This is a genomic window from Hydrogenophaga sp. IBVHS2 (genome assembly GCF_002127215.1).
Classification (GTDB): domain Bacteria; phylum Pseudomonadota; class Gammaproteobacteria; order Burkholderiales; family Burkholderiaceae_C; genus Hydrogenophaga.
In genome coordinates, this window is sequence record NZ_NFUT01000006.1 from 166,136 (window position 1) to 221,901 (window position 55,766).

Genomic DNA, 55,766 nt, shown 5'->3' on the forward strand with positions numbered 1-55,766 from the left:
CGCTGGGCCCCGATGTGGGTGGTGGACTTCCCGATGTTCGAGTACGACGAGGAAGCCGACCGCTGGACCGCCGTGCACCACCCCTTCACCGCACCCAAAGACGGCCACGAGGACTGGATGGTCACCGCGCCCGAGAAGTGCATCGCCAAGGGCTACGACATGGTGCTCAACGGCTGGGAAATCGGCGGCGGCTCTGTGCGCATTCACACCGCCGCGGTGCAGCAGAAGGTGTTTGACGCCCTCAAGATCACACCCGAAGAGGCCCAGGTCAAGTTCGGCTTCCTGCTCGACGCGCTGCAGTACGGCGCGCCGCCCCACGGTGGACTGGCCTTCGGCCTGGACCGCATCGTCACGCTCATGACCGGTGCCGAATCCATCCGCGACGTGATCGCCTTCCCCAAGACCCAGCGCGCCCAGTGCCTGCTGACCCAGGCCCCGAGCCCGGTGGACGAGAAGCAGCTGCGCGAACTGCACATCAAGCTGCGCAACCCGGACGCCGTGCGCCAGGGCTGATCCCCGCAGGGCGGAGCCGTGAGCGAGCCGGTCCGCCCGTTCAAGGTGCCCTACAAGGTGCCTTTGTCGGTGCTGGTGGTGATCCACACACCGGCGCTCGACGTGCTGCTGATCGAGCGGGCCGACGTGCCGGGTTTCTGGCAGTCGGTCACCGGCGCCAAGGACCACCCCGACGAGCCCTGGGCGGCCACCGCGGCGCGCGAGGTGCTGGAGGAAACCGGCATCGACGTGCAGGCGCCGGGTCATGTGCTGACCGACTGGGCCCTTGAGAACGTGTACGAGATCTACCCGGGCTGGCGCCACCGCTATGCCCCGGGCGTGACCCACAACACCGAGCGACTGTTCGGCCTGTGTGTGCCGCAGGCCCGCCCGGTGACGCTCAGTCCGCGCGAGCACTGCAACCAAGTCTGGCTGCCCTGGACCGAGGCGGCCGACCGGTGTTATTCGCCTTCCAATGCCGAGGCGGTGCTGCAGCTAGCGCGTCGCCGTGCGGCTGGAGGCTGAACGCAGCCGGCGCTGCAGGCTGCGCAGCCGAAGCCAGTGCCGGCGCCGGGTGGATTCGGCCGCATCGGGCTGACTCAGCACCATCTCCAGCAGACGCTGGTACAGGTTCACCAGCCACCGCAGGCCGGAGATGTCGTCCCGCGGCGCATGGGCCAGCCGCGTTTCGATGTCGTCGAGCATGAGGGTGGAGGAGGGCGACGCACCGTCGCCGTCGGGTTCGGCGGGTCGGGGCGGTGTCAGCCGCCAGCGCGCAGCCTGCTCCTGCCCCGTCTGCGGTGCCCGCCGGCTCTGCGAGCAGAGTTCGAGGTCGGCCTGCGGGGGGCGTGGCTCCACCGCGTGCAGCAGGTCCCGGGAGCGGGGTGGGTCCGGGTCGACCGGATGCAGGACGGGATCGAGGGGCATGAAGACCTCCGGTTGCTGTGATGCCTCTGAGTGACCCCGCGTGCTTCGCCATGTCCTGAAGCTTCCGTGACGTTTGGATGGCATCATCCGCCCATGACCGTGCTGCGCGTGGCCACCTACAACATCCACAAGGGCGTCCAGGGCCTGGGGCCGGCGCGCCGGCTGGAAATCCACAACCTGGCGCACGCGGTGGAGCAGTTCGACGCCGACATCGTGTGCCTGCAGGAGGTGCGCAGCCACCACCGCAAGCTGGAGAAGCACTTCACCCGCTGGCCCGATCTGGACCAGGCCGGCTACCTCTCTCCGGAGGGCTACGAATCGGTCTACTGCACCAATGCGGTGACCCGGCATGGCGAGCACGGCAACGCGGTGCTGTCGCGATGGCCGGTCGTCTCCAGCGGCCATGCCGATGTGTCCGACCACCGGTTCGAGCAGAGGGGGCTGCTGCATGTGAGCGTGCTGGTGGACGGCATCGAGGTGCATGTGGTGGTGGTGCATCTGGGCCTGATCCACGCCAGCCGCGAGCGACAGGTGGCGCGGCTCGGTGCGTTCATCGAACGCGAGGTGCCGGCCGACACCCCGCTGGTGGTGGCCGGCGACTTCAACGACTGGGGCGCGCGCCTGCTGCGGCCCATGGATGCGCTGGGCCTCAAGACCTTCGAGGGCATCCGCCTGCCCACCTTCCCGGCGCGGCTGCCGCTGCTGCACCTGGACCGCATCTACGCACGGGGGCTGCGCCCCCTGTCGGCCCACGTGCCGCATGGCAAGGCCTGGGCCCGCATGTCCGATCACCTGCCGCTGATTGCCGAGCTGGCGCTGTGAGCCGTCTGCCAGGTCAGCTCCGGTCCGGCCACCAGTTGCTGCTGCTGCAGAACGGGGCCGAATTCTTTCCCGCCCTGATCGAGGCCATGGACGCGGCGCAGCAGGTGGTGCACCTGGAAACCTACATCTTCGAGTTCGCCGGCGATGCCCTGCGGGTGGCGGAGGCGCTGGAGCGGGCCGCGCTGCGCGGCGTGGCGGTGCGCCTGGTGATCGACGGAGCGGGCACCCCCCAGGTACCGGCGGAATGGCAGGCACGGTTCGCCAGGGCCGGTGTGGTGCTTCGCCTGTATGCGCCGCTGGGCCGGCTGGGTCTGCTGATTCCGAGTCGCTGGCGGCGGCTGCACCGCAAGCTGTGCGTGGTGGACGGCACGGTGGGCTTCTGCGGCGGGATCAACCTGATCGACGACCACGACGATGTGGCCCTGGGTCGGCTGTCCGCCCCGCGCCTGGATTTCAGCCTGCGCGTGGCCGGACCGCTGGTGGCCGACATGGTCGACACCATGGAGACCCTGTGGTGGCGCCTGCAGGCCGCGCGCAGCGCCCGTCAGCGCGAGTTCAAGGCGGCCTGGGAGGCCCTGCGCGAATCGCGTCCGGTGGGTGACTTCTCCCAGCTGCTGCAGAAGATCGAGCGTCATGCCGATCCGGCCCTGCGGCTGTTCGACGACACCCAGACCCCGCCGGTGGTGGCCGAAGGCGCCCGCGCCGCCCTGCTGCTGCGCGACAACGTCGGCCATCGGCATGACATCGAGCGGGCCTACCTCAAGGCCATCGGCGAGGCGCGGCAGGAAATCATCCTGGCCAACGCCTACTTCATTCCGGGGCGGCGGGTGCGCAAGGCGCTGCTGATGGCGGCGCAGCGGGGGGTGCGGGTGCGGCTGCTGCTGCAGGGCAAGTACGAGCACTTCCTGCAGTACCGCGCCGCCCGGCCGGTGTATGCGCGGCTGGTGGCGGCCGGCATCGAGATCCATGAATACGCGCCCAGCGCCCTGCATGCCAAGGTGGCGGTGGTGGACAGCCGCTGGGCCACGGTCGGTTCGACCAACCTGGACCCGTTGTCGTTGCTGCTGGCGCGCGAAGCCAACGTCATGACCACCGACCGGGTCTTCTCGGCCCGTCTGCGCGACGCCCTGCATGCCATCCTGACCAGTTCCGGCCAGGCCATCGACCGTGCCAGCCTTCAGGGCCGGCCCTGGACGCAGCGCCTGCTCGACCGCATGGCCTTCGGCATCATGCGCACGGTGCTGTTCATCACCGGGCACCGCTACTGATGACCGGGGACCTGATCGTTCAGCGGCCCGAGGGCCTGTACTGCCCGCCGGGGGATTTCTACATCGATCCCTGGCGCCGCGTGGAGCGGGCCGTCATCACCCACGCCCATGCCGACCACGCTCGGCCGGGCCATGCCCATTACCTGGCCACGGCCGTGTCCGAGGGGTTGCTGCGCGCCCGGCTGGGGCAGGGCATCACCCTGCAGGGGCTGGCCTATGGCGAGGCGGTGGAGCACAACGGGGTGCGCATCTCGCTGCACCCCGCCGGCCATGTGCTGGGCTCGGCGCAGGTGCGCATCGAACACGGCGGACAGGTGTGGGTGGCCAGCGGCGACTACCGCACCACGCCGTCCGGGGCGCTGCCCGACCGCACCTGCACGCCCTTCGAGCCGGTGCGCTGCGATGTGTTCATCACCGAGTCGACCTTCGGCCTGCCGGTCTACCGCTGGCGGCCGGACGGCGAGATCTTTGCCGGCATCAACGCCTGGTGGGCGGCCAATGCCGATGCCGGCCGGGCCAGCGTGCTGGTCTGCTACAGCCTGGGCAAGGCCCAGCGGTTGCTGGCCCACCTGGATGCCGGCATCGGCCCCATCGTCTGCCACGGCGCGGTGGAGCCCATCAACCGGGGCTACCGGGCCGCCGGCGTCAACCTGCCCGAGACGCTGATGGTCAGCGAGGTGCCCGACAAGGCCCTGCTGCGCCGTGCGCTGGTGCTGTGCCCGGGCAGCGCCCTGGGCTCGCCGTGGATCCGTCGCTTCGGCGATTTCAGCGATGCCTTTGCCAGCGGCTGGATGCAGGTGCGGGGTCAGCGCCGGCGCGGTGGCCACGACCGGGGCTTCGTGCTGTCCGACCACGCCGACTGGCCGGGCCTGCTGCAGGCCATCGGCGGCACCGGCGCCGAGCGCGTCATCGTCACCCACGGCCAGGTGCCGGTGCTGGTGCGCTACCTGCAGGAGCAGGGCCTGCAGGCCGAGGCCTTCGAGACCGAGTACGGCGACGAACACGAGACGCGCGCCGAAACCGGCGCCGAAGCCGCGGTCGAGACCCCGGTCGGGGGGGCGGCGTGAAGGACTTTGCCGACCTGTATGCCGAGCTCGATGCCACCACCTCCACCCAGGCCAAGGTGGCGGCGCTGGTGCGGCACTTCGCCCGGGTGGGTCCGGCCGATGCGGCCTGGGCCGCCTACTTCCTCTCCGGCGGCAAGCCGCGGCAGCTGATCCGCACTGCCCAGCTGCGCGCCCTGGCCACCGAGGCCGCCGGCCTGCCGGACTGGCTGTTCGAGGCCTCTTACCAGGCGGTGGGCGATCTGGCTGAAACCATCGCGCTGGTGCTGCCACCGCCCGACGGCACGGCCGGCGAGGCCCTGGGCCTGGCCGACTGGATGGCGCAGCGCCTGCTGCCGCTGCGCGGCCAGGACGAGGCGGCGGTGGCCGCGCAGCTGCGGGCCTGGTGGCGCGAGCTCGGACCGTTGTCGCGCTTCCTGCTCATCAAGCTGGTGGGCGGCGGTTTCCGGGTGGGGGTGAGCAAGCTGCTGGTGCAGCGGGCCGTGGCCGAGCACGCCGGCCTGGATCCCAAGCTGGTGGCGGCCCGCATGATGGGCTACACCGATGGCCGACGCCTGCCCCAGGCCGAAGACTGGCAGCGCATCACCGCCCTGACCGATGCCGACGGGCCTGCCGGGCCGACCGATGCCGCCCCGAGCCAGCCCTACCCGTTCTTTCTGGCGCAGCCGCTTCAGGACGAGCCGTCTGCCGTGCTCGGGGTCGCCACCGACTGGCGGGCCGAATGGAAGTTCGACGGCATCCGGGGGCAGATCGTGCGGCGTGGCGGCCAGACCTGGGTCTGGTCGCGCGGCGAGGAGCTCATGACCGACCGCTTCCCCGAGCTGCAGGCCCTGGCCGCCGGCTGGCCGGACGGCACGGTGGTCGATGGCGAGATCGTGGTCTGGGACGAATCCCTGCCGCCGCTGCCGGGCATCGACCGGCCCGGCCGTCCGGCCGGTTTTGCCGTGCTGCAGCAGCGCATCGGCCGACAGAAGCTGACCGCGTCGGTTCTGGCCAGGGCGCCGGTGGGCTTTGTGGCCTACGACCTGCTGGAGCAGGGCGGCGTGGACCTGCGTGGTGAACCGCTGGACCTGCGCCGGGAGCGGCTGCAGGACCTGGCCGCCGCAGTGGCACCGCGCCTGTGGCTGTCGCCGCTGCACCGCGCCGACGACTGGGCCACGCTGGCCCGGCGGCGCGAACAGTCGCGCGACCTGGGCGTGGAAGGCCTGATGCTCAAGCACCGCGCCAGCACCTACGGCGTGGGCCGCCACAAGCAGACCGAGGGCGACCAGGCCCTGGGCTGGTGGAAATGGAAGATCGATCCGCTGACGGTGGATGGCGTGCTCATCTATGCCCAGGCCGGCCACGGCCGCCGCGCCTCGGTCTACACCGACTACACCTTTGCCGTGTGGAACCGCCCGCCGCGCGATGCCGCCGAGGCGCAGGCGGTGGTCGAGGCCATTGCCGCGCGCCAGCCGCCCGCCCCCGACGGCCTGCAGCTGGTGGCCTTCACCAAGGCCTATTCGGGCCTGACCGACGAGGTGTTCAAGGCGGTCGACGCGGTCATCCGCAAGACCACGCTGGAGAAGTTCGGTCCGGTGCGCAGCGTGCGGCCCACACTGGTGTTCGAGCTGGCCTTCGAGGGCATCGCGCGCAGCAGCCGCCACAAGAGCGGCGTGGCGCTGCGCTTTCCGCGCATGCTGCGGCTGCGCACCGACAAGCCGCTGCACGAGGCCGGCACCCTGCCCGAGCTCGAATCCTTGCTGCGCTGAGGGCATGCGGTCGTTGTCAAGATCCGGTACGGGGGGCGGTGTTAGCATGGCCCATGCTCATGAAAACTGGTGAAGCCATGAACCCAGCTGCCCCCGAGGACGACCACGGCACGCCCGTGTCGGTCCGCATCCGCGAGCGCCTGAAGGCCGCCCGCCACCGCTTCCACTCCAACGACAACATTGCCGACTTCATCGAACCCGGTGAACTCGAGAAGCTGCTCGACGAAGTCACCGTCAAGATGCAGGGCGTGCTCGAGTCGATGGTCATCGACACCGAGAACGACCACAACACCGGCGAGACCGCCCGCCGAGTGGCCAAGATGTACCTCAAGGAGGTGTTCAACGGCCGCTACGTGAAGGGTCCGTCGGTCACCGAGTTCCCCAACGCCGAGCACCTCAACGAGCTGATGATCGTCGGCCCGATCACGGTGCGCAGCGCCTGCAGCCACCACTTCTGCCCGGTGATCGGCCGCATCTGGATCGGCGTGATGCCCAACGAGCACACCAACGTGATCGGCCTGTCCAAGTACGCCCGCCTGGCCGAATGGATCATGGGCCGGCCCCAGATCCAGGAAGAGGCCGTGGTGCAGCTGGCCGATCTGATCCAGGAAAAGACCCAACCCGACGGCCTGGCCATCGTCATGGAGGCCAGCCACTACTGCATGGCCTGGCGCGGGGTCAAGGACATGGACAGCAAGATGATCAACTCGGTCATGCGCGGCGTGTTCCTCAAGGACCCCAACCTGCGCCGCGAATTCCTCTCGCTCATCCCGCGCTGAAGGCGCCCCTCTTCCGGAAGACACCATGCTGGTCCGCCTGCTGTATGTGAGCCGCGCTGTCGAGAAAGACAGCGCCAAGGCCATCGAATCCATCCTCGAGTCGTCCCGTCAGCACAACCTGGGCAACGGCATCACCGGCGTGCTGTGCTACGGCGGTGGCGTGTTCCTGCAGGCCATCGAAGGCGGCCGCACGGCCGTCAACGAGCTGTACGGCCACATCGTGGGCGACAAGCGCCACACCGACGTGGTGCTGCTGCACTACGAGGAGATCACCGAGCGCCGCTTCGGTGGCTGGACCATGGGCACGGTCAACCTGAGCAAGCTCAACACGTCCATCGTGCTGAAGTACTCCGAGAAGCCGGAGTTCGATCCGTACGCGGTCTCCGGTCGCGTCTCGCTGGCCCTGCTCGAGGAGCTGATGGCCACCGCCAGCATCATCGGCCGCGCCTGAGCACCACCGCTTTCCTGCTGATCATCCTGGCCGGTCTGATCCACGCCGGCTGGAACATCGTCGCCAAGAAAGCGGGCGGCGACTCGCGCTTCGCCTTCTTCACCGCCGTCATCATGATGGTGCTGTGGGCCCCGCTGGGCTGGTGGCTGGGCCGGGACGAACTGCCCCGCTGGGGCACCACCGAATGGGTCTTCGTGGCCATCAGCGGCGTGCTGCATGTGGTCTATTACGTCACCCTGCTGCGCGGCTACCGACGGGCCGACCTGACCGTGGTCTACCCGGTGGCCCGTGGCAGCGGCCCGCTGCTGTCGTCGCTGGCGGCCATCGTCCTGCTGGGCGAGCAGATATCGGCCCTGGGGGCGCTGGGCATCGCCGGCGTGGTGGGCGGCGTGTTCCTGATCGCCGGCGGGCCAGGGCTGGTCCGGGCGGCGCACGACCCGGCGGCCCGCGCCCGCATCCACAAGGGCCTGTACTACGGCGCGCTCACCGGCGTGTTCATCGCGTCGTACACGCTGGTGGATGGCTATGCGGTCAAGGTGCTGCTGATGTCGCCCATCCTGGTCGACTACATGGGCAACTTCTTCCGCGTGGCGCTGCTGGCTCCGGTGGTGCTGCGCGACCGCACGACCGCCTGGCGCCTGTGGACCACCCAGTGGCCCGCCGCCCTGGCGGTGGCGGCCATCAGCCCGGTGGCCTATGTGCTGGTGCTCTATGCCATGCGCGATGCGCCGATTTCGCACGTGGCGCCGGCGCGCGAGGTGTCCATGCTGTTTGCCGCCCTGATCGGCGGGCACCTGCTGGGCGAGGGTGACCGCATCGCCCGGGTGTGCGGGGCCATCTGCATCGCCGCCGGCGTGACCGCGCTCGGGCTGGGATGATCGGCGCATGACCCCGACGGATTCGCCGCAGCTGCTGGGCTGCGACTTCACCAGCGCCCCTTCGCGCCGCAAGCCGGTGACCCTGGCCACCGGCCGGCTCGACCGGGGCCGCCTGCGCCTGGACAGCCTGGAACGTTTCGAGACCCTGGACGCCTGGACCGACCGCCTGCGCCAGCCCGGCCCCTGGGTGGGCGGCTTCGATCTGCCCTTCGGCCTGCCGCGCGAGCTGGTGCAGACCCTGGGCTGGCCCACCGCCTGGCCCGCCTGCATGGACCATTACGCGGCGCTGTCGCGCGAGGCCATCCGCGATGCCTTTGCCGGCTTCTGCAACGCACGGCCGGTGGGTGGCAAGTTCGCGCACCGGGCCACCGACGGACCGGCCGGGTCGAGTCCCAGCATGAAATGGATCAACCCGCCGGTGGCCTTCATGCTGCATGCCGGCGTGCCGCGCCTGCGCCAGGCCGGCGTGACCTTGCTGGGGGTGGACGCACCCGGCGACCCGTCGCGGGTGGCGCTGGAGGCCTACCCGGGGCTGCTGGCGCGCAGCGTGCTGGGCAACACCAGCTACAAGGCCGACGACCGCGCCCGCCAGACGCCCGAGCGTCTGATCGCCCGCCGCACCCTGGTCGAAGCCCTGGAGAACGGCACACCGCCCCTGCTGCAGGCCGCCGGCCTGCGCCTCAAGCTCACCCATGCCCAGCGCGATGCGCTGGCCGACGACGCCAGCGGCGACACGCTCGATGCGGTGCTGTGCCTGCTGCAGGCGGCGTGGGCCTGGCAGCGCCGGCAGGCTGGCGACAAGCGCTGGGGGCTGCCCGCCTGCGATCCGCTGGAAGGCTGGATCGTGACCGCCGCTGCCTAGAATGCCGCCATGACCGTCACACCCCAATCCGTATCGCTGCCGGACAACCTTCCTGCCGACCTGCGCTTTGCCTTCGTGGAGGCCAGCTGGCACGCCGACATCGTGCAGCGCTCGCGCGATGCCTTCTTTGCCGAGATGCAGCGCGGCGGCGTGGCCGCCGACCGCATCGACGTCTTCGATGTGCCGGGCGCCTTCGAGATCCCGCTGCACGTGCAGCGGCTGGCGGCGTCGGGCCGTTATGCCGCCGTGGTGGGCAGCGCCCTGGTGGTGGACGGTGGCGTCTACCGCCACGACTTCGTGGCCGCCAGCGTGGTGCAGGCCCTGATGGATGTGCAGCTGCGCACCGGCGTGCCGGTGATCTCGGCGGTGCAGGCACCGCACCATTTCCACGAGCATGTGGAGCACCGGCGCTTCTTGCAGCAGCACTTTGCGTCCAAGGGCCAGGAGGCCGCGCAGGCCTGTCTGCTGACCGTGGCCGGCCTGCGGGCGGTCGACCGGCGTCTGGCAGGTCTGTAAGACCGACGGCGCCCGGCCGACCCATGGTGAACCCATTGCCGAGGTGTCCCCCATGAAACGCCGACTGCTGCTGATCTCCACCCACCTGCTCATGCTGCTCGCCGGTTTCGGCCTGGGCGTGTACTGGCTGCCCATCCTCACCGCGCCCGACGGGCCGGCCGCCGAGGTGCTGCAGCAGGCCGAGCGCACCGCCTCGTTCCAGGGCGAATTCCGACGCGACCTGGCCGACAGCGATGCCCTGCACTGGGGCGAGGGCCGGGTGCTGGTGGGGCCGGACCAGGTGGTGCTGCAGGGGCGCCTGGCCCCGGGGCCCGACTACAAGCTGTACCTGTCGCCCACCTTTGTCGAGACCGAGGCCGACTTCCAGCGCCTGAAGTCGTCGATGCGGCGGGTGGGCGACGTCAAGACCTTCGAGAACTTCGCCGTGCCCCTGCCGCCCGGCACCGATCTGGCGGCCTACACCACCGTGGTGGTGTGGTGCGAGACCTTCAGCGAGTTCATCACCGCCGCCCGGTACCGATGAAGCCGCTGGCTCTGGATGCGCTGCTGCAGCAGGTGCGGGCCTGCACCCGCTGCACCGATCTGCCGGCGGGGCCCCGCCCCGTGCTCCAGGCCGATGTCCGTGCGCGCATCCTGATCGCCGGGCAGGCGCCGGGCCGGCGGGTCCATGCCAGCGGCATCCCCTTCGACGACCCCAGCGGTGAACGGCTGCGCGACTGGCTGGGCCTGGACCGCGAGACCTTCTACGACCCCGCCCGGGTGGCCCTGCTGCCCATGGGCTTCTGTTATCCCGGTACCGGTCCGCACGGCGACCTGCCGCCGCGCCCGCTGTGCGCCAGCACCTGGCGGGCGCGTCTTCTGGACGGGCTGCGCCAGGTCCGCCTGACCGTGTTGCTGGGTCAGCACGCCCTGGCCTGGCACTGGCCCGATGCACCTCGCGCCCTGGCCGACGCGGTGCGGCTCAGCCATGCCACGGTCGTGGGTGGCGGGTCGCCGCTGATGGCGCTGCCACACCCCAGCCCACGCAACAACCGCTGGCTGGCGCAGCACCCCTGGTTCGCGGCCGAGGTGCTGCCGATGCTGCGCCAGCGGGTGGCCCAGGCTGTTGCATGATCGACGGCTCACAACCGGAGAGACCTGCATGAAACTGACCCAAGCCATCGGCGTGATCCTGATTGCCGGCGGCGCCATCGCCCTCGTCATGGGCAGCTTCAGCTACACGCGCGAGACCGAGGCGGTCAAGCTCGGGCCGATCGAGCTGACCGTGAAGCAGGAGGAGAAGGTGAACCTGCCGGCCTGGGCCGGTGGTGGCGCCATTGCGCTGGGCGTGGTGTTGCTGCTCGTGGGCGGACGCAAGCGCTGAGGCTGTCGCTCGCCATGCCGCAACACCGTGCCGACCGCGCGACGGCCTGGATGGCCGCCCGGGGCTGGCAGCCGTTCGAGTTCCAGCGTTCCGTCTGGGCCGCACAGGCCGAAGGCCGCAGCGGCCTGCTGCATGCCACCACCGGCGCCGGCAAGACCTATGCGGTCTGGCTGGGACTGGTGGACCGCCTGCTCTCCGAGCTGCCGACGGGGCGCACGCCGGCCGTGTCGGTGCTGTGGATCACCCCCATGCGGGCCCTGGCATCGGACAGCGCGGCCGCCCTGCGCGAGCCACTGGGGGACATGGCCCCGGCCTGGACCCTGGGTCAGCGCACCGGCGACACCCCGTCGGCCGAACGCGCCCGCCAGGACCGCCGCCTCCCCACGGTGCTGGTCACCACGCCCGAATCGCTCAGCCTGCTGCTGGCCCGCGACAAGGCTCCGCAGGAACTGGCCAGCGTGCGCGCCGTCGTGGTGGACGAGTGGCACGAGCTGATCGGCAGCAAGCGCGGCGTGCAGGTGCAGCTGGCGCTGGCCCGCCTGCGCCGCTGGCAGCCCGGGCTGATCACCTGGGGCATGAGCGCCACGCTGGGCAATCTCGACGAGGCCCGCCAGGTGCTGTGCGGCCCCGACGCCGCGCGCAGCGCCGCGCCGCCGTCGGTGCTGGTGCAGGGCCGGGTGGCCAAGACGCTGCGCATCGACACACTGATCCCGCCCGATCCCGGACGTTATTCGTGGTCGGGCCATCTGGGATCGCGCATGCAGGAGCCGGTGGTGCGTGAACTCGATGGCGCGGGCACCGCGCTGGTGTTCACCAACACCCGCAGCCAGGCCGAGATCTGGTACCAGCTGCTGCTGCAGCACCGGCCGGACTGGGCCGGTCAGGTGGCGCTGCACCACGGCAGCCTCGACAAGACGGTGCGCGAATGGGTGGAGGCCGGCCTGAAGGGGGGGCAGCTCAAGGCGGTGGTGGCCACCTCGTCGCTCGACCTCGGCGTGGACTTCCTGCCGGTGGAGCGGGTGCTGCAGATCGGCTCGGCCAAGGGCGTGGCCCGGCTGCTGCAACGCGCCGGACGCAGCGGGCATGCGCCGGGACGCCCCAGCCGCATCACCCTGGTGCCCACCAACACGCTCGAACTCGTCGAGGCGGCCGCCGTGCGCGAGGCGGCCCTGGCCGGCCGCATCGAGCCGCGCCACAGCCCGCACCAGCCGCTGGACGTGCTGGTGCAGCACCTGGTCACGGTGGCGCTGGGGGGCGGCTTCGAGGCCGATGCCCTGTTCGAAGAGGTGCGCACCGCCTGGGCCTACCGCGATCTCGGTCGCGAGGCCTTCGACTGGGCGCTGGCCTTCTGCGAGCGCGGCGGCGACAGCCTCACCGCCTACCCGGACTACCACCGCCTGGCCCGCGACGAGACCGGCGTCTGGCGCGTGCCCGACACGCCCCAGGGGCGTGCCACCGCACGCCGCCACCGCTGGGGCGTGGGCACCATCGTCAGCGATGCCTCGCTCCGGGTGCAGTACCAGAGCGGCGGGTCCATCGGCAGCATCGAGGAAGGCTTCATCTCGCGGCTGCGCAAGGGCGACTGCTTCGTCTTTGCCGGCCGCCTGCTCGAATTCGTGCGGGTGCACGACATGACCGCCTGGGTGAAGAAGGCCACCCGCCACAAGGGCGCAGTGCCCACCTGGCAGGGCGGCAAGATGCCCTTGTCCACCGAGCTGGCCGATGCGGTGCTGGAGCAGATGGCACTGGCCGAGGCCGGACGCTTCGATTCCCCCGAACTGCAGGCCGCCCGCCCCATGCTCGCCACCCAGGCACAACGCTCGCGCCTGCCGCTGCCGGGCGTGCTGCTGGTGGAGCGTTTCCGGTCGAAGGAGGGGCACCACCTGTGCCTGTTCCCGTTCGCCGGCCGGCATGTGCATCTGGGGCTGGCCAGCCTGCTGGCCTGGCGGCTGGCGCGCGAGCAGCCCAACACCTTCAGCCTGTCGGTCAACGACTACGGCTTCGAGCTGCTGGCGGCCGACGAGCCCGATCTGTCGCGGCTGCTCGACGGTTCTGTGCTGTCGTCGGACGATCTGCTGGCCCATGTGATGGCCTCGCTCAATGCGGGTGAACTGGCCCAGCGCCGATTCCGCGAGATCGCGCGCATCGCCGGTCTGGTGTTCAGCGGTCAGCCCGGTGCCCCGCGCAGCCTGCGCCAGCTGCAGGCCAGCAGCGGCCTGTTCTTCGAGGTGTTCCGCAAGTACGACCCGGGCAACCTGCTGCTGCGCCAGGCCGAGACCGAGGTGCTGTCGCAGGAGCTCGAGATCGGCCGGCTGCGCGATTGCCTGCAGCGCATGGCCGGCCAGCGGCTGGAACTGGTCGAACTGGACCGACCCAGCCCCATGAGCCTGCCGCTGATGGTGGAGCGCCTGCGCGAGCGCCTGAGCACCGAGCAGCTGTCGGCCCGTCTGGAGCGCATGCTGCGCGAGCTGGAGGAGGGCGCATGAGGTGGATGCGGCTGGCGTGGCTGGTGGTGTCGGTGACGGCGGGCCTGCCGGGCACGGCGGCAGCGGCGGCGTCCGAGCGCTACACCGCCCGAGTGACCCGGGTGCACGACGGCGACACCGTCTGGGTCCAGCCCCTGGCCGGCGGGCCCTATCGCAAGCTGCGCCTGCGGGGCATCGACGCGCCGGAAATCTGCCAGGCCGGCGGTGAGGCTTCGCGGGACGCACTGGCCGGCCGCATCCTGCGGCAGGTGGTGCGGGTCGAGGCGCACGGCGACGACACCTATGGCCGGGGCCTGGCCCGCCTCGAGCAGGACGGTCAGGACCTCAATGCCTGGCTGCTGGAGCGCGGACATGCCTGGGCATCGGGGGGCGGCGCGGCTTACCGGCGCCTGCAGGACAGGGCGCAGCGCGAGCGGCGGGGGCTGTTTGCCCGGCCCGGTGCCGAGCCTCCGCGGGATTTCCGCCGGCGGCACGGGCCGTGCCCCATGCCGCCGCGCCGCAGCGACTGAAGGCTCAGTGCCGGTGTCCGCAGACCGGGCAGGCCGGGTTGGCCGGGATGCCGATGCGGGTGAAGGCCAGGTCGCGGCCGTCGATCATCATCAGCTGGCCCGCCATGCGCGAGCCCAGACCGGCCAGCAGCTTCAAGGCCTCGGCGGCCTGCAGCGTGCCCACGATGCCCACCAGCGGCGCGAACACGCCCATGGTGGCACAGCGGGTTTCCTCCACGCCGCTGTCCTCCGGGAACACGCAGGCGTAACAGGGGTTGGCGGCCTCGCGCGTGTCGTACACGCTGAGCTGACCGTCCATGCGGATGGCCGCACCCGACACCAGCGGCTTGCCATGCTGCACACAGGCCCGGTTGATGGCGTGGCGGGTGGCGAAGTTGTCGGTGCAGTCCAGCACCACATCGGCCTGGCCCACCAGGGTGTCCAGCAGGGCGGCATCGGCCCGCCGGGTGATGGTGGTGACCACCGGGTCGGGGTTGATGGCCGCAATGGCCTCGCGCACCGACTCGGCCTTGGGATGACCCACCCGGGCCAGGTTGTGGGCGATCTGGCGCTGCAGGTTGGTCTCGTCCACCACGTCGTGGTCGACCACCGTGATGCGGCCCACGCCGGCGCTGCCCAGGTAGAGCGCGGCCGGCGAGCCCAGGCCGCCGGCGCCCACGATCAGGGCGTGCGAGGCCAGGAGCTTCTCCTGGCCCTCGACCCCGAGTTCATTGAGGAGGATGTGCCGCGAGTAACGCAGCAGCTGGGCGTCGTCCAACGGCAGACCTGGCGTCAGTTGGCCTTCTTGTCGTCGGCGCTGCGCACCTGCAGCGTCTTGCTCACCAGCACCGGCTTGCCCTTGAGCTGGTTGAGCGCCTGCTGCAGCTGGAAGTCCTTGTCGCTGCCGAACTCGGGCACCAGGCGCTGGTTCGGGTTCTTCTTGGCTTCTTCTTCCAGCCGCTTGCGCGCGGCCTCGCGTTCCTGGTCGCGCTGCTGCTCGGCGGCGCGCTGGGCGTCGGTCATGGGCGCCGGCTTGGCCTCGGTGCCGTTCATGAGGTGCTTCTGCAGGTCGGCCTCGCGGGTGCGCAGGGCGGCGAACACATTGCCTTCCGGGGTCTCGTCGACCATCACGTCCGGCACGATGCCCTTGGCCTGGATGGTGCTGCCCGAGGGCGTGTAGTAGCGGGCGGTGGTGAGCTTCAGGCCGGTGTCGGGGCCGAGCGGGCGCACCGTCTGGACCGAGCCCTTGCCGAAGGTCTGGCTGCCCATGATGGTCGCGCGCTTGTGGTCCTGCAGGGCGCCGGCCACGATCTCGCTGGCCGAGGCCGAGCCTTCGTTCACCAGCACCACCATCGGCACCTTCTTGTAGAAGTTGCGGGTGGACTGGGCCAGGCGGGCGACATGGTCCGGGCCGCCGCGGGTCAGGTAGTGCTGCGGCACCGCCTTGTAGACCATCTTGCTGTCGGCTGTCTGGCCGTTGGTGGAGACCACGGTCACGTCCTCGGGCAGGAACATGGCCGAGATGGCCACGGCGGCGGGCAGCAGGCCGCCCGGGTCGTTGCGCAGGTCGAGCACCAGGCCCTTCATGTTCGGGTCGGCCTTGTACAGCTCCTCGAGCTTGCGGGCCACGTCCTCGGTGGTGCGCTCCTGGAACTGCGACACGCGGATCCAGCCGAAGCCGGGCTCCACGTTGCGGGCCTTGACGCTCTGGGTCTTGATCTCTTCGCGGACGATGGTGACCGGGAAGGTGCGGTCCTCGTCCTTGCGGAAGATGGTCAGCAGCACCTTGGTGCGGGGCTCGCCGCGCATCATCTTGACCGCGTCGTTGATGGTCAGGCCCTTGACCGGGGTGTCGTCGATCTTGGTGATCAGGTCGCCGCTCTTGAGGCCGGCGCGGAAGGCGGGCGAATCCTCGATGGGGGACACCACCTTCACCAGACCGTCTTCCATGCCGATCTCGATGCCCACGCCCACGAATCGGCCGCTGGTGCCTTCGCGGAATTCCTTGAACGACTTCTTGTCGAAGTACTGCGAGTGCGGGTCTAGGCTGCTGACCATGCCCGAGATGGCCTCGGAGATCAGCTTCTTCTCGTCCACCGGCTCCACATAGTCGCTCTTGACCATGCCGAACACGGCCGCGAGCTGCTGCAGCTCTTCCAGCGGCAGCGGCGCCAGGCTGCTGCGGGCCGTGGCCTGGAGTTGTACCGTGGTCAGGGCGCCGGCCACTGCGCCGATGGCCACCCAACCTGCAATCTTGAGCTTCTGGCCCACCTGTTTCGACATGTCTCTTGCCCTTCGAGCCGCGTGAACTGACGCGGGAACTGACGCTTGAGCGTGACCCCACGGCCCGCCCGTCGGGCCAATATACACCTACGACCCCCTGGGCGGCGCCCGGTTCCCGGGCGGCGGCGCAGGGATTACCGGTGGTGTGGACCGGGTCCGCGAGCGGTCGGGTGCCGGCTCAGGCCTTGCCCTGGGCCGCCACGGCAGCGGCAGCGCGGGCGGCGGCCTCGGCATCACCCAGGTAGTAGTGGCGGATGGGGCGCAGATCGGCGTCGAGCTCGTACACCAGCGGAATGCCGTTGGGGATGTTGAGGTTGACGATGTCGGCGTCCGAGATGCCGTCGAGGTACTTCACCAGCGCCCGGATGCTGTTGCCGTGCGCAGCCACCACGACACGGCGGCCGGACCTGATGGCCGGTGCCAGCGACTCGTTCCAGAACGGGATGACCCGTGCCACGGTGTCCTTGAGGCACTCGGTCAGCGGCACTTCCTCGGGTTTGAGCAAGGCGTATCGGCGGTCGCCCCGCTCGCAGCGCGGGTCGGTGGCATCGAGTGCCGGCGGCGGCGTGTCGTAGCTGCGGCGCCAGATCAGCACCTGCTCGTCACCGTACTGGGCGGCCATGTCGGCCTTGTTCAGGCCCTGCAGCGCGCCGTAGTGGCGCTCGTTCAGGCGCCAGTGCTTGACCACCGGCAGCCAGGTGCGGTCCATGGCATCCAGCGTGTACCACAGGGTGTGGATGGCCCGCTTGAGCACGCTGGTGTAGGCGATGTCGAAATCGAAGCCTTCGGCCTTGAGCAGCCGCCCGGCCGACATGGCCTGCGACACGCCGGTGGGTGTGAGGTCCACGTCGGTCCAGCCGGTGAAGCGGTTTTCGAGATTCCAGGTGGATTCGCCGTGGCGGATCAGGACGAGCTTGTGCATGACGGGGAGGGCAGGTTGGGACGGAGACGAAGAAAGCAGGCCGGCGTGCCGCAAGGGCACAGCCCGCCATTCTAAAATCCCCGGCTTCTCCACAAAGGTGACCTCAAGTGAGCTTCTTCATCGAGAACTGGGTACTGATCGCTGCCGCATTCGTGTCCGGCGCTTTTCTGGTGTGGCCGGCGGTGCGTTCCGGCCAGCGTGCCGGCACGCTGGCCCCCAATGACGCCGTCATGCTGATGAACCGGGAAAAGGCGGTGGTGGTCGACGTGTCCACCGAAGCCGAGTTCGGCGCCGGCCACATCATCGGTGCGCGCCACGTGCCGGTGGACGAGGTGACCGCCAAACTGCCTGCCACGGTCAAGAACAAGAACCTGCCGGTGATCTTCGTCTGTCCCACCGGCGCCCGCGCCAACCGCGCCGTGGCCGAGGCCCGCAAGCTGGGCTACGAGAAGGCCCATTCCCTCTCGGGCGGCATGGGTGCCTGGCGCACCGCCGGCCTGCCGGTGGAAAAGGCCTGATCATTCGACCCATGGCCAAAGTCACCATCTACTCCAGCGATTTCTGCCCCTACTGCACCCGCGCCAAGGCCCTGCTGCAGGCCCGTGGCGTGACCGACTACGAAGAAATCGTGGTCGACGGCAAGCCCGAGGTGCGTGCCCGCATGACCCAGATCACCGGCCGCACCAGCGTGCCGCAGATCTTCGTCGGCGACACCCATGTGGGCGGTTGCGACGACCTGCATGCCCTGGACGGCAAGGGCGGCCTGGTGCCCCTGCTGCAGGCCTGACGCCACCGGCCGGGGACCGTCCGCCGGCTGACATAATCCACGCCGTGCCCGCTGCGGGAACACCTTCCCGGCGGGCCTTTTCTTTTTCTGAACCAGCGAGACACCACCATGGCCGAGAACCTCGACCCCGTTTTCCAGATCCAGCGCATCTACCTCAAGGAAGCCTCCCTGGAACAACCCAACTCCCCGGCCATCCTGCTGGAGCAGGAGCAGCCCTCGGTCGACATCCAGCTGGGCGTGGAAGCCTCACCGCTGGCCGAAGGCGTGTACGAAGTGGCCGTGACCGCCACCGTGCAGACCAAGATCAAGGACAAGACCGTGTTCCTGGTCGAGGCCAAGCAGGCCGGCATCTTCGAAGTCCGCAACCTGCCCGAAGAGCAGATGGGCCCGATCATGGGCATTGCCTGCCCGCAGATCGTCTACCCCTACCTGCGCAGCAACGTGGCCGACATCGTTCAGCGTGCCGGCTTCCCGCCGGTGCACCTGGCCGAGATCAACTTCCAGGCCATGTACGAGCAGCAGCAGGCGCAGCAGGCCCAGCAGGAAGGCTCGCGCATCATCACCAGCTGAGCGCACGGCGATGGACATCGCCGTCGTGGGCGCCGGTGCCTGGGGCACCGCTCTGGCCATCGGTGCGGCCCGTCATGGCCGCCGTGTCACCCTGTGGGCGCGGGATCCCCTCCAGGCCGAACGCCTGAACACCGAGCGCCAGAACCGGCGCTACCTGCCGGGCATCGACCTGCCGCCGGGACTGGTGGTGGCCAGCGGTGAACTGCCCGCAGCCGATCTGTATGTGATCGCCTCGCCCATGGCCGGCCTGCGCGGCTGGCTGCAGCGGCTGGCCGACCAGCCGGCGCCGGTGGCCTGGCTGTGCAAGGGCTTCGAGCAGGCCCGGCCCGGCGCCGATGCCCATGGCCTGCTCGGCCACGAGATTGCGGCCGACGTGGCCCCCCGGCTGGCCTGCGGCGTGCTCAGCGGTCCCAGCTTTGCCCTGGAGGTGGCGCGGGGCCAGCCCACCGCCATCGTGGCCGCCAGCGAACACGCGGCGGTGCGCGACGCCCTGGTGCAGGCCTTCCATGGCAGCACCCTGCGGGTCTATGCGAACGACGATGTGGCCGGCGTGGAAGTGGGGGGCGCGGTCAAGAACGTGCTGGCGATTGCCACCGGCCTGTGCGACGGGCTGGCACTGGGGCTGAATGCCCGAGCCGCCCTCATCACACGGGGCCTGGCGGAAATGACCCGGCTCGGCCTGGCGCTGGGCGCCCGCACCGACACCTTCATGGGCCTCTCCGGCCTGGGCGATCTGGTGCTCACCGCCACCGGCGACCTCTCGCGCAACCGCCAGGTGGGCCGCCTGCTGGCCGAAGGTCGCACGCTGGACCAGGCGGTGGAGTCGCTGGGCCATGTGGCCGAAGGCGTCTACAGCGCCCGCACCGTGGTGCAGCGCGCGGCAGCCCTGGGCGTGGACATGCCGATCAGCGCGGCGGTGGTCGCCCTGATCGAAGGCCGGCTGCAGCCGGCGCAGGCGATCGCCGAACTCATGGGCCGCGACCCGAAACCGGAATCCGCCTGAGCCGGCGGGCTCAGACCTCGAAGTTGTCGATCAGGCGGGTGCGCCCCAGGCGGGCAGCGCCCAGCACCACCAGGGCATCGCCCGGCTGCGGGGGCTGCAGGTCGGCGCGGCGGCGCACCGTCAGGTAATCGGGCTGCCAGCCGCGCGCGGCCAGACCCTCCATGGCGCGGGCTTCCAGCGCCGGCAGATGCTGCACCAGCCCGTCGGCAGCGGCCAGGGCGTCGCGGCCCAGGGCGCGCAGGGCGAGCGAGAGCTGCACCGCCTCCGCCCGCTCGGCCTCGCTCAGGTAGCCGTTGCGCGAGCTCAGCGCCAGCCCGTCGGCAGCGCGCCGGGTGGGCGCCACCACGATGTCCACCGGCAGCGCCAGCTGGTCCACCATGCGGCGGATGACCATCTGCTGCTGGTAGTCCTTCTGGCCGAAGACGGCGCTGCGCCGGCCTTTGGCCTCGGCAAAGGCGCACTGGAACAGCTTCAAGACCACGGTGCACACGCCGGTGAAGAAGCCGGGCCGGAAATGGCCCTCCAGGATGTCGGCCAGCTCGGGCGGCGGGTGCACCTTGAAGCCTTGCGGTTCGGGATACAGGTCTTTCTCGGACGGCGCGAACACCACATCGCAGCCGGCCTCGGCCAGCCGGGCGCAGTCGGCCTGCAGGGTGCGCGGGTAGGTGTCGAAGTCCTCGTGCGGCGCGAACTGCAGCCGGTTGACGAAGATGCTGGCCACGGTCACGTCACCCAGGGGTCTGGCGGTGCGCACCAGATCGATGTGGCCGTCGTGCAGGTTGCCCATGGTCGGCACCAGGGCGGGTGCGTCGTAGGGACGCAGCGCCGATCGCAGGTCGGCGATGGTGTGGACGACTTTCATGTCACCAGGCGTGCAGGCTGTCGTCGGGGAAGCTGCCGTCCTTGACCGCCTTCACATAGGCGGCCATGGCATCGCGCACCGAGGCCGCGCCTTCCATGAAGTTGCGCACGAACTTGGGGTTCTTGCCCAGGTTGATGCCCAGCATGTCGTGCATGACCAGCACCTGGCCGGCCGTGGCCTTGCCCGCACCGATGCCGATGGTGTGGCAGCTGCGCAGCTGCTGGGTGATCTCGGCCGACAGGGCCGCCGGCACCATTTCCAGCACCAGCATGGTGGCGCCGGCGTCCTGCAGTTCCAGCGCATGGCGCTTGAGCTGCAGGGCCGCTGCGTCGTCCCGGCCCTGCACCCGGTAGCCGCCCAGGGCATGCACCGTCTGCGGCGTGAGGCCCAGGTGGGCACACACCGGGATGCCGCGCTCGACCAGGAAGCGCACTGTGTCGGCGGTCCAGCCGCCGCCTTCGAGCTTGATCATGTGGGCGCCGGCGCGCACCAGTTCGGCGGCGCTGCGCAGGGCCTGTTCCTTCGATTCGTGGTAACTGCCGAAGGGCAGATCGCCGATCACCCAGGCGGTGCCCTGCACCCGGCGCAGGCCGCGCACCACGCTCTCGGTGTGGTAGCGCATGGTCTCCAGCGTCACGCCGGCGGTGCTGGAGAGCCCCTGGCACACCATGCCCAGCGAATCACCGATCAGGATGCATTCCACGCCGGCCGCATCGGCCACGGCCGCGAAGGTGGCGTCGTAGGCGGTGAGCATGGTGATCTTCTCGCCGCGCTCGCGCATTTCGTTCAGGCGCGGCAGGCTGACCGGCTTGCGCTGCGGCAGCGGAGAGGCCGCAGGCAGCGTGCCGTACGGCGTGGCCGTGGGAGCGGAGGCTGTGGGGTTGCTCATGGGGTCGACCCTCTGGGGGGTGGGGGTGTCCGAGAATGCGGGACTATAGTCCATCCGCCGGGACCCTTTCTCCCTGCCTTTTCCCTCTGAACATCCCCCCGTTTCCGGCCTTCATGAAACACCTCTCCGAATACACCCGCGAGGACCTCGACGCCCTGGCCCGCCAGGACGTGGCGCGCGCCCTGGCGGAAGACGTGGGCAGCGGCGACCTGACCGCCGCCCTGGTCGATCCGGCGCGCCGCGCCACCGCCCGCATCCTGGCCCGCGAGTCGGCCGTCATCTGTGGCGCCCCCTGGGTGGAGGCCGCGCTGCGTGCCCTGGACCCCACTGCCACCTGGCAGTGGCAGGTCGGCGAGGGCCAGCGTTGCCAGGCCGACCAGGTGGTGCTGACCATCGAAGGTCAGGCCCGTGCGCTGCTGAGCGCCGAGCGCACCGCACTCAATTTCCTGCAGCTGCTCAGCGGCGTGGCCACCGAGACCGCCCGCTATGTGGCTGCCGTGGCGGGCACGCGGGCCGCCATCGTCGACACCCGCAAGACCGTGCCCGGCCTGCGCCTGGCCCAGAAGTACGCCGTGACCTGCGGCGGCGGGGTGAACCACCGCATCGGCCTGTTCGATGCGGTGCTCATCAAGGAAAACCACATCGCCGCCGCCGGTGGCGTGGCGCCGGTGCTGCAACGGGTGCGCGAGACCGCGCCGGCCGCGCGCTTCGTGGAGATCGAGGTCGAGACCCTGGCCCAGCTCGACGAGGCCCTGGCCTGCGGCGCCACCATGGTGCTGCTGGACAACATGGACCTGCCCACGCTGCACGAGGCGGTGCGCCGCAACGCCGGCCGCGCCATCCTGGAGATATCGGGTGGCGTGAACTTCGGCACCGTGCGCGCCCTTGCAGAAACCGGGGTGGACCGCATCTCCATCGGGGCGCTGACCAAGGACGTGCGGGCCATCGACTTTTCCATGCGAATGGGCTGAGCAGCGGCAGAACCGGAGATCCGACTTGAGCAACGAATCCATCATCGATGTCGAATACGAACAGCCGGCCTGCCCCACGCAGCACGCCTGGGCCCGCGTGCCGGTGGAACCCGGCCCGAAGCAGCGGGCCGAACTGAAGGACCGCATCCGCCGCCTGCTGCGCGAGCGCAACGCGGTCATGGTGTCGCACTACTACGTGCATCCCGACCTGCAGGACCTGGCCATCGAGACCGGCGGCATCGTCAGCGACTCGCTGGAGATGGCCCGCTTCGGCCGTGACCATGCCGCCACCACGCTGGTGGTGTCGGGCGTGCGCTTCATGGGCGAGACCGCCAAGATCCTGTCGCCCGAAAAGACGGTGCTCATGCCCGACCTGGACGCCAACTGCTCGCTCGACCTGGGCTGCCCCATCGACGAATTCAGCGCCTTCTGCGACCAGCACCCCGACCGCACCGTGGTCGTCTATGCCAACACCAGCGCGGCCGTGAAGGCCCGTTCCGACTGGCTGGTGACCAGCAGCTGTGCGCTGGACATCGTGCGCGCACTCAAGGACAAGGGACACAAGATCCTGTGGGCACCCGACAAGCACCTGGGCAGCTACATCCAGCGCGAGACCGGGGCCGACATGCTGATGTGGAACGGCTCGTGCATCGTGCACGACGAGTTCAAGGCCACCGAGCTGGCGCTGCTCAAGCAGGAACACCCCGATGCCAAGGTGCTGGTGCACCCGGAAAGCCCGGCCGACGTGGTGGCCCTGGCCGACGCGGTGGGTTCCACCTCCGCCATCCTCAAGGCCGCGCGTGAACTGGACGCCCCCAGCTACATCGTGGCCACCGACAAGGGCATGCTGCACATGCTGCGCCAGCAGAACCCGGGCAAGCGGTTCATCGAGGCACCCACGGCGGGCAACAGTGCCACCTGCAAGAGCTGCGCCCATTGCCCCTGGATGGCCATGAACGGCCTGGCCGGTGTGGCCCGCGTGCTGGAGACCGGCGCCAACGCCATCGAGGTCGATCCGGCCATCATCCCGCGCGCCCGCCTGCCCATCGACCGGATGCTGGCCTTCACCGCCGCCCACAAGGCCGGTCACGATGCCGGGGCCCTGGTGCCCGACATCGGCGCGGCGTGAGCCGGGCCGCACCGTCCGCCTGCATCGACTTTGCCGCCACCGGCCTGCCGGACCAGCCGGCGCTGCGCCGGACGTTCGGCGCGCCGCTGCGCGTGCTGCAGGCGAACGCGCTGCATGAGGTCCGCGGCGTGCTGGAGGCGGCCGAGGCCGCTTAGCTGGCCGGGCACTGGTGCGTGGGTTTCCTGGCCTACGAGGCGGCGGCCGCCTTCGATGCGGCGCTGCCGGCCCATCCGCCGCAGCCCGGTCTGCCGCTGGCCTGGTGGGCGGTGTACCCCAGTCAGTCAACGGCCGACCGCACTGAACCCATCGAACCCGCCGACCCCGACGCCGTGAGCGCCACCTGGACCGAGGGCTTGTCGCGTCCGCGGTTCGATGCCGATCTGGCTGCGCTGCACCAGGCCATTGCCGACGGGGAGGTCTACCAGGTCAACCACACCACGCTGCTGCACGGAGCCCTGCAGACCGGTCGGGCCTGGGACCTGTGGGCGGCGCTGCGCCGCGAACAACCCGGTGGCTTCGGTGCCTGGATCGACGGCGGCGACTGGCAGGTGCTCAGCGCCTCGCCCGAGCTGTTCTTCGACTGGAACCGCCGCCAGCTGCTGATGCGCCCCATGAAGGGCACGGCCGCCCGGGGTGCCGACGCCGATGCCGACGCCGCATCGGCCGCCGCGTTGCGAGCCTCGCCCAAGGAGCGGGCCGAAAACGTGATGATCGTCGACCTGGTGCGCAACGATGTGTCACACGTGGCCGAGCCGCATTCGGTGCGGGTGCCCCGCCTGTTCCACCTGGAGCCGCTGCCCACGGTGTGGCAGATGACCTCCGACGTGCAGGCCACCACCCGCTCAGGCACCGGGTTGTGGCAGGTGATGCAGGCGCTGTTTCCGTGCGGGTCCATCACCGGGGCACCCAAGCGGCAGGCCATGCACCACATCCGGCAGCGCGAACCGGCGGCTCGTGGTGTGTACTGCGGTGCCATCGGCGTGCTGCGGCCCGGGGGCGGCGCCACCTTCAATGTGGCCATCCGCACCGTGCTGGCCCGCGGCATGCCCGGGGGCACGGTGCTGCAGGCCGGCGTGGGCAGCGGCATCACCGGGGACGCACAGCCCGATGCCGAGTGGCTTGAGTGGCAGCACAAGCGCCGCTTCATCGAACGCGCCAGCCAGCCCTTCGAGCTGCTGGAAACACTGGCCCTGCAGGACGGCGTGCTGCGCCACCGGGCTGCCCACCTGGCACGGATGGCCAGTGCGGCGCGGCATTTCGGCTTTGCCTGGCAGCCGTCCGATGTGGAGGCCTGCCTAGCTGCGCTGGCCGCCGCGCAGGCGCAGGGCCTGTGGCGGGTGCGCCTGACGCTCGGCCGCGACGGCCGACCGCAGGCCACGGCGGTGGCCATGCCGGCCACGCCGGCCGAGGTGCTGCTGGTGCTGGACGACCGACCACTGGCGGAAGCCCACGGCGAGTTCGTGCGCTTCAAGACCACCCGCCGGGCCCACTACGACGCCGCTGCCGCACGCCACCCCGGTGCCTTTGACGTGCTGCTGTGGAACGAGGCCGGTGAACTCACCGAATGCACCCGGGCCAACATCGCCCTGTGCATCGATGGCCGGTGGCTCACGCCGCCCCCGGGCAGCGGCCTGCTGGGCGGGGTGGGCCGGGCCGTGGCCCTGGCCGAGGGCAGGGTGCGCGAGGCGGTGCTGACCCTGGCCGACCTGGACCGCGCCAGCGCGGTGGCCTGCTTCAACAGCCTGCGCGGCTGGATGCCGGCGCGGCTTCAGCGGGCCGGCGGCACCAGGATGGTGGGCCTGGCCTCGGGCAGCAGGTCCGGGTAGTCCAGGCTGTAGTGCAGGCCGCGGCTTTCATGCCGCAGCAGGGCCGACATGACGATCAGGTCGGCCACCTGCACCAGGTTGCGCAGCTCCAGCAGGTCGCGGGTGACGTGGAAGCTGGCATAGAACTCATGGATCTCGCGCTGCAGCAGGGTGATGCGGTGGGCCGCCCGCTCCAGCCGCTTGTTGGTGCGCACGATGCCCACGTAGTCCCACATGAAGCGGCGCAGCTCGTCCCAGTTGTGCGAGATGACCACCATCTCGTCGGCATCGGTCACGCGGCTGTCGTCCCACAGCGGCAGGGCCGGGGGCAGCGGCGCGGGCGCCTGGCGGATGGCGGCCACGGCGGCCTGGGCGAACACCATGCATTCCACCAGCGAGTTGCTGGCCAGCCGGTTGGCGCCGTGCAGGCCGGTGCAGGTGGTCTCGCCCACGGCGTACAGGCCGGCCACCTCGGTGCGGCCGTTGAGGTCGGTGACCACGCCGCCGCAGGTGTAGTGGGCCGCCGGCACCACCGGGATCGGTTCGCGGGTGATGTCGATGCCCAGCTCGGCGCAGCGCGCCAGGATGTTGGGGAAATGCTCGCGCAGAAACTCGGGGCTCTGGTGCGAGATGTCCAGGTGCACACAGTCCAGGCCGTGCTTCTTCATCTCGAAGTCGATGGCGCGGGCCACCACGTCGCGCGGGGCCAGCTCGGCGCGCGGGTCGTGGTCGGGCATGAAGCGGTGGCCGCCCAGGTGCGGGGGCAGCTTGAGCAGACCGCCCTCGCCGCGCACGGCTTCGGTGATCAGGAAGCTCTTGGCGTGCGGGTGGTACAGGCAGGTCGGGTGGAACTGGATGAACTCCATGTTGCCGACCTGGCAACCCGCGCGCCAGCCCGCGGCGATGCCGTCGCCGGTGGCGGTGTCGGGGTTGGTGGTGTAGAGGTAGACCTTGCCGGCGCCGCCGGTGGCCAGCACCGTGTGGCCGGCCTCGAAGGTCATGACCTCGTCTTCCTCGGTGTCCAGCACATAGGCACCGAAGCAGCGCCGCTCGCCAGGGGTGCCGGAGGCACCGGGCAATTGCCGGTCGGTGATCAGGTCGACCAGCATGTGGTGCTCGAACACCGTCACGTTGGGCGTGCGGCGCACCCGCTCCACCAGCGTGGCCTGCACGGCCGCACCGGTGGCGTCGGCCGCGTGCACGATGCGCCGGTGGCTGTGGCCGCCCTCGCGGGTGAGGTGCAGTTCGCCGTGTTCGGTGGTGAAGGGCACGCCCAGGTCCTGCAGCCAGCTGATGGCCGCCGGAGCGTTCTCCACCGTGAACTGGGTGGCCTCCAGGTCGCACAGGCCGGCGCCGGCCACCAGGGTGTCGTCCACGTGCGAGGCATAGCTGTCGCCCTCGGCCAGCACGGCGGCGATGCCGCCCTGGGCCCAGTTGCTGGAGCCGTCCAGCAGGGCGCGCTTGGTGATCACCGCCACGCGGTGGGTCGGGGCCAGGTGCAGCGCGGCGGTCAGGCCGGCCAGCCCGCTGCCGATGATGAGGACGTCGAAGCGGTGGATGTCGGTCATGGAATGGGTGGGTGGCTAGCTGGGCGAATACGCCAGCCGCACATAGATGGGGGCGAAGGCTTCCGCCTGGGTGAGCTCGATCAGGGTTTCCTTGGCCAGTTCCAGCATGGCGATGAAGGTCACCACCAGCACCGGCGTGCCCCGGCTCACGTCGAACAGCTCGCCGAATTCCACGAAGCGTCGGCCCTGCAGCTGGCGCAGCACGATGCTCATGTGCTCGCGCACCGAGAGTTCCTCGCGGCTGATGCGGTGGTGCTGCACCAGCTTCGCACGGCGCAGGATGTCGCGCCAGGCCGACTGCAGATCGACCGCATGCACATCGGGGAAACGCGGCACCAGCGCCTGCTCCACATAGACGGCGGCGCGCAGGAAGTCGCGCCCGTACTGCGGCACCTCGGCCAGCCGGTGGGCCGCGAGCTTCATCTGTTCGTATTCGAGCAGGCGGCGCACCAGTTCGGCCCGGGGGTCTTCGGCTTCCTCGCCCTCGGCCACCTTCTTGGGCGGCAGCAGCATGCGGCTCTTGATCTCGATCAGCATGGCCGCCATCAGCAGGTACTCGGCGGCCAGTTCCAGGTTGCCGGCCCGGATCTCCTCCACATAGGCCAGGTACTGGCGGGTGACCGCCGCCATGGGGATGTCGAGGATGTTGAAGTTCTGCTTGCGGATCAGGTAGAGCAGCAGGTCCAGCGGGCCCTCGAAGGCCTCCAGGAAGACCCGCAGCGCGTCCGGCGGTATGTAGAGGTCCTGCGGCAGCTTGAACAGCGGCTCGCCGTACAGGCGGGCCAGCGCCACGTGGTCCACCACCGTGGGCATCACCTCGTCGATGCCGGCGGGTGCCTCGTCGAGCGAGGGGACCTCGGGGCTGCTCATGGGCGGGGCATCACTTCAGACCGGATTCGGTCTGGTAGACGTAGGGCTTCTGGGCCACGCGGGCGGCCTGGGCCTGGGCAGCGAACTCGGGGTCGACGGCGCGGTCCCACAGCAGGGCGCGACCCTGACGCTGCTCCTGTTCCAGCGACGGCTTCTGTGCCTTGAGCTGGTCGATGAACTGGGTGGCGTCGGACTGGTAGTCGGGGCGGCGGAAGAACGGCATGGTGGACGACGACAGGGCGGAAACCCCGGATTTTAAGCCGGGGGGTCTGTACGTCCGGTCACAGTGCCCTGTACCCCCCGCCGTACACTGGCCGTTCTTTCGCATGGGAGTCGCTGCAATGAACCAAAAGACCGGCTGGCTGGCCACCGTGGCCCGGGTGGCCCGCAACGCCGTGGCCGTGCTGGGGGCGGTGGGGCTGGTGGGGGCCTGTGACCTCAAGAACATCGCCGAGCTGGAGCCGGGTGTCTCGACCGAGGCCGACGTGAAGGAAAAATTCGGTCCGCCCGAGGCGGTGTGGGACGGGGAGGACGGCGCCCAGGTGTACGAGTACAACCGCCAGCCCGAGGGCGTGGTGAACTACATGATCACCATCGGCCCGGACGGCAAGCTGGTGGGCATTGCCCAGGTGCTGACCGAGGCCAACTTCGACCGGGTCCAGCCCGGCATGCCCATGGAGCAGGTGCGCCGCATGCTGGGCAAGCCGCGCAAGGTGACCACCTATGCGCTCAAGAAGGAAACCCACTACGACTGGCGCTACCAGCCGCAGAGCTCGACCGAGATGTGGATCTTCAGTGCCGTGTTCAACGCCGACATGCGGGTGGTCAACACGCTGCGCACGCCGGACCCGGACATCCAGAACCGGCGCTGAGGCGCAGCCCGGCGCGTCAGCCGGGGCGCTGGCCATCCGGCCCCTGGCGCAGCTCCCTGATGTAGTCCAGCATCATGCCGCCCGGAGCCAGCCGGATGCCGGGCAGGTCGCCCGCGGTGGGGTGGACCGTCCACAGACCTGGCGTCATGTGCCGCTCCAGCAGGTGCCGGCATTCACCGTGCAGCTGCTCGATCTCGCGGCTGGAGGTCGGGATCGGGCCCCGCAGCGCCCAACCGATGTCAGGGTGGTTCCAGGGCAGCGACTGGCCCCGTGCTTCGCACAGACTGGCCAGCAGCCGGGCCGCCCGGGACTGCTTCTCTGCCGGGGGCAGGCCGTGCAGCCATCGCTGGAGTTCGGCCACGGGTCCGGGGAGTCTTTCGTTGCTGGGCTTGGCCTCGATCGGGGCCATGCACACGGAGACGAGACAGTTCTGTACGTAGGTGGTGGGGGACATGGGCGGATTCGCGTTGTGAAGGACAACGCTCCGTAACCGTCCGCCCCCGTCAGTTCACGCGCATGCCCGGCTGTGCCCCGGGCCACGGCCGCAGCACGAAGATGCCAGGCTGGGCCTTTTCGTCGGCGTGGCTGGCGGCCAGCACCATGCCTTCGCTCACGCCGAACTTCATCTTGCGCGGTGCCAGGTTGGCCACCATCACCGTCATCTGGCCGATCAGGTCTTCGGGCTTGTACATGCTGGCGATGCCGCTGAACACGTTGCGGTGCCGGCCTTCGCCCACATCCAGCGTCAGGCGCAGCAGCTTGGTCGAGCCTTCCACGGCTTCGCAGTTCACGATCTGTGCGATGCGCAGGTCGACCTTGGTGAAGTCGTCGATGGTGATGGTGTCGGCCACCGCCTCGCCGCCGGGCAGCGGCGCCGCCTCGACCGGGGCCGGCGGCGGCTCGAACAGCGCATCGAGCTGTTTCGGGTCGACGCGCTGCATCAGGTGCTGGTAGGGCTGGATGCTGGCCACCAGCGACGCATTGTGCCAGCTGGCCATGTCGGCGCCGGTCAGGGCCTGCACGCGGGATGCGATGTCGGGCAGCACCGGTGCCAGGTAACGGGCCAACGTGGTGAAGGCGTTCACCAGCACCGAACACACCTGCTGCAGGCGCGGGTCGTTGGCCGGGTCCTTGGCCAGGTCCCAGGGTTTGTGCTGGTCCACATAGGCGTTGACCCGGTCGGCCAGGGCCATGATCTCGCGCATGGCGCGGCCGTATTCGCGGCCGTCGTAGTGGGCGGCGATGCCTGCGCTCGCGGTGCGGATGTCGGCCAGCAGGGCAGTGCCCTGGTCGTCGAAGGTCTGGGTGAGCTGGCCGCCGAAGCGCTTGGTCAGGAAGCCGGCCGAGCGCGAGACGATGTTGACGAACTTGCCGATCAGGTCGCTGTTGACCCGCAGCATGAAGTCCTCGCGGTTGAAGTCGACGTCCTCGTTGCGGGCCGACAGCTTGGCCGCCAGGTAGTAGCGCAGCCATTCGGGGTTCATGCCGAGCTGCAGGTACTTGAGCGGGTCCAGGCCGGTGCCCCGGCTCTTGCTCATCTTCTCGCCGTTGTTGATGGTGAGGAAGCCGTGCACGAACACCGCGTTGGGCGTCTTGCGGCCGCTGAAGTGCAGCATGGCCGGCCAGAACAGCGTGTGGAAGGTGATGATGTCCTTGCCGATGAAGTGGAACTGCTCGGTGGTCGGATCGGCCATGAAGGCTTCAAAGTCGCGACCGGTCTTGTCGAACAGGTTCTTCAGCGACGCCAGGTAGCCGATGGGGGCGTCCAGCCACACATAGAAGTACTTGCCCGGTGCATCTGGAATCTCGATGCCGAAGTAAGGCGCGTCGCGGCTGATGTCCCAGTCGCCCAGCTTGGTCTTGCCCGATTCATCAGGCTCGATCCACTCGCTGATCTTGTTCAGCACCTCGGGCTGTACCGCGCCGCTTTGCGTCCACTGGTCGAGAAATTCGAGGCAGCGCGGGTCGGAGAGCTTGAAGAAAAAGTGTTCCGAGTTCCGCAGCTCCGGCTTCGCGCCAGAGAGCGCGGAGTACGGCTTGATCAGGTCGGTCGGGCTGTAGACCTTGCCGCAGACCTCGCAGTTGTCACCGTACTGGTCCTTGGCATGGCAGTTGGGGCACTCGCCCTTGATGAACCGGTCAGGCAGGAACATGTTCTTCTCGGGGTCGAAGAACTGCTCGATCGTGCGCGTTTCGATCAGGCCATTGGCCTTGAGCGCGCGGTACACGTCTTGCGCCAGCGCGTGGTTTTCCGGCGCGTCGGTGCTGTGCCAGTTGTCGAAACCGATGTGAAAGCCATCCAGATAGGGCTTGCGGCCGGCAGCGATGTCCGCCACGAACTGCTGCGGCGTCTTGCCGGCCTTGTCGGCGGCGATCATGATCGGCGCGCCGTGCGCGTCGTCGGCGCAGACAAAGCTCACCTCGTGCCCCTGCATGCGCTGGAACCGCACCCAGATGTCGGCCTGGATGTATTCCATGATGTGGCCGATGTGGAAGTGGCCGTTGGCGTAGGGCAGGGCGGTGGTGACGAACAGTCGGCGCTGGCTCATGGCGGGTGCGATCCAAAAGGGGAACCCGTGATTTTAGGCCGGGGGATGTCCGCACGAGGACTGTGTGAATCCCGTCGCCCGGGCCGGGGCGGTAGACTCTCGGCCGCGTTCGATACCCTGCCCCCTTAGTCAGCCCCCCATTTCACATTCCCCGGAGACACTTTTCCATGGCCGTCGATCAACAGGCGCTGCTGTCCGCATTGCAAGCCGTCCAGGACCCGAACACCGGGCGCGATTTCGTCTCCACCAAGGCGCTGAAGAACCTGCAGCTGCAGGATGGCGACGTCTCCTTCGACATCGAGCTGGGCTACCCGGCCAAGAGCCAGATGCCCGCCCTGCGCAAGGCCCTGATCGCCGCCGCCAAGGGCGTGGCCGGCGTGGAGAACGTGTCGGTCAACATCACCACCAAGGTGATTGCCCATGCGGTGCAGCGCGGCGTGCAGCTCATGCCCAACGTGAAGAACATCGTGGCCGTGGCGTCCGGCAAGGGCGGCGTGGGCAAGAGCACCACGGCGGTGAACCTGGCCCTGGCCCTGGCCGCCGAAGGCGCCAAGGTCGGCATCCTGGACGCCGACATCTACGGCCCCAGCCAGCCCATGATGCTGGGCGTGGAAGGCCGGCCCGAGAGCGCCGACGGCCAGACCATGGAGCCGCTGGAGAACTACGGCATCCAGGTCATCTCCATCGGCTTCCTGATCGACCGCGACGAGGCCATGATCTGGCGCGGCCCCATGGCCACCCAGGCGCTGGAGCAGCTGCTGCGCCAGACCAACTGGAAGGACCTGGACTACCTCATCGTCGACATGCCCCCGGGCACCGGCGACATCCAGCTCACCCTGTCCCAGCGCGTGCCGCTGACCGGTGCGGTCATCGTCACCACGCCGCAGGACATCGCCCTGCTCGACGCCCGCAAGGGCATCAAGATGTTCGAGAAGGTGGGCGTGCCCATTCTGGGCATCGTGGAGAACATGGCGGTGCACGTGTGCGAGAAGTGCGGCCATGTGGAGCACATCTTCGGTGCCGACGGCGGCAAGAACATGGCGGCCGAGTACGGCATGGACTACCTGGGCGCCCTGCCGCTGAACATGAGCATCCGGGTGCAGGCCGACAGCGGCATGCCCACCGTGGTGGCCGATCCCGAGGGCGAGATCGCCGGCCTGTACAAGGGCGTGGCGCGTCAGGTGGCCATCAAGATCGCGGCCAAGGCCAAGGACTTCTCGTCCAAGTTCCCCAGCATCAAGATCTCCAAGGACACCTGATCGGGCGCGGGGCCTGCGGCCCCGCCGGTACCGTCAGGCCGCCTGCTCGCGCTCGCGCAACCGGAAGCGCTGGATCTTGCCGGTGGCCGTCTTGGGCAGGTCCGGCAGGAACTCGATGAAGCGCGGGTACTTGTAGGGCGCCAGCTTCTCCTTCACGAAGGCCTGCAGCTCGGCTTCGGTGGCCTGCTGGCCGGCCTTGAGCACCACGAAGGCCTTGGTCTTGGTCAGGCCGTCGGCGTCCACCTTGCCGATCACCGCCGCTTCCAGCACCGCCGGGTGCTGCACCAGCGTGCCCTCGACCTCGAACGGGCTCACATAGATGCCGCTGACCTTGAGCATGTCGTCGTTGCGGCCGGCGTAGGTGTAGCTGCCGTCGGCGTTGCGCACGTACTTGTCGCCGCTCTTGGTCCAGCCGCCCTGGAAGGTGTCGCGCGACTTGGCGCGGTTGTTCCAGTACATGAGGGCCGCACTGGGCCCCTGGATGTAGAGGTCGCCGATCTCGCTGGAGCCGTCGGCGGTCTGGCCCACCGGCTGGCCGTCCTCGCCGCGCAGCTCCAGGGTGTAGCCCGGCACCGGGAAGCCGGTGGTGCCGTAGCGCACCTGGCCCGGGATGTTGGAGAGGAAGATGTGCAGCATCTCGGTGGAGCCGATGCCGTCGATGATCTCCACCCCGAAATGGCGGGTCCAGCGCTCGCCGATGTCCTGCGGCAGCGCCTCGCCGGCCGACGAACACAGGCGCAGCGCCACGGCCGAACGCGGCGGCAGGTCGGGGCTGGCGAGCATGCCGCCATAGCCGGTGGGTGCGCCGCAGAAGATGGTGGGCTTCTGCTCGGTGAAGCGCTTGAAGACCGCCTGTGGTGTGGCCCGTTCGGCCATCAGCACCACGGTGGCGCCCACGCTCAGCGGGAAGGACAGGGCGTTGCCCAGACCGTAGGCAAAGAACAGCTTGGCGGCCGAGAACACCACGTCGGATTCGTTCACGCCCAGCACGGCGCGGCCGTACAGCTCGGCGGTCCAGTACAGGTTGGCCTGGGTGTGCACCGTGCCCTTGGGCGCGCCGGTGGAGCCGCTGGAATACAGCCAGAAGGCCGGCTCCTCCCCATGGGTGTCGACGGCTTCGGCCGGCGCGCTGCGGGCCACCAGGGCGGCAAAGTCGTGTGCACCGGCGGGCAGCCCGGTGCCGCGCGAGACGATCAGGTGGGCCACGCCCGGCCCCTCGGCCAGGGCGGTCTGCAACGTGGGCAGCAGGGCGCCCGAGACGATGGCCGCCTGCGCCCGGCTGTCGGCCAGCATGTAGGCGTAGTCCTTGGCGGTCAGCAGGGTGTTGACCGCCACCGGCACCACGCCGGCGTGCAGGCAGCCCAGGAAGGCCACCACCCAGTCGCTGCTGTCGTGCGCCAGCAGCAGCACGCGTTCCTCGCGCCGCAGGCCGAGGCTGGCCAGTCCGCCGGCGAAGCGCCGCACCTGGTCGGCCAGCTGGCCGTAGGTGAGGCTTCCCTGGTCGTCGATGAGGGCGGTCTTGCCGGCACGGCCGGCGTTCTGTTCGATCAGGTGACGCGCAAAGTTGAAGCGGGTCGGCGGCGCGGTGACGGGGGTGGCGCTCATGGTGGTGTCTCCTCAGGGCTGGAAAGCGTGGCCGCTGGTGGCCAGGGCGTCAAGGGCATCGAGTGCGGCGGTGCTGGCCTGCACCGCGCTGCGGCGGTGGTAGAAGCCCAGGGCGCGCAGGCCGCCCAGTTCTTCACCGCCGCCGGCGCGGCCGGGGCCTCCGTGCAGGGATTGCGGCATCACGTTGCCGTGGCCGGTGTGCAGGCTGGCCACATCGGGCGAGACGGCATGCACCCGGCCATGCAGCGGTGCCAGGGCGAGCGCGGCGCGGGCCACGAAGGCCGGGTCGGCGCTGTAGACCGAGCACACCAGCGAGCCTTCGCCACGGGCGATCAGCTCCAGGGCCTGGGCTTCATCGTCGTAGGCCATGAGCGTGGCCACCGGGCCGAACACCTCCACCCGGTGCAGCACGTCCGCACGGGACGGCTCGGTGCAGCCCAGCAGCGTGGGGGCCACGCAGGCGGCCACCGCCGGATCGGCATCCACCAGCGGGACGCTGCTGCCGTCGAACAGCACGCCGGCCTCGGTCTTGAGCTGCGCCAGACCGGCGCGCACGTTGTCGGCCTGTTCGCGGCTGACCAGCGAGCCCATGCGCACCGACCCATGCCGCGGGTTGCCCACCGTCACCCTGGCCAGCTGGGCGCCGATGGCCTGTGCGGTGGCATCGAACAGCTCGCGCGGCACGAAGATGCGGCGGATGGCGGTGCACTTCTGGCCGCTCTTGACCGTCATTTCCCGCACCACTTCCTTCACCAGCAGGCCGAAGGCCTCGCTGCCTTCGGTGGCGGCGGGGTCGAGCAGGGCGCTGTTGAGGCTGTCGGCCTCGATGTTGCAGCGCACCGAGCGCTCGGCCACGGCCGGGTGGCTGCGGATGATGCGGGCGGTGTCGGCCGAGCCGGTGAAGGACACCACGTCGAAGGGCTGCAGGCAGTCCATCAGGCCGGCGGACGAGCCGCACACCACCGACAGTGCGCCGGGCGGCAGCACGCCGGCGTCCACCACGTCCTGCACCATGCGCTGGGTCAGCCAGGCGGTGGCGGTCGCCGGCTTCACGATCACCGGAACGCCGGAGAGCAGGGCCGGGGCGGCCTTCTCCCACAGGCCCCAGCTCGGGAAATTGAAGGCATTGATGAACAGCGCCACGCCGGGGGTGGGGGTGAGGATGTGCTGGCTCTGGAACAGCGGGTCCTTGCCCATGCGGATGCGGTCCCCATCGCGCAGGCAGCGGGCATCGCCCAGGCGCTCGCCCTGGCGGGCGTAGGTGGACAGGGTGAAGATGCCGCCATCGATGTCCACCGCCGAATCGCGGGTGACGGTGCCCGAGTTGGCGGTGGCGATGGCGTAGTAGTCGTCCTTGCGGGCCTGCAGCACGTCGACCACGGCACCCAGCAGGGCGGCCCGCTCGCGGTAGCTCAGTGCGCGCAGGGCGCGGCCGCCCTGTTCGCGGGCGAAGGCAAACGCCGCCGGCAGGTTCAGGCCGGCGCTGCTCACCCGGGCCAGTTCGGTGCCCAGCACCGGGTCGAACAGCGGCAGGCCGGGGCCGGTGCCGGTCTGCCAGCGGCCCTCCACGAAGTTGGGCAGCAGGGGGGCGGGAGGGGTCGTGGACGGCATGGATCGCTTCAAAAAAAGGCGGCAGGCTGGCCGCAGGGACGGGAATGGCGCTATAACTGCACTATCTTGCAGCTTGGCTAATGTGCATTAAAGTGCATGTTTTGTCGAGCGTCCCGCCGTTCCTTGTTCCACAGGGTTTTCCCGAAGCACCTGTCCCCACCCATGGACTCCCCCTCCGCCACCCCCACCGACACCCCGCCTGCGCCGGCCGCCGGCGAGGAGGCCCGCCACCCCTTCCTGGTGGCCCTGGGCGAGCGGGTGCGCACCCTGCGCTCCCGCCGGGGCATGACCCGCAAGGCGGTGGCGCTGGCGGCCGATGTCTCCGAACGCCACCTGGCCAACCTGGAATACGGCACCGGCAATGCGTCCATCCTGGTGCTGCTGCAGGTGGCCGACGCCCTGCAGTGCTCGGTCGCCGAACTCATCGGTGATGTGAGCACCAGCTCGCCGGAATGGCTCCTGATCCGCGAGCTGCTGGCCGGTCAGGACGAGGCCGCCCTGCGGCGTGCGCGGGTGGCCATCACCGGTGCGCTGGGCGGAGCCGACAGCACCGAGGCCGGCCGGCGCACCCGCATCGCACTCATCGGTCTGCGCGGCGCCGGCAAGTCCACGCTGGGCCAGCGCCTGGCCGACGACCTGGGCTTCGCCTTCATCGAGCTCAGCCGCGAGATCGAGAAGTTCGCGGGCTGCAGCATCGAGGAGATCCACGCGCTGTATGGCACACCGGCCTACCGGCGCTACGAGCGGCGTGCCCTGGAAGAGGCCATCCAGATCTACCCCGAGGTGGTCATTGCCACGCCTGGTGGCCTGGTGTCGGACGCGGCCAACTTCAACCTGCTGCTGTCTCACTGCACCACGGTGTGGCTGCAGGCTGACCCGTCCGACCACATGGGTCGGGTGGCCGCCCAGGGCGACATGCGCCCCATGGCCGCCAGCCGCGAGGCCATGGAAGACCTCAAGCGCATTCTGGCCGGCCGCTCGGCCTTCTATTCCAAGGCGGAGCTGCACTTCAACACCAGCGACTACAGCCTGCCGCAGGCGCATGAAGCGCTGGCCGAGCAGGTCAGGGCCTTGATCGGGCTCTGAATCAGCAAATTTGAGAACATGCACAAAAGTGCATTGACAGGAAAAATTGCCTGCACTATTATTCAGGTCATGCGCTGCCCTCTGACCTGAGATGGTCCATCGGGCGGCTTCATCCGCCCGAGGAGACCCTCATGAACGCACCCGACCGCATCCCCACCCCGGTGGACTACCGCACCGACCCGTCCCAGTACCGCCACTGGAAGCTCAGCTTCGACGGTGCGGTCGCCACGCTGGCGGCCGACTTCGCCGAAGACGGCGGCATCCGCCCCGGCTACAAGCTCAAGCTCAACAGCTACGACCTGGGCGTGGACATCGAGCTGCACGATGCGCTCAACCGCATCCGCTTCGAACACCCCGAGGTGCGCACCGTGGTGGTCACCAGCCTGAAGGACCGTGTGTTCTGCTCGGGCGCCAACATCTTCATGCTGGGCCTCTCCAGCCACGCCTGGAAGGTGAACTTCTGCAAGTTCACCAACGAGACCCGCAACGGCATCGAGGATTCGTCGAAGCACAACGGCCTGAAGTTCGTCGCCGCCCTGAACGGCGCCTGCGCCGGCGGCGGTTACGAGCTGGCCCTGGCCTGCGACGAGATCGTCCTGATCGACGACCGCAGCAGCGCGGTCAGCCTGCCCGAAGTCCCGCTCCTGGGCGTGCTGCCCGGCACCGGCGGCCTGACCCGCGTGACCGACAAGCGCCATGTGCGCCACGACCTGGCCGACATCTTCTGCACCACCAGCGAAGGCGTGCGAGGCAAGAAGGCGCTCGACTGGCGCCTGGTCGATTCGATCGCCAAGCCGCAGCAGTTCGCCGCCCATGTGCGTGAGCGCGCCGAAGCCCTGGCCGCCCAGAGCAACCGCCCGGCCGGTGCGAAGGGCGTGAGCCTGCCCCGGGTGGAGCGCACCGACACCGCAGACGGCATCGCCTACCGGTGGGTCAACGTGGCCATCGACCGCAGCAAGCGCACCGCCACCCTGACCATCAAGGCCCCCACCGGCGCCCAGCCGACGGATGCGGCCGGCATCGAGGCCCAGGGCGCCGCCTGGTGGCCGCTGCAGATGACCCGCGAGCTCGACGACGCCATCCTCAATCTGCGCACCAACGAGCTCGACATCGGCACCTGGCTGCTCAAGACCGAAGGCGATGCCGCCGCGGTGCTGGCGGCCGACGCCCTGCTGCTGGCCCACCAGGACCACTGGCTGGCCCGCGAGGTGCTGGGCCTGATGCGCCGCACCTTTGCCCGTCTGGACGTGTCCTCGCGCAGCCTGTTTGCGCTGGTGGACGAAGGCTCGTGCTTTGCCGGCAGCCTGGCCGAACTGGCCTTCTGCGCCGACCGCGCCTACATGCTGGCCCTGCCCGACAGCCCCGAGACCGCCCCCCGCATCACCCTGGGCGAGATGAACCTGGGCCAGCTGCCCATGGTCAATGGCCAGTCGCGCCTGCAGCGCCGTTTCTACGAAGAGACCGAGCCGATGGAGGCCGTGCGCCGCGCCGTGGGTCAGCCGCTGGACGCCGACGCCGCCCTGGCCCTGGGCCTGATCACCTCGGCACCCGACGACATCGACTGGGCCGACGAGGTCCGCATGGCCATCGAGGAACGCGCCGCCATGTCGCCCGACGCCCTGACCGGCCTGGAAGCCAACCTGCGCTTCGCCCAGAAGGAGAACATGCTCACCCGCATCTTCGGCCGCCTGACCGCCTGGCAGAACTGGATCTTCATCCGCCCCAACGCTGTGGGCGAAAAAGGCGCGCTCAAGGTCTACGGCAAAGGCGACAAGGCCGCTTTTGATTTCAACCGCGTGTAAAACCGTTTCTGTCCGACCCCCCAACTGGAGACCGTGATGTCCGCCATCGATTACAGCGACAAGATCCCCAACAACGTCAATCTGTCCGAAGACCGCACGCTGCAGCGTGCCCTGGAGCACTGGCAGCCCAATTACCTGGACTGGTGGAAGGACATGGGCCCCGAGGGCTCGCAGGGTTTCGACGTCTACCTGCGCACCGCGGTCAGCGTGGACCCGCAGGGCTGGGCCCAGTTCGGCCATGTGAAGATGCCCGACTACCGCTGGGGCATCTTCATGAACCCGGCCGAGAAGGACCGCAAGATCCATTTCGGTGACCACATGGGCGAGGCCGCCTGGCAGGACGTTCCCGGCGAGCACCGCGCCAACCTGCGCCGCATCATCGTGACCCAGGGCGACACCGAGCCGGCGTCGGTGGAGCAGCAGCGCCACCTGGGCCTGACCGCCCCCAGCCAGTACGACCTGCGCAACCTGTTCCAGATCAACGTGGAAGAAGGCCGTCACCTGTGGGCCATGGTCTACCTGCTGCACAAGTACTTCGGTCGCGACGGCCGCGAGGAAGCCGATGCCCTGCTGCAGCGCAACAGCGGCAGCCAGGACAACCCGCGCATCCTGGAAGCCTTCAACGAAGAGACGCCCGACTGGCTGTCCTTCTTCATGTTCACCTACTTCACCGACCGCGACGGCAAGTTCCAGCTGTGCGCGCTGGCCGAGAGCGCCTTCGACCCGCTGGCCCGCACCACCAAGTTCATGCTGACCGAGGAAGCCCACCACATGTTCGTGGGCGAGTCGGGCGTGGGCCGCGTCATCAACCGCACCTGCCAGGTGATGAACGAGCTCAAGACCGACGACCCGGCCAAGCTGCGCGCCGCCGGCGTGATCGACCTGCCGACCATCCAGCGTTACCTGAACTTCCACTTCAGCGTGACCATCGACCTGTTCGGTGCCGACCAGTCGAGCAACGCCGCCACCTTCTACAGCTCCGGCCTCAAGGGCCGCTACGAGGAAGGCAAGCGCCAGGACGACCACGTGCTCAAGGGCCACACCTACAAGATCCTCGAGGTGCAGGGCGGTCAGCTGGTCGAGCGCGAGGTGCCCATGCTCAACGCCCTGAACGAAGTGCTGCGCGACGACTACATCAAGGACAGCGTGGGCGGCGTGGAGCGCTGGAACAAGCTGATCGAGAAGGCCGGTCTGCCGCATCGCCTGTCGGTGCCGCACAAGGCGTTCCACCGCAACATCGGTTCGCTGGCCGGCGTGAAGGTCTCGCCGGACGGCCGCGTGGTGAGCGAGTCCGAGTGGCAGGCCAAGGTGAGCGAATGGCTGCCCACCCCGGAAGACCGCGCCTATGTGGCCAGCCTGATGGGCCGCGTGGTCGAGCCCGGCCAGTTCGCCAACTGGATCGCCCCGCCGGTCATGGGCATCAACCGCCAGCCGGTCAACTTCGAATACGTCCGTTTCAACTGACGACCATGAACGCACCCGCCGAACTCGCTGTCATCCAGCAGCACCTGATCGATCCCGAGATCTGCATCCGGTGCAACACCTGCGAGGCCACCTGCCCGGTGGGTGCGATCACGCACGACTCGCGCAACTATGTGGTGGATGCCGACAAGTGCAACCTCTGCATGGCCTGCGTGCCGCCGTGTCCCACCGGCTCCATCGACAACTGGCGGCAGATGCCGCGGGTGCGGGCCTACAGCGTCGAGGAGCAGCTGACCTGGGACGAACTCCCGGCCGAGCTGCCGGCCGAGGAACTGGCCAGTGCCGCCGCCGATGCAGGATCGGCTGCGGTGGCCGAGCCTGCGCCCGTCGCCGAGGCACCGGCCGCCAGCGACACCTTCAAGGCCGCCAGCTACGGATCGACCGTGCCCCCCTGGTCGGCCGCCCATGCCTACACCAACCTGTACGGCCCCAAGGCCGCGCAGAAGACGGTGAAGGCCACCGTGGTGGGCAACCTGCGGGTGACCGAGGTCGGCAAGACCGCCGGCAGCGATTACGACACCCACCACATCGTGCTGGACTTCGGCGCCATGCCGTTCCCGGTGCTGGAGGGCCAGAGCATCGGCATCATCCCGCCGGGCACCGATGCCTCGGGCCGGCCGCACCATGCGCGCCAGTACAGCATCGCCAGTCCCCGCAACGGCGAGCGGCCGGGCCACAACAACCTGTCGCTGACCATCAAGCGGGTGCTGCAGGACCACCAGGGCAACCCGGTGCGCGGTGTCGGCAGCAACTACATGTGCGACCTGCAGGTGGGCGACACGGTGGAAGTGATCGGGCCCTTCGGCGCCAGCTTCCTGATGCCCAACCACCCGAAGAGCCACATCGTCATGATCTGCACCGGCACCGGCAGTGCGCCGATGCGGGCCATGACCGAATGGCGTCGCCGCCTGCGCCAGACCGGCAAGTTCGAGGGCGGCAAGCTGATGCTGTTCTTCGGCGCCCGGACCCAGGAAGAGCTGCCGTACTTCGGTCCGCTGCAGAGCCTGCCCAAGGACTTCATCGACACCAGCTTCGCCTTCAGCCGCACGCCGGGCCAGCCCAAGCGGTATGTGCAGGACGCCATGCGGGAGCGTGCCGCCGATCTGGCCGCCCTGCTCAAGGACCCCGACAGCCACTTCTATGTGTGCGGCCTCAAGAGCATGGAAGAGGGCGTGGTGCTGGCCCTGCGCGACATCGCTGCCGGTGCCGGCTTGGACTGGGAGACGGTGGGCGCCGCCCTCAAGCGCGAAGGCCGTCTGCACCTGGAAACCTACTGACGCGGCGGGTCGGGGTCCCCTGCGGGACACCGGCTCGTGACGCCATTGGGGTCAAGCCGTCGCCCGGGTGCGTGATCGGGGGCAGATGCCGTACAGTGTCGCCCTCGTATGTCTGACACCCTTACCCCCACCCGCACGCCGCCGCGTCCCGCCATCGAGGTGGACGTGGTGATGCGTCGTGAGCCGGTGCAGGGCCCCATGGCGCGCTGGCAGCCCTGGCGCTGGGTGCTGGCCGACGTGATGCTGCACAGCAGTCCGGCGGAGACCGCCCTGCTGGCCCCCGTGGAATCGCACGAACCGGAAGCCGTCGAGCCGATCGACCCGGCCCAGGCCATCGAGGGCGCCAGCCACTGGCTGTTCCCCCGTCAGCGCGTCACCCTCTACCGCGACGACGCGGAGGGTTATTACCTCAACCTGAATTCCCCCCACCCCTGTTTCTGGGTGTTCTGGCGCACCGACGAAGAACGGCTGCTCGACGGCGAGCCGATGGCCGTGCCCCAGATCGTCACCCTGAGCTACCACGAGGCTGGCCGCTGGCTCGACGCCCAGGAGCGGGTCGACCAGGTGCCCGCCCCCGAGGAGGTGGTGGACTGGCTGCGCGGCTTCGTGGACGCCACCTACCAGCCCGAACCCAAGAAGCGCAAGCGCCCGGAGAGCTTCCGCCCCCTGACCGACCGTTTCGGTCAGCCGGTGCGGGTGAGCACCGACAAGATCCGCGGCGGCGGCCACCCCGGAGCCTGACATGGCCGACGACGACAGCTTCTTCTCGCGCTGGTCCCGGCGCAAGCAGCAGGTGCGCACCGGACAGCCTTTGCCAGCCGATCCGCCGGCCCCCGCGCCGGCGGTCGCCCCCACGCCTGCTGCCCGTCCGGCCCCGGTGGCCGCGCCCGCCGCAGCCGCCCCCGTGGCGCCGGCACCCGCCCCGGCCGAGGACCGCCCGCCGCCGCCCACGCTGGACGACGTGGCCGATCTCACGCCGCAGTCCGACTTCAGCCGTTTCGTGGCCCGCGACGTGTCGCCCGACGTGCGCAACGCGGCGGTCAAGAAGCTCTTTGCCGATCCGCACTTCAACGTGATGGACGGCCTGGACATCTACATCGACGACTACACCCAGCCCAGCCCGCTGTCCAAGGCCGACATGGCCCGCATGGTCGGCGCGCAGTTCCTCAAGCTGGTCGACGATCCGGCCGAAAAGAAGGCAGCTGCCGAGCCGGTGGCCTCCGAAGAGCCGGCCGCCGCAACGAACAACCCCCCCGACAGCGGGACCACCGCTGCGCCCACCGGCGAGCCCACCGTCGCCGAACTGCCCCCACCCCACGATGACCACGCTGATCTGCAACTGCAACCAGACCATGCCCCTGAACGCGAGCGTTCTGGGCCAGGCGCTGGATGAAGACCTGACCGTCCACACCACGCTGTGCCGTCGCGATGCGCCGGCGTTCCAGCGCGCCAGTCGCAGCAGCGACGAGCTGGTGGTGGCCTGCACCCAGGAAAGCCGCCTGTTCACCGAGCTGTCGACCCAGACCGAGGGCGCGGTGGCACTCGACGTGCGGCCGATCCGCTTCGTGAACATCCGCGAGACCGGCGGCTGGGGCCGTGAGGCCAGGGACGCCACGCCCAAGATGGCCGCCCTGCTGGCCGCCGCCCGCCTGCCCGATCCCGAGCCGGTGCCCACCGTCACCTACCGCAGCAGCGGCCGGCTGCTCGTCGTGGGCCCGCTGGACGAGGCCGAGCGCATCGGCGCGGTGGTGGGCGACGTGCTGGACGTCACCATCCTGGCCACCGGCGGCCGGGGTCAGCAGGAACGCCGCTTCCCGGTGCTGGGCGGCGAGCTGTCGTCGGTGCAGGGCTGGCTGGGCGCCTTCCAGGTGGAATGGACCACCGGCAACCCGATCGACCTGGACCTGTGCACCCGCTGCAACGCCTGCGTGGCCGCCTGCCCGGAAGGCGCCATCGGCCTGGACTACCAGATCGACCTGTCCCGCTGCAGCTCGCACCGCGCCTGCGTGAAGGCCTGCGAGGCCGTGGGTGCCATCGACTTCCAGCGCGACCCGGTGGCCCACACCGACACCTTCGACATCGTGCTGGACCTGCGCGAGACCCCGGCGTTCGGTCAGCACGCGCATCCCCAGGGCTACTTCCACCGCCCGGGCGGCCTGAGCGGTGACGTGGGCCTGCAGACCATCGCCCGCCTGCGCGACCTGGTGGGCGAGTTCGAGAAGCCCAAGTTCTTCACCTACAAGCAGAAGATCTGCGCCCATGGCCGCAACGAGACCGTGGGCTGCGATGCCTGCGTGCAGGTGTGTTCCGCCCTGGCCATCAGCAGCCAGGTGGACCGCCAGCAGATCGTGGTCAACCCCAACCTGTGCGTGGGCTGCGGCGCCTGCACCACCGTCTGCCCCACCGGGGCCCTGACCTACGCCTACCCCCGCGCCAGCGAGGTCGGTGTGCGCCTGCGCACCGTGCTGGCCACCTACGCCAAGGCCGGCGGCACCGATGCCGCCCTGCTGCTGCACAGCCGCGAAGGCGGTGCCGCCCTGATCGACGAGCTGGGCCGCGCGGCTCAGCTCAACCCGAAACAGGTGCGTGGTGTGCCGGCCCGCGTGATTCCGCTCCCGCTGTGGCACACCGCCTCGGCCGGCCTGGACCTGTGGCTGACCGCCTTTGCCTACGGTGCCCCGCAGGTCTGGGTGCTCATGACCGACGAGGAGGCGCCCCAGTACCGCCAGGCCCTGCAGGAGCAGATGGCGCTGGCCCAGGCCATCGTCAACGGGCTGGGTTACACCGGCACGCATTTCCGTCTGATCGAGGCCCGCACCGCCGCCGAGCTGGACAGCCAGCTCGCCGTGCCCAAGGCCCAGGGCGTCAAGCGCCGCGCCAGCTACGCGGTGCAGGCCGAGAAGCGCGCCACCATCGAACTCGCGCTCGACCACCTGCTGCAGGACAGCGCCACGCTGGGCCAGCGGGTCGAGGCGATTGCGCTGCCGGCGCCGTCGCTGTTCGGCGCGGTGGCGGTCGACCGTGACCGCTGCACCCTGTGCCTGAGCTGCGTGAGCGCCTGCCCGGCCAGCGCGCTGCAGGACAACGCCGAGCGGCCGCAGCTGCGCTTCATCGAGAAGAACTGCGTGCAGTGCGGCCTGTGCGCCACCACCTGCCCGGAAGACGCCATCAGCCTGCAGCCCCGCCTGCTGCTGACCGAGCAGCGCAAGCAGCTGCGCGTGCTCAACGAGGCCGAGCCGTTCCGCTGCATCCGCTGCAGCAAGCCCTTCGGCACGCTCAAGGGCATCGAGAACATGCTGGAGAAGCTCTCCGGCCATGCCATGTTCCAGGGCGAGGCCGCCGAGCGCCTGAAGATGTGCAGCGACTGCCGCGTGGTCGACCTCTACACCAACCCGGGCGAGACCCGCATCACCGATCTCTGAGACCGCCGCCATGATGGACCGCATTCCCGTTTCTTCCTCGCTGGACGAGGAAACCGCCCGCGCCGAGATCTATGGCCTGCTGGCCGCGCTGTACTACGCCCCGCCCACGCCCGAGCTGCTGGCCCAGCTGCGGGTGGCGGTGACCGAGGCACCGGCCGCCGGCGGCTTCCTGGAAGAGCCCTGGCGCGGTGTGGTGGCGGCCGCCCGCGACCTGAGCGATGCCCAGGTGGCCGAGGAATTCGACCGCCTGTTCGGCGGCGTCGGCAAGCCCGAGATCTTCCTGTTTGCCTCGCACCACCTGGCCGGCTTCCTCAACGAGAAGCCGCTGGCCCAGCTGCGCTCCGACCTGGCCACCCTGGGCCTGGCGCGCGACGAGACCATGCCGGAGACCGAGGACCATGTGTCCTACATCTTCGAGGTCATGCGCTACCTGATCGCCGGCGACGATGTCGAGGTGGCCAACCTGACCCAGCAGCAGAAATTCTTTGCCGCCCACGTGCAGAACTGGCTGCCGGGCATGTGCGAGGCCATCACCGCCCACCCGGCCGCGCGCTTCTACGCCGCCGTGGCGGCCTTCACGCAGGCCTTCATCGGCGTGGAAGCCCAGGGTTTCGACATGATGGCCTGAGACCTGCGGGGCCTCAGGACGCCAGCTGACCCGGCCGACCGTTGCCGGTGTCGGCGGGCGCGGTGGCCACCGGTTCGGTGAGCAGGCGAACGCAGAACCAGGCGCCCGGCGCGTCGGCGTGGTTGCCGGCCTCGATGTGGCCGCCGTAGCGCTCCACCAGGCCCTGGCTGATCCACAGCCCCAGCCCGTTGCCGTCGTTCTTGGTGGTGAAGAACGGGCGGAACAGCCGCTCCCGCGCCGCCGCCGACAGCCCCGGTCCCTCGTCCTTCACCCACAGGCTCGCGCCCGAGCCGTCCTCGTGGTCGCGGGTGACCAGCGTGAGGCGGCCGCCGTCGGGCATGGCCTGGATGGCGTTGATCAGCAGGTTGATGACCACCTGCTGCAGCTCCTGCCGGTTCATGCCCACCGGCCGGGTGGCCTGCAGGTCGCGCTCCACCAAGATGCGGGTCTGGGACAGCAGGTGGGCCACCAGCACCAGCGAGTCGGCCACGGTGCGGTTCAGGTCGAGTGCGGTCACGTAGCCGCCGAACTCGGTGGGGCGGGCGTACTGCAGCAGCTGCGTGACGATGATGCGCATGCGTTCGACCTGCTGGTCCAGCAGCGTCAGTTCGTCCTTCACGCTGCCGGCCTGCGGGCCCAGGGTCTCGCGCATGAGGTCGAGGTTGCCCTGCATCACGGCAATCGGGTTGTTGATCTCGTGGGCGATGCTGGCGGTGAGCTGGCCGATGGCGGCCAGCTTCTCGCTCTTGACCAGCTGGGCCTGGGCCAGCTGCAGCGATGCGTTGCTGGCCTGCAGTTCTTCGGTGCGCTCGGCCACCTTGCGGTCCAGCTCGTCGGCCCAGCGCTGCAGCGCCTCGGTCTTGTCCTCGATGGCGTCCAGCAGTTCGTCCAGGTGGCCGGCCAGCGCCCCGAGTTCGTCGCGTGCGGCCAGGGGGCCGACCCGGGCGCCGGTGTGGCCGTCCTCGATGCGCTGCATGGTGCGGTTCATCTGTTCCACCGGCTGGAAGATGCTGCGCGCCCAGCGCAGCGAGAACCAGGCCGACATGGCCATCACGCCCAGGAAGATCAGCCCGATCACGCCCAGCATGGCGTAGCGCAGCAGGGTGAAGGGCGCTTCGGTGAAGCCCACGTACAGCATGCCGATGCGCCGGCCCTGGGCATCGACCAGCGGGTCGTAGGCCGACACGTACCAGTCGTTCACCACGAAGGCCCGGTCCAGCCAGGTCCGGCCTTCGGCCAGCACGGTCTCCCGCACCGTCTGCGACACCCGGGTGCCGATGGCCCGCTGGTCCTGGAACAGCCGCACGTTGGTGGTGATTCGCACATCGTCCAGGAACAGCGTGGCGGTGCCCCGGCTGCCGAAGGGCAGGGCGTCGTCCGGGTAGACGATGCGGTTGATGTGATCGATGAAGCCCAGGTTCTGGTTGAGCAGCATGCCGCCGGCCAGCAGCGCCACCGTCCGGCCCTGGGCGTCCCGCACCGGCAGCGCGGACAGCACCACCATGGCCCGGGTCTCGGTGTCGCGCTCGGCCGGCGCGGCGTTTCGGGTCGGGACCAGCGGGATGTTCACCTGCTGCATCAGGTGCGGCGCCAGCGCCTGCAGCTCAAGGGCCTCCAGCCGCATGAGTTGCGCCTGCCGGTGGATGCCGGTCCGGTCCACGGCTTCCAGCACCGGCGCCGGCATCGCTGCCTGTGCGTGTCCGGCGTCGGCGCTGCTCAGGCCGGCGGGCAGGGCGCGCGCCAGCGGACGGCCCTCCGGGTCGTACAGCGCCAGGAAGTCCAGCTGCAGCAGCTCGCGGTCCACGGCCAGCTGCTGCTCCAGCGTGTTGCGCTGCCCGGGGCTGCGCAAGGCATCGGCCAGCGCGCGCGACCGGGCCACGCCCCGGGTGCCCGAACCCACCTCGGCCAGCACCTGCTGGAAGTAGCCATTGGCCACGGCCAGATCGCTGCGCACCTTGGTGATGAGCAGGCGGTCGTAGGCGGTGCTGCTCCAGGCCAGCAGCACCAGCACCAGCAGCGGGAAGGCCACCAGCAGCGGCAGCAAGGCCATGGCCAGCAGCTTGTTGCGCACCGAGCCGGCCAGCCACCCGGGCGTCCGCAGCGGGCTCATGCGCCCGCCGCGCGAAGGCGGTTCAATTCGTTCCCCATTCGGCCACACGGCGTTCCAGCGTGCGCCGCGACACGCCCAGCAGTTCGGCGGCGCGGGTCTTGTCGCCCTGCACCGAGTCGAGCACCGACTGGATGTGCAGCTTCTCCAGGGTGTGCAGGTCGGTCACCTGCGGCGTGGCCGGGGCCCGGCCCGGGTACAGCGCCGACACGTTCAGCGTGCCCAGGATCAGCGAGCGCTCGATCAGGTTGCGCAGTTCGCGCACGTTGCCCGGCCAGTCGTACTGCTGCAGGAAGGCCATCTCCTCGGCGCTCACCTGCAGCGGCTCCACGCCCAGCGTGGGCGCCAGCAGGGCATTGAAGTGCGCCACCAGGGCCGGTATGTCGTCCTTGTGCTCGCGCAGCGGCGGCAGTGCCAGGTCGGCCACCTGCAGACGGAAGTACAGGTCCTTGCGGAAGCGGCCGGCAGCCACCTCGTCCTGCAGGCGGCGGTTGGTGGCTGCCACCACCCGCAGGTTCAGCGGCACCAGCTGCTCGCTGCCCACGGGACGGATCTTGAGGTCCTCGATGGCGCGCAGCAGCGTGGCCTGGATCGAGAGCGGCAGCTCGGCCACCTCGTCCAGGAACAGCGTGCCGCCCTGTGCGTAATGGAACAGGCCGTCCCGCGCGCGTGCCGCACCGGTGAAGGCGCCCTTGGCATGGCCGAACAGCTCGCTCTCGATCAGGTCGGGCGACACGCTGGCGCAGTTCACCGGCACGAAAGGACCGCCGGCCCGGTTGCTGCGGACGTGCAGCTCGCGCGCCACCAGTTCCTTGCCGGTGCCGGATTCACCCTGCAGCAGCACGGTGCTGTCCACCGCCGCCACCCGGTCGATCCAGCTGCGCAGGTGCTGCATGGCAGCCGACGGACCAATGAGGCCCGGCACCTGTCCCGGGGCATGGGCCACCGCCCGGCGCAGCACGAAGTTCTCGCGCTTCAGGCGGGCCCGCTCGTAGCACTGCTTGACCGCATTGAGGATCTGCGGCACCCGGAAGGGCTTGAGGATGAAGTCGGAGGCGCCGGCGCGCAGCGCCTCGATGGCGGTGTCCAGATCGGCGAAGGCGGTGATCAGGATCACCTCGCCGGTGTAACCCTGTTCCCGCAGTTCCTTGAGCCAGGTCACGCCGTTCTTGCCCGGCAGCGAGATGTCCAGAATGATGAGGTCGACATGGTGGCCCTTGAGCCACTGGGCGCCGTCCTCGGCCGAACTGGCGTTCATCACGAAATGGCAGCGCGGGGCCAGGGTCTTGACCAGGAAGCTGAGCATGCCCGGCTCGTCGTCCACCACCAGGATGGACCAGTCGGGCCAGCCATCGAGCTGACGGTCGTTCGGGGGGGACAGCAGGGCATCGTTCACGGGGCGCGATTCTACGAACGAGACCCAGAAAATCGCTCGGGAATTGGCGCAAATCCGACGGTGCTGCGGGTCCATCACGACAACTTGTCGCGCGACAAGTTGTCGCACGAGGCATGACAACTTGTCACTTGCTCAGGGGATTCCACCGGTGCCTCGCGGCAGCCTGACTGCTTTGCAAAGGCGGGCTGAAGCCTTTGTGACTATCTGTCACGTCCTCATGTTCTGGCACGGATCTCGCTTTGACGCCCGGCCGAAAAGGTGCTGATCGCCCCGGGGGCGGTCAGCGGTCTTCGGTCCCCCTGGCGACAGGGGCCAGGAGGGGGTTCACGCGGTTGCACGGCGTTCAGGCCGACGGTAGATTCCCGCCCTATGCAAAGTACCCGCAAGTGGATCGCGGGTGCTCGAGTTCAACCTGGAGACATGCATGACCAAGTCCCCCCGCACTGAAGGCGAAGGCCAATCGCGCCTGAGCCGTCGTACCTTGTTCGCCGGTGCTTCCACCGTCGGTGCACTGGCGGCCGCCGCCACCGTGCTGCCGCGCGTGAGCGCCGAAGCGCCCGCTGCCGAGGCCAAGCCCGCGCCCACCAAGGGCGGTGGCTACAGCCTCACGGCGCACGTCAAGCAGTACTACCAGACCACCCGTCTGTAATCCGCTTCCGTTTTCCCCGTCCCCACGAACCGTCCGCCGCCGTGACCGCTGTTTGCGCAGACACCACGCCGGCTCATCAGGAGGCATGCAAATGCTGCTGACCAAAAAGAATTCCTCTGCGGGTGGTCACGTTTCCCACGTGCACTCCACCTTCGTGCACAACCTCAAGCGCGGCCTGTCGGCAGCGCTGCCCACCATGGACCGCCGCGCCTTTCTGCGCCGCTCGGGCCTGGGCGTGGGCGTCGGTCTGGCAGCGACCCAGCTCTCGCTGGTGAAGAAGTCGCACGCCGCCAGCGGCAAGTCGATCGACGGCACCGGCAAGATCGAAGTGCGCCGCACCGTCTGCACCCACTGCTCGGTGGGCTGCGCCACCGACGCCATCGTCGAGAACGGCGTGTGGGTGCGTCAGGAAGCCGTGTTCGATTCGCCGATCAACCTCGGCGCCCACTGCGCCAAGGGTGCGGCCCTGCGTGAGCACGGCCACGGCGAGTACCGCCTGCGCTATCCGATGAAGCTGGTCAACGGCAAGTACCAGCGCATCAGCTGGGACGAGGCCTACAACGGCATCGTGGCCAAGATGAAGGCCCTGCGCGAAGCCAGCGGTCCGGACTCGGTCTACTTCATCGGTTCGTCCAAGCACAACAACGAGCAGGCCTACCTGCTGCGCAAGTTCGTCAGCTTCTGGGGCACCAACAACTGCGACCACCAGGCCCGCATCTGCCACTCCACCACGGTGGCCGGCGTTGCCAACACCTGGGGTTACGGTGCCATGACCAACTCCTACAACGACATGCAGAACGCCAAGGTGGCGCTCTACATCGGCTCCAACGCGGCTGAAGCCCACCCGGTGTCGATGCTGCACATGCTGCATGCCAAGGAGAACGGCTGCAAGATGATCGTGGTGGATCCGCGCTTCACCCGCACCGCCGCCAAGGCCGACGAGTTCGTGCGCATCCGCTCGGGCTCCGACATCCCCTTCCTGTTCGGTGTGCTCTATCACATCTTCAAGAACGGCTGGGAAGACAAGCAGTACATCAACGACCGTGTCTACGGCATGGAAGACGTCAAGAAGGACGTCATGGCCAAGTGGACCCCGGCCGCCGTGGAAGAGGCCTGCGGCGTGAAGGAAGAGCAGGTCTTCAAGGTTGCGAAGATGCTGCACGAGAACAACCCGGGCACCATCGTGTGGTGCATGGGCCAGACGCAGCACACCATCGGCAACGCCATCGTGCGTGCCTCGTGCATCCTGCAGCTGGCGCTGGGCAACATCGGCAAGACCGGTGGCGGCACCAACATCTTCCGTGGTCACGACAACGTGCAGGGCGCGACCGACGTCGGCCCGAACCCGGACTCCCTGCCGGGCTATTACGGCCTGGCCGCCGGCTCCTGGAAGCACTTCGCTGCCACCTGGGGCGTGGACTACGAGTGGATCAAGAAGCAGTACGCCGAAGGCATGATGGAGAAGCCCGGCATCACCGTCTCCCGCTGGATCGACGGCGTGCTGGAGAACAACGAGCTGATCGACCAGGGCCCGAACCTGCGCGGTGTGTTCTTCTGGGGCCATGCGCCCAACTCCCAGACCCGTGGTCTGGAAATGAAGCGCGCCATGGACAAGCTCGACCTGCTGGTCGTGATCGATCCGTATCCCTCGGCCACCGCTTCGATGGCCGCCATGCCCGGCAAGGCCGAAGACCTGAACCCGAACCGCGAGGTGTACCTGCTGCCGGCAGCCACCCAGTTCGAGACCAGCGGTTCGTGCACCGCCTCCAACCGCTCCATCCAGTGGCGCGAGCAGGTGATCGAGCCCCTGTGGGAGAGCCGCACCGACCACATGATCATGTACCAGCTGGCCCAGAAGCTCGGCTTCGACCAGGAACTGGTCAAGAACGTCAAGCTGGTCAAGGGCAAGGGCGGCATGGACGAGCCGCAGGTCGAAGACATCCTGCGCGAGATCAACAAGTCGGTCTGGACCATCGGCTACACCGGCCAGAGCCCGGAGCGCCTGAAGGCCCACATGCGCAACATGGCCGCCTTCGACGTCAAGACGCTAAAGGCCAAGGGCAAGGTGGTGGACAAGGAGACCGGTTACGACATGACCGGCGACTACTTCGGTCTGCCCTGGCCCTGCTACGGCACCCCGGAGCTCAAGCACCCGGGTTCGCCCAACCTGTACGACACCTCCAAGCACGTCATGGACGGCGGCGGCAACTTCCGCGCCAACTTCGGCGTCGAGCGTGACGGCAAGACCCTGCTGGCCGAGGACGGCTCGCACTCCCTGGGCGCCGAGATCACCACCGGCTACCCCGAGTTCGACCACGTGCTGCTGAAGAAGCTGGGCTGGTGGGGCGACCTGTCCGAGGCCGAGCAGAAGGCCGCCGAGGGCAAGAACTGGAAGACCGACCCGACCGGCGCGATCATCCGCGTGGCCATGAAGCACGGCTGCCATCCGTTCGGCAACGCCAAGGCCCGCGCCGTGGTGTGGAACTTCCCGGATGCCATCCCGCAGCACCGCGAGCCGGTCTACGGCACCCGCCCGGACCTGATCGCCAAGTACCCCAGCCACGACGACCAGAAGACCCGCTGGCGTCTGCCCATCCTCTACAAGTCGCTGCAGGCGAAGAACGTGGAGGAGAAGCTGCACGAGAAATTCCCGCTGATCATGACCTCTGGCCGCCTGGTCGAATACGAGGGTGGCGGCGAGGAGACCCGCTCCAACCCGTGGCTGGCCGAGCTGCAGCAGGAGATGTTCGTCGAGATCCACCCCAGCGTGGCCACCTCGCGCGGCATCCGCAACGGCGAGCGCGTGTGGGTGACCAGCCCGACCGGTGCCCGCATCAATGTGCAGGCCCTGGTGACCGAGCGTGTGGCGGCCGACACGGTGTTCCTGCCGTTCCACTTCTCGGGTCGCTGGCAGGGCCAGGACATGAAGCCGTACTACCCGGATGGCGCCTTCCCGGTGGTGCGTGGTGAAGCCGTCAACACGGCCACCACCTACGGCTACGACATCATCACGATGATGCAGGAAAGCAAGACCACGATCTGCAACGTGGAGCGCGCGTAAGCGGCCGGCCCACTGCAACAGGAGAACAACATGGCACGAATGAAATTCATCTGTGACGCCGAGCGCTGCATCGAGTGCAACGGCTGCGTCACCGCCTGCAAGAACGAGCACGAAGTGCCCTGGGGCGTGAACCGCCGCCGGGTCATCACCCTCAACGACGGCGTCCCCGGCGAGAAGTCGATCTCGGTGGCCTGCATGCACTGCAGCGATGCACCCTGCATGGCCGTCTGCCCGGTGAACTGCTTCTACCGCACCGACGAAGGTGTGGTGCTGCACGACAAGGACGTCTGCATCGGCTGCGGCTACTGCTCGTACGCCTGCCCGTTCGGCGCACCGCAGTTCCCGTCGCAAGGCACCTTTGGTGTGCGCGGCAAGATGGACAAGTGCACCTTCTGCGCCGGCGGCCCCGAGGCCCACGGCAGCCAGACCGAGTTCGAGAAGTACGGTCGCAACCGTCTGGCCGAGGGCAAGCTGCCCGCCTGCGCCGAGATGTGCTCGACCAAGGCGCTGCTGGCCGGTGACGGCGACGTGGTGGCCGACATCTTCCGCACCCGTGTCCTGACCCGCGGCAAGGGTGCCGAGGTCTGGGGCTGGGGCACCGCCTACGGCACTGCACAAGGACAGAAATCGTGATCAAGCGCCTGACCCTCACCTCCGCAGCGCTGGCCGCGCTGCTGGCCCTGGCTGCCTGCGGCGACCAGCCGCAGGAGATCTCCGGCTCCGGCGTCAAGCAGGACGGTGCACCGTACACCGGCGTCGGCAAGAGCCAGTACGCCCAGGGCGGCTGGACCACCGGCGACAAGACCAGCTGGGAACAGCAGCTCAAGGCACGTGCGCAGTACGGCCAAAACGACTACGTGCGCGTCGGCGCCCAGCCCAAGTAAGGTGGTTCCATGACCATTTCCCTGACCTCCCTCTGGCGGTCCGTGCTGGTGGCCTCTGCGCTGTTGATCGGCGCGGGCGCTTCGGCCCAGACGCTGAAGGTGGAACCGGCCGACGCTGCACCCGCAGCGGCACCGGCGCCATCCAGCCAAGGCGGCATCAAGGGTGCGAACATCTTCGAGATCGCCCCCGATGCCGACAAGGACCCCAACTACGCCAACCAGACCAACGCCGAACGCAAGCAGGTTCAGCCGGGCAACAACGCACCCATGTGGCGCGATGTGGGCCAGGGCGGCGTGACCGGCACCACCAGCCTGCCCTACCTCGAGTACGGCAACCTGGTGCAGGGCTTCGTGAAGTACCCGGGTTCGGCCTACACCACCGCCGGTGAAGCCTGGCGCCAGGTGCGCAACAACTGGATCATTCCCTACGGCGGCTCGCTGCTGCTGATCGCGGGTGTGGCCCTGGCCCTGTTCTACTTCGGCAAGGGCACCATCCAGCTTCACGGCAAGGAAACCGGCCGCGTGATCGAGCGCTTCACCTATGTGGAACGCGCGGCTCACTGGGTCAACGCCATCGCCTTCGTGGTGCTGGCCGTCTCCGGCATCGTGATGGCCTTCGGCAAGTTCTTCCTGCTGCCCGTCATCGGCTCGACCCTGTTCGGCTGGCTGACCTACGCGCTGAAGAACATCCACAACTTCGTGGGCCCGGTGTTCGCCGTCTCGCTGGTCGTGGTGTTCTTCACCTTCCTCAAGGACAACTGGCCTAGCAAGGAAGACTTGCAGTGGCTGGTCAAGGCCGGTGGCCTGTTCGGCAAGGAAGAGGTGCCTTCGCACCGCTTCAATGCCGGCGAGAAGCTGGTGTTCTGGGGCGGCGTGTTCTTCCTGGGCATCATTGTGGTGGCCTCCGGCGTGTTCCTGGACAAGATCGTCCCGGGCGTCGAGTACACCCGCGCCAACATGCAGATCGCCCACATGTTCCACGGTGTCGCCACCGTGCTCATGATGGCCATGTTCATGGGTCACATCTACATGGGCACGGTCGGCATGTCCGGTGCCTACAAGGCCATGAAGACCGGCTATGTGGACGAGACCTGGGCCAAGGAGCACCACGAGCTCTGGTACAACGACATCAAGGCCGGCAAGATCCCCGCGCAGCGCACCGCCAAGGCGGCCGCCGACGCCCAGCCGGCCAAAGCCTGATCCCCGGAGGACACTCTCATGAAACGCAGCATCCTTCTGCTCTCCCTGCTGGTGTCCGGCGCGGCTTTCGCCAAGCTGCCGGCCCCGGTGCTGACCGACGAAGCCAAGGCCAAGGCGGCCGAGGCCGCTGCCAAGACGGCCCACGGCAACAAGGTCGCGGCCTATCAGCTGTGCAAGTCCATGGACAAGGCAGCGGCCAACCACTTCAAGACCACCGCCGGCCAGGGCAAGTCGGCCACGCCGGGTGCTCCGGCCTGCGTCGATCCGGGTCCGTTCGTGTACACCCCGGCGCCTGCCGCACCCGCCGCAGCAGCGGCTCCGGCGGCTCCGGCGGCGGCCGCCCCGGCCAAGAAGAGCTGATCTTCCGCCGCTCTCTGCAAAGAAGGCCCTCCGGGGCCTTTTTTGCTGTCCGCTCCGCCATACTCCTCACCCCATGAATGCCACAGCCCCGGCAGCCCTGCCGCAACTCTCCCAGGCCCAGGCCCCGCTCACCCGTGCGGTGGAGGTGGTCAACGAATTCGGCGTGCGCAGCGAGGTCTCGATCCCTGCCGAACGCGATCTCACCGTGTACGTGGACAAGCGCGAGCTGGTCACCCTCATGACGCTGGGTGCCCATCCCGAATGGCTGGTGCTGGGTTACCTGCTCAACCAGCGGCTGGTGCAGTCGGTGGACGAGATCGCCTCCATCCAGGTGGATTGGGACGTGTCGGCCGCCGTGGTGACCACCCGCCAGGGCATCGCCCGCATCGAGGAGCGCACCGCCAAGAAAGTGGTGACCACCGGCTGCGGTCAGGGCAGCGTGTTCGGCGGCCTGATGGACGAGATCGACCGCATCCGCCTGCCCGAGGGCGTGCTGCGGCAGTCGCAGCTGTACGCCATCGTCAATGCCATCCGCCTGAAGGAAAGCACCTACAAGTCGGCCGGCTCGGTGCATGCGTGTGCGCTGTTCCGGGGTGACGAGCTGCAGCTGTTCGTGGAAGACGTGGGGCGCCACAACGCGGTCGACACCATTGCCGGCTGGCTGGCGCTGCAGGACCCTTCGGTCGGCGCGTCGGCCGCTGCGATCTCGG

General features: G+C 69.2%; 56 protein-coding genes (2 of these 56 running past the window's edge). 41 read left to right on the plus strand and 15 right to left on the minus strand.

All coding sequences use genetic code 11. From position 1 onward, the window contains the following. Window positions 1–513, plus strand: the 3' end of a protein-coding gene (gene aspS, locus CAP38_RS14305) for an aspartate--tRNA ligase (protein ID WP_086122103.1). The gene continues 1,290 nt to the left of window position 1, outside the view; the window shows 513 of its 1,803 coding nt (coding positions 1,291–1,803); its start codon lies beyond the left edge, outside the window; the stop codon is at window positions 511–513. A gap of 18 nt (window positions 514–531) precedes the next feature. After that, window positions 532–1,017 carry a dihydroneopterin triphosphate diphosphatase gene (gene nudB, locus CAP38_RS14310; RefSeq protein WP_256924466.1) on the plus strand — a complete coding sequence of 162 codons (486 nt, stop codon included), beginning with the start codon at window positions 532–534 and terminating at the stop codon, window positions 1,015–1,017. Here nudB and CAP38_RS14315 read toward each other — a convergent pair. Continuing rightward, window positions 988–1,419 carry a hypothetical protein gene (locus tag CAP38_RS14315; RefSeq protein ID WP_086122104.1) on the minus strand — a complete coding sequence of 144 codons (432 nt, stop codon included), beginning with the start codon at window positions 1,417–1,419 and terminating at the stop codon, window positions 988–990. The genes nudB and CAP38_RS14315 overlap by 30 nt on opposite strands. Window positions 1,420–1,512: 93 nt before the next feature. Between CAP38_RS14315 and CAP38_RS15540 the strand changes: the two genes are divergently transcribed. Genes CAP38_RS15540 through CAP38_RS14380 form a run of 14 tightly spaced genes read left to right on the plus strand, consistent with a single transcriptional unit; the run spans window position 1,513 to window position 14,168 of the window. Further along, complete coding sequence (locus CAP38_RS15540) at window positions 1,513–2,241, plus strand: endonuclease/exonuclease/phosphatase family protein (RefSeq protein WP_256924467.1); 729 nt, start codon at window positions 1,513–1,515, stop codon at window positions 2,239–2,241. Next, on the plus strand, window positions 2,238–3,509 hold the full coding sequence (clsB, locus tag CAP38_RS14320; RefSeq protein WP_256924468.1) for a cardiolipin synthase ClsB: 1,272 nt from the start codon (window positions 2,238–2,240) through the stop codon (window positions 3,507–3,509). Before CAP38_RS15540 ends, clsB begins: the two co-directional genes overlap by 4 nt. After that, entirely contained in the window at window positions 3,509–4,576 is a 1,068-nt protein-coding gene (locus CAP38_RS14325; RefSeq protein ID WP_086122106.1) for a ligase-associated DNA damage response exonuclease, read from the plus strand. The genes clsB and CAP38_RS14325 overlap by 1 nt, the downstream gene beginning before the upstream one ends. Further along, entirely contained in the window at window positions 4,573–6,324 is a 1,752-nt protein-coding gene (locus CAP38_RS14330) for an ATP-dependent DNA ligase (RefSeq protein ID WP_086122107.1), read from the plus strand. The genes CAP38_RS14325 and CAP38_RS14330 overlap by 4 nt, the downstream gene beginning before the upstream one ends. 53 nt (window positions 6,325–6,377) lie before the next feature. Continuing rightward, complete coding sequence (gene folE, locus CAP38_RS14335) at window positions 6,378–7,103, plus strand: GTP cyclohydrolase I (protein WP_086122108.1); 726 nt, start codon at window positions 6,378–6,380, stop codon at window positions 7,101–7,103. Window positions 7,104–7,128: 25 nt separating this feature from the next. After that, window positions 7,129–7,554, plus strand: a complete 426-nt coding sequence (locus CAP38_RS14340) for a BLUF domain-containing protein (protein WP_086122109.1) — start codon at window positions 7,129–7,131, stop codon at window positions 7,552–7,554. Then, window positions 7,551–8,432 carry an EamA family transporter gene (locus tag CAP38_RS14345; RefSeq protein WP_086122168.1) on the plus strand — a complete coding sequence of 294 codons (882 nt, stop codon included), beginning with the start codon at window positions 7,551–7,553 and terminating at the stop codon, window positions 8,430–8,432. Before CAP38_RS14340 ends, CAP38_RS14345 begins: the two co-directional genes overlap by 4 nt. 7 nt (window positions 8,433–8,439) lie before the next feature. Then, entirely contained in the window at window positions 8,440–9,294 is an 855-nt protein-coding gene (locus CAP38_RS14350) for a DUF429 domain-containing protein (RefSeq protein WP_086122110.1), read from the plus strand. 9 nt (window positions 9,295–9,303) lie between these two features. Beyond that, entirely contained in the window at window positions 9,304–9,810 is a 507-nt protein-coding gene (locus CAP38_RS14355) for a 6,7-dimethyl-8-ribityllumazine synthase (protein ID WP_086122111.1), read from the plus strand. Window positions 9,811–9,862: 52 nt separating this feature from the next. After that, entirely contained in the window at window positions 9,863–10,333 is a 471-nt protein-coding gene (locus tag CAP38_RS14360; protein ID WP_086122112.1) for a DM13 domain-containing protein, read from the plus strand. Continuing rightward, the gene (locus tag CAP38_RS14365; protein ID WP_086122113.1) at window positions 10,330–10,923 is read left to right on the plus strand and encodes a uracil-DNA glycosylase family protein; all 594 of its coding nucleotides are present in this window, start codon (window positions 10,330–10,332) and stop codon (window positions 10,921–10,923) included. Before CAP38_RS14360 ends, CAP38_RS14365 begins: the two co-directional genes overlap by 4 nt. A gap of 28 nt (window positions 10,924–10,951) precedes the next feature. After that, complete coding sequence (locus CAP38_RS14370) at window positions 10,952–11,173, plus strand: hypothetical protein (protein ID WP_086122114.1); 222 nt, start codon at window positions 10,952–10,954, stop codon at window positions 11,171–11,173. 14 nt (window positions 11,174–11,187) lie between these two features. Next, on the plus strand, window positions 11,188–13,659 hold the full coding sequence (locus tag CAP38_RS14375) for a ligase-associated DNA damage response DEXH box helicase (RefSeq protein ID WP_086122115.1): 2,472 nt from the start codon (window positions 11,188–11,190) through the stop codon (window positions 13,657–13,659). Beyond that, window positions 13,656–14,168 carry a thermonuclease family protein gene (locus CAP38_RS14380; protein ID WP_256924469.1) on the plus strand — a complete coding sequence of 171 codons (513 nt, stop codon included), beginning with the start codon at window positions 13,656–13,658 and terminating at the stop codon, window positions 14,166–14,168. The genes CAP38_RS14375 and CAP38_RS14380 overlap by 4 nt, the downstream gene beginning before the upstream one ends. A 4-nt stretch (window positions 14,169–14,172) precedes the next feature. Here CAP38_RS14380 and CAP38_RS14385 read toward each other — a convergent pair whose 3' ends face one another. The 3 genes from CAP38_RS14385 to gpmA form a co-directional block, all read right to left on the minus strand. Continuing rightward, entirely contained in the window at window positions 14,173–14,925 is a 753-nt protein-coding gene (locus CAP38_RS14385) for a HesA/MoeB/ThiF family protein (RefSeq protein ID WP_086122117.1), read from the minus strand. Window positions 14,926–14,939: 14 nt separating this feature from the next. Beyond that, complete coding sequence (locus tag CAP38_RS14390; RefSeq protein ID WP_086122169.1) at window positions 14,940–16,418, minus strand: S41 family peptidase; 1,479 nt, start codon at window positions 16,416–16,418, stop codon at window positions 14,940–14,942. Between the two features lie 190 nt (window positions 16,419–16,608). Next, the gene (gpmA, locus tag CAP38_RS14395; RefSeq protein ID WP_086122118.1) at window positions 16,609–17,352 is read right to left on the minus strand and encodes a 2,3-diphosphoglycerate-dependent phosphoglycerate mutase; all 744 of its coding nucleotides are present in this window, start codon (window positions 17,350–17,352) and stop codon (window positions 16,609–16,611) included. A 107-nt stretch (window positions 17,353–17,459) separates the two neighbouring features. Between gpmA and CAP38_RS14400 the strand changes: the two genes are divergently transcribed. From CAP38_RS14400 to CAP38_RS14415, 4 genes are all read left to right on the plus strand, one after another. Continuing rightward, a complete protein-coding gene (locus CAP38_RS14400; protein ID WP_086122119.1) occupies window positions 17,460–17,870 on the plus strand; it encodes a rhodanese-like domain-containing protein in 411 nt (136 codons plus the stop codon). 11 nt (window positions 17,871–17,881) lie between these two features. Next, complete coding sequence (gene grxC, locus CAP38_RS14405) at window positions 17,882–18,139, plus strand: glutaredoxin 3 (protein WP_086122120.1); 258 nt, start codon at window positions 17,882–17,884, stop codon at window positions 18,137–18,139. A 108-nt stretch (window positions 18,140–18,247) separates the two neighbouring features. After that, on the plus strand, window positions 18,248–18,709 hold the full coding sequence (gene secB, locus CAP38_RS14410) for a protein-export chaperone SecB (RefSeq protein ID WP_086122121.1): 462 nt from the start codon (window positions 18,248–18,250) through the stop codon (window positions 18,707–18,709). Window positions 18,710–18,719: 10 nt separating this feature from the next. After that, complete coding sequence (locus tag CAP38_RS14415; RefSeq protein ID WP_086122122.1) at window positions 18,720–19,712, plus strand: NAD(P)H-dependent glycerol-3-phosphate dehydrogenase; 993 nt, start codon at window positions 18,720–18,722, stop codon at window positions 19,710–19,712. 10 nt (window positions 19,713–19,722) lie between these two features. On the opposite strand, the gene panC is transcribed toward CAP38_RS14415, so the two are convergent. Both panC and panB read right to left on the minus strand, forming a co-directional pair. Further along, complete coding sequence (gene panC / locus CAP38_RS14420; RefSeq protein ID WP_086122123.1) at window positions 19,723–20,574, minus strand: pantoate--beta-alanine ligase; 852 nt, start codon at window positions 20,572–20,574, stop codon at window positions 19,723–19,725. A 1-nt stretch (window position 20,575) separates the two neighbouring features. Further along, a complete protein-coding gene (gene panB / locus CAP38_RS14425; protein ID WP_086122124.1) occupies window positions 20,576–21,463 on the minus strand; it encodes a 3-methyl-2-oxobutanoate hydroxymethyltransferase in 888 nt (295 codons plus the stop codon). A 113-nt stretch (window positions 21,464–21,576) separates the two neighbouring features. Here panB and nadC point away from each other — a divergent pair, with 113 nt between their 5' ends. The 4 genes from nadC to CAP38_RS14440 are packed head-to-tail and all read left to right on the plus strand — an operon-like array spanning window position 21,577 to window position 25,389. Further along, window positions 21,577–22,434, plus strand: a complete 858-nt coding sequence (gene nadC / locus CAP38_RS14430; protein ID WP_086122125.1) for a carboxylating nicotinate-nucleotide diphosphorylase — start codon at window positions 21,577–21,579, stop codon at window positions 22,432–22,434. Window positions 22,435–22,459: 25 nt separating this feature from the next. After that, on the plus strand, window positions 22,460–23,563 hold the full coding sequence (nadA, locus tag CAP38_RS14435; RefSeq protein ID WP_086122126.1) for a quinolinate synthase NadA: 1,104 nt from the start codon (window positions 22,460–22,462) through the stop codon (window positions 23,561–23,563). Further along, a complete protein-coding gene (locus CAP38_RS15575) occupies window positions 23,560–23,718 on the plus strand; it encodes a hypothetical protein (RefSeq protein ID WP_306297707.1) in 159 nt (52 codons plus the stop codon). The genes nadA and CAP38_RS15575 overlap by 4 nt, the downstream gene beginning before the upstream one ends. Window positions 23,719–23,736: 18 nt before the next feature. Continuing rightward, the gene (locus tag CAP38_RS14440; RefSeq protein WP_306297708.1) at window positions 23,737–25,389 is read left to right on the plus strand and encodes a bifunctional chorismate-binding protein/class IV aminotransferase; all 1,653 of its coding nucleotides are present in this window, start codon (window positions 23,737–23,739) and stop codon (window positions 25,387–25,389) included. On the opposite strand, the gene nadB is transcribed toward CAP38_RS14440, so the two are convergent. The 3 genes from nadB to CAP38_RS14455 are packed head-to-tail and all read right to left on the minus strand — an operon-like array spanning window position 25,332 to window position 28,029. Next, window positions 25,332–26,936: an L-aspartate oxidase gene (gene nadB / locus CAP38_RS14445; protein WP_086122127.1), complete on the minus strand. Its 1,605-nt coding sequence runs from the start codon at window positions 26,934–26,936 to the stop codon at window positions 25,332–25,334. The genes CAP38_RS14440 and nadB overlap by 58 nt on opposite strands. 15 nt (window positions 26,937–26,951) lie before the next feature. Then, the gene (locus CAP38_RS14450; RefSeq protein WP_086122128.1) at window positions 26,952–27,806 is read right to left on the minus strand and encodes a ScpA family protein; all 855 of its coding nucleotides are present in this window, start codon (window positions 27,804–27,806) and stop codon (window positions 26,952–26,954) included. A gap of 10 nt (window positions 27,807–27,816) precedes the next feature. Beyond that, a complete protein-coding gene (locus CAP38_RS14455) occupies window positions 27,817–28,029 on the minus strand; it encodes a DUF3460 family protein (RefSeq protein WP_086122129.1) in 213 nt (70 codons plus the stop codon). A 118-nt stretch (window positions 28,030–28,147) separates the two neighbouring features. On the opposite strand from CAP38_RS14455, the gene bamE reads away from it, so the two are divergent. Continuing rightward, window positions 28,148–28,678, plus strand: a complete 531-nt coding sequence (gene bamE, locus CAP38_RS14460) for an outer membrane protein assembly factor BamE (RefSeq protein ID WP_086122130.1) — start codon at window positions 28,148–28,150, stop codon at window positions 28,676–28,678. Between the two features lie 16 nt (window positions 28,679–28,694). On the opposite strand, the gene CAP38_RS14465 is transcribed toward bamE, so the two are convergent. Then, window positions 28,695–29,132: a hypothetical protein gene (locus CAP38_RS14465; RefSeq protein ID WP_143435839.1), complete on the minus strand. Its 438-nt coding sequence runs from the start codon at window positions 29,130–29,132 to the stop codon at window positions 28,695–28,697. 49 nt (window positions 29,133–29,181) lie between these two features. Next, window positions 29,182–31,227 (minus strand): methionine--tRNA ligase, encoded by a 2,046-nt coding sequence (gene metG / locus CAP38_RS14470; protein WP_086122132.1) that lies wholly within the window; start codon window positions 31,225–31,227, stop codon window positions 29,182–29,184. 167 nt (window positions 31,228–31,394) lie between these two features. Between metG and apbC the strand changes: the two genes are divergently transcribed. After that, entirely contained in the window at window positions 31,395–32,486 is a 1,092-nt protein-coding gene (apbC, locus tag CAP38_RS14475; RefSeq protein ID WP_086122133.1) for an iron-sulfur cluster carrier protein ApbC, read from the plus strand. A 33-nt stretch (window positions 32,487–32,519) separates the two neighbouring features. Here the strand turns inward: apbC and CAP38_RS14480 are convergent, their stop codons facing one another. Next, window positions 32,520–34,091, minus strand: a complete 1,572-nt coding sequence (locus CAP38_RS14480) for a benzoate-CoA ligase family protein (RefSeq protein WP_086122134.1) — start codon at window positions 34,089–34,091, stop codon at window positions 32,520–32,522. A gap of 12 nt (window positions 34,092–34,103) precedes the next feature. Next, a complete protein-coding gene (locus CAP38_RS14485) occupies window positions 34,104–35,702 on the minus strand; it encodes a 3,4-dehydroadipyl-CoA semialdehyde dehydrogenase (RefSeq protein ID WP_086122135.1) in 1,599 nt (532 codons plus the stop codon). A gap of 162 nt (window positions 35,703–35,864) precedes the next feature. On the opposite strand from CAP38_RS14485, the gene CAP38_RS14490 reads away from it, so the two are divergent. The 8 genes from CAP38_RS14490 to CAP38_RS14525 all read left to right on the plus strand — a co-directional run bounded on the left by CAP38_RS14490 (window position 35,865) and on the right by CAP38_RS14525 (window position 45,399). Next, the gene (locus tag CAP38_RS14490) at window positions 35,865–36,788 is read left to right on the plus strand and encodes a helix-turn-helix transcriptional regulator (protein WP_086122136.1); all 924 of its coding nucleotides are present in this window, start codon (window positions 35,865–35,867) and stop codon (window positions 36,786–36,788) included. A gap of 131 nt (window positions 36,789–36,919) precedes the next feature. Next, window positions 36,920–38,590: a 2,3-epoxybenzoyl-CoA dihydrolase gene (gene boxC / locus CAP38_RS14495; protein ID WP_086122137.1), complete on the plus strand. Its 1,671-nt coding sequence runs from the start codon at window positions 36,920–36,922 to the stop codon at window positions 38,588–38,590. Window positions 38,591–38,626: 36 nt separating this feature from the next. Next, complete coding sequence (boxB, locus tag CAP38_RS14500; RefSeq protein ID WP_086122138.1) at window positions 38,627–40,054, plus strand: benzoyl-CoA 2,3-epoxidase subunit BoxB; 1,428 nt, start codon at window positions 38,627–38,629, stop codon at window positions 40,052–40,054. Window positions 40,055–40,059: 5 nt separating this feature from the next. After that, window positions 40,060–41,349 carry a benzoyl-CoA 2,3-epoxidase subunit BoxA gene (gene boxA, locus CAP38_RS14505; RefSeq protein WP_086122139.1) on the plus strand — a complete coding sequence of 430 codons (1,290 nt, stop codon included), beginning with the start codon at window positions 40,060–40,062 and terminating at the stop codon, window positions 41,347–41,349. Between the two features lie 108 nt (window positions 41,350–41,457). Then, window positions 41,458–42,090: a DUF3305 domain-containing protein gene (locus tag CAP38_RS14510; RefSeq protein ID WP_086122140.1), complete on the plus strand. Its 633-nt coding sequence runs from the start codon at window positions 41,458–41,460 to the stop codon at window positions 42,088–42,090. A gap of 1 nt (window position 42,091) precedes the next feature. Then, on the plus strand, window positions 42,092–42,742 hold the full coding sequence (locus tag CAP38_RS14515; RefSeq protein ID WP_086122141.1) for a DUF3306 domain-containing protein: 651 nt from the start codon (window positions 42,092–42,094) through the stop codon (window positions 42,740–42,742). Next, on the plus strand, window positions 42,669–44,771 hold the full coding sequence (locus CAP38_RS14520; RefSeq protein ID WP_256924470.1) for a 4Fe-4S binding protein: 2,103 nt from the start codon (window positions 42,669–42,671) through the stop codon (window positions 44,769–44,771). The genes CAP38_RS14515 and CAP38_RS14520 overlap by 74 nt, the downstream gene beginning before the upstream one ends. Window positions 44,772–44,781: 10 nt before the next feature. Further along, window positions 44,782–45,399: a molecular chaperone gene (locus CAP38_RS14525; RefSeq protein ID WP_086122143.1), complete on the plus strand. Its 618-nt coding sequence runs from the start codon at window positions 44,782–44,784 to the stop codon at window positions 45,397–45,399. A 13-nt stretch (window positions 45,400–45,412) separates the two neighbouring features. Here the strand turns inward: CAP38_RS14525 and CAP38_RS14530 are convergent, their stop codons facing one another. Then, window positions 45,413–47,509, minus strand: coding sequence for a cache domain-containing protein (locus tag CAP38_RS14530; protein WP_086122144.1), 2,097 nt, complete (start codon window positions 47,507–47,509; stop codon window positions 45,413–45,415). Between the two features lie 22 nt (window positions 47,510–47,531). Beyond that, window positions 47,532–48,902, minus strand: coding sequence for a sigma-54 dependent transcriptional regulator (locus tag CAP38_RS14535; RefSeq protein WP_256924471.1), 1,371 nt, complete (start codon window positions 48,900–48,902; stop codon window positions 47,532–47,534). A 424-nt stretch (window positions 48,903–49,326) separates the two neighbouring features. On the opposite strand from CAP38_RS14535, the gene CAP38_RS14540 reads away from it, so the two are divergent. The 7 genes from CAP38_RS14540 to CAP38_RS14570 form a co-directional block, all read left to right on the plus strand. Further along, the gene (locus tag CAP38_RS14540) at window positions 49,327–49,551 is read left to right on the plus strand and encodes a formate dehydrogenase (RefSeq protein ID WP_086122170.1); all 225 of its coding nucleotides are present in this window, start codon (window positions 49,327–49,329) and stop codon (window positions 49,549–49,551) included. Between the two features lie 91 nt (window positions 49,552–49,642). After that, complete coding sequence (locus CAP38_RS14545; protein WP_086122146.1) at window positions 49,643–52,612, plus strand: formate dehydrogenase subunit alpha; 2,970 nt, start codon at window positions 49,643–49,645, stop codon at window positions 52,610–52,612. 30 nt (window positions 52,613–52,642) lie between these two features. Then, window positions 52,643–53,245 carry a formate dehydrogenase FDH3 subunit beta gene (gene fdh3B, locus CAP38_RS14550; RefSeq protein ID WP_086122147.1) on the plus strand — a complete coding sequence of 201 codons (603 nt, stop codon included), beginning with the start codon at window positions 52,643–52,645 and terminating at the stop codon, window positions 53,243–53,245. Continuing rightward, window positions 53,242–53,496 (plus strand): hypothetical protein, encoded by a 255-nt coding sequence (locus CAP38_RS14555; RefSeq protein WP_086122148.1) that lies wholly within the window; start codon window positions 53,242–53,244, stop codon window positions 53,494–53,496. Before fdh3B ends, CAP38_RS14555 begins: the two co-directional genes overlap by 4 nt. Window positions 53,497–53,505: 9 nt before the next feature. After that, a complete protein-coding gene (locus tag CAP38_RS14560) occupies window positions 53,506–54,696 on the plus strand; it encodes a formate dehydrogenase subunit gamma (protein ID WP_086122149.1) in 1,191 nt (396 codons plus the stop codon). A gap of 18 nt (window positions 54,697–54,714) precedes the next feature. Next, window positions 54,715–55,056, plus strand: a complete 342-nt coding sequence (locus CAP38_RS14565; protein ID WP_086122150.1) for a hypothetical protein — start codon at window positions 54,715–54,717, stop codon at window positions 55,054–55,056. 73 nt (window positions 55,057–55,129) lie between these two features. Then, on the plus strand, window positions 55,130–55,766 hold the 5' portion of the coding sequence (locus CAP38_RS14570; RefSeq protein ID WP_086122151.1) for a formate dehydrogenase accessory sulfurtransferase FdhD. It continues 269 nt past the right edge of the window; the window shows 637 of its 906 coding nt (coding positions 1–637); its start codon is at window positions 55,130–55,132; the stop codon falls past the right edge of the window.

Excerpts from the sequence above, each read along its gene's own strand:
- CAP38_RS14315 (WP_086122104.1), bottom strand. The coding sequence starts at position 1,419 with ATGCCCCTCGATCCCGTCCTGCATCCGGTCGACCCGGACCCACCCCGC.
- CAP38_RS15540 (WP_256924467.1), top strand. The coding sequence starts at position 1,513 with ATGACCGTGCTGCGCGTGGCCACCTACAACATCCACAAGGGCGTCCAG.
- CAP38_RS14325 (WP_086122106.1), top strand. The coding sequence starts at position 3,509 with ATGACCGGGGACCTGATCGTTCAGCGGCCCGAGGGCCTGTACTGCCCG.
- folE (WP_086122108.1), top strand. The coding sequence starts at position 6,378 with ATGCTCATGAAAACTGGTGAAGCCATGAACCCAGCTGCCCCCGAGGAC.
- CAP38_RS14340 (WP_086122109.1), top strand. The coding sequence starts at position 7,129 with ATGCTGGTCCGCCTGCTGTATGTGAGCCGCGCTGTCGAGAAAGACAGC.
- CAP38_RS14350 (WP_086122110.1), top strand. The coding sequence starts at position 8,440 with ATGACCCCGACGGATTCGCCGCAGCTGCTGGGCTGCGACTTCACCAGC.
- CAP38_RS14355 (WP_086122111.1), top strand. The coding sequence starts at position 9,304 with ATGACCGTCACACCCCAATCCGTATCGCTGCCGGACAACCTTCCTGCC.
- CAP38_RS14360 (WP_086122112.1), top strand. The coding sequence starts at position 9,863 with ATGAAACGCCGACTGCTGCTGATCTCCACCCACCTGCTCATGCTGCTC.
- CAP38_RS14365 (WP_086122113.1), top strand. The coding sequence starts at position 10,330 with ATGAAGCCGCTGGCTCTGGATGCGCTGCTGCAGCAGGTGCGGGCCTGC.
- CAP38_RS14370 (WP_086122114.1), top strand. The coding sequence starts at position 10,952 with ATGAAACTGACCCAAGCCATCGGCGTGATCCTGATTGCCGGCGGCGCC.
- CAP38_RS14375 (WP_086122115.1), top strand. The coding sequence starts at position 11,188 with ATGCCGCAACACCGTGCCGACCGCGCGACGGCCTGGATGGCCGCCCGG.
- CAP38_RS14380 (WP_256924469.1), top strand. The coding sequence starts at position 13,656 with ATGAGGTGGATGCGGCTGGCGTGGCTGGTGGTGTCGGTGACGGCGGGC.
- gpmA (WP_086122118.1), bottom strand. The coding sequence starts at position 17,352 with ATGCACAAGCTCGTCCTGATCCGCCACGGCGAATCCACCTGGAATCTC.
- grxC (WP_086122120.1), top strand. The coding sequence starts at position 17,882 with ATGGCCAAAGTCACCATCTACTCCAGCGATTTCTGCCCCTACTGCACC.
- secB (WP_086122121.1), top strand. The coding sequence starts at position 18,248 with ATGGCCGAGAACCTCGACCCCGTTTTCCAGATCCAGCGCATCTACCTC.
- CAP38_RS14415 (WP_086122122.1), top strand. The coding sequence starts at position 18,720 with ATGGACATCGCCGTCGTGGGCGCCGGTGCCTGGGGCACCGCTCTGGCC.
- panC (WP_086122123.1), bottom strand. The coding sequence starts at position 20,574 with ATGAAAGTCGTCCACACCATCGCCGACCTGCGATCGGCGCTGCGTCCC.
- panB (WP_086122124.1), bottom strand. The coding sequence starts at position 21,463 with ATGAGCAACCCCACAGCCTCCGCTCCCACGGCCACGCCGTACGGCACG.
- nadC (WP_086122125.1), top strand. The coding sequence starts at position 21,577 with ATGAAACACCTCTCCGAATACACCCGCGAGGACCTCGACGCCCTGGCC.
- nadB (WP_086122127.1), bottom strand. The coding sequence starts at position 26,936 with ATGACCGACATCCACCGCTTCGACGTCCTCATCATCGGCAGCGGGCTG.
- CAP38_RS14450 (WP_086122128.1), bottom strand. The coding sequence starts at position 27,806 with ATGAGCAGCCCCGAGGTCCCCTCGCTCGACGAGGCACCCGCCGGCATC.
- CAP38_RS14455 (WP_086122129.1), bottom strand. The coding sequence starts at position 28,029 with ATGCCGTTCTTCCGCCGCCCCGACTACCAGTCCGACGCCACCCAGTTC.
- bamE (WP_086122130.1), top strand. The coding sequence starts at position 28,148 with ATGAACCAAAAGACCGGCTGGCTGGCCACCGTGGCCCGGGTGGCCCGC.
- CAP38_RS14465 (WP_143435839.1), bottom strand. The coding sequence starts at position 29,132 with ATGTCCCCCACCACCTACGTACAGAACTGTCTCGTCTCCGTGTGCATG.
- metG (WP_086122132.1), bottom strand. The coding sequence starts at position 31,227 with ATGAGCCAGCGCCGACTGTTCGTCACCACCGCCCTGCCCTACGCCAAC.
- apbC (WP_086122133.1), top strand. The coding sequence starts at position 31,395 with ATGGCCGTCGATCAACAGGCGCTGCTGTCCGCATTGCAAGCCGTCCAG.
- CAP38_RS14480 (WP_086122134.1), bottom strand. The coding sequence starts at position 34,091 with ATGAGCGCCACCCCCGTCACCGCGCCGCCGACCCGCTTCAACTTTGCG.
- CAP38_RS14485 (WP_086122135.1), bottom strand. The coding sequence starts at position 35,702 with ATGCCGTCCACGACCCCTCCCGCCCCCCTGCTGCCCAACTTCGTGGAG.
- CAP38_RS14490 (WP_086122136.1), top strand. The coding sequence starts at position 35,865 with ATGGACTCCCCCTCCGCCACCCCCACCGACACCCCGCCTGCGCCGGCC.
- boxC (WP_086122137.1), top strand. The coding sequence starts at position 36,920 with ATGAACGCACCCGACCGCATCCCCACCCCGGTGGACTACCGCACCGAC.
- boxB (WP_086122138.1), top strand. The coding sequence starts at position 38,627 with ATGTCCGCCATCGATTACAGCGACAAGATCCCCAACAACGTCAATCTG.
- boxA (WP_086122139.1), top strand. The coding sequence starts at position 40,060 with ATGAACGCACCCGCCGAACTCGCTGTCATCCAGCAGCACCTGATCGAT.
- CAP38_RS14510 (WP_086122140.1), top strand. The coding sequence starts at position 41,458 with ATGTCTGACACCCTTACCCCCACCCGCACGCCGCCGCGTCCCGCCATC.
- CAP38_RS14515 (WP_086122141.1), top strand. The coding sequence starts at position 42,092 with ATGGCCGACGACGACAGCTTCTTCTCGCGCTGGTCCCGGCGCAAGCAG.
- CAP38_RS14520 (WP_256924470.1), top strand. The coding sequence starts at position 42,669 with ATGACCACGCTGATCTGCAACTGCAACCAGACCATGCCCCTGAACGCG.
- CAP38_RS14525 (WP_086122143.1), top strand. The coding sequence starts at position 44,782 with ATGATGGACCGCATTCCCGTTTCTTCCTCGCTGGACGAGGAAACCGCC.
- CAP38_RS14530 (WP_086122144.1), bottom strand. The coding sequence starts at position 47,509 with ATGAGCCCGCTGCGGACGCCCGGGTGGCTGGCCGGCTCGGTGCGCAAC.
- CAP38_RS14540 (WP_086122170.1), top strand. The coding sequence starts at position 49,327 with ATGACCAAGTCCCCCCGCACTGAAGGCGAAGGCCAATCGCGCCTGAGC.
- CAP38_RS14545 (WP_086122146.1), top strand. The coding sequence starts at position 49,643 with ATGCTGCTGACCAAAAAGAATTCCTCTGCGGGTGGTCACGTTTCCCAC.
- fdh3B (WP_086122147.1), top strand. The coding sequence starts at position 52,643 with ATGGCACGAATGAAATTCATCTGTGACGCCGAGCGCTGCATCGAGTGC.
- CAP38_RS14560 (WP_086122149.1), top strand. The coding sequence starts at position 53,506 with ATGACCATTTCCCTGACCTCCCTCTGGCGGTCCGTGCTGGTGGCCTCT.
- CAP38_RS14565 (WP_086122150.1), top strand. The coding sequence starts at position 54,715 with ATGAAACGCAGCATCCTTCTGCTCTCCCTGCTGGTGTCCGGCGCGGCT.